The organism is Ferrimicrobium sp. (assembly GCF_027319265.1).
Lineage (GTDB): Bacteria > Actinomycetota > Acidimicrobiia > Acidimicrobiales > Acidimicrobiaceae > Ferrimicrobium.
In genome coordinates this window covers 1-57,671 of record NZ_DAHVNP010000076.1, presented here as the reverse complement: position 1 = coordinate 57,671, position 57,671 = coordinate 1, and the positions used below count along the sequence as shown (strand labels likewise).

55 protein-coding genes (1 of these 55 running past the window's edge) are annotated in these 57,671 nt (G+C 57.8%); 42 read left to right on the top strand and 13 right to left on the bottom strand.

Going from position 1 to position 57,671, the window contains the following annotated elements:
* From argS to M7439_RS11880, 23 genes are all read left to right on the top strand, one after another.
* Nucleotides 1-480, top strand: partial view of an arginine--tRNA ligase gene (gene argS, locus M7439_RS11990; protein ID WP_298342372.1) — the 3' end only. It extends 1,143 nt beyond the left edge of the window; only the last 480 of its 1,623 coding nucleotides appear in the window; the start codon falls outside the window, past its left edge; it ends in the stop codon at nt 478-480.
* A 1-nt stretch (nt 481) separates the two neighbouring features.
* Entirely contained in the window at nt 482-1,762 is a 1,281-nt protein-coding gene (gene lysA, locus M7439_RS11985) for a diaminopimelate decarboxylase (protein WP_298342369.1), read from the top strand.
* Nucleotides 1,763-1,788: 26 nt separating this feature from the next.
* On the top strand, nt 1,789-3,039 hold the full coding sequence (locus tag M7439_RS11980) for a homoserine dehydrogenase (RefSeq protein ID WP_298442585.1): 1,251 nt from the start codon (nt 1,789-1,791) through the stop codon (nt 3,037-3,039).
* An 11-nt stretch (nt 3,040-3,050) separates the two neighbouring features.
* Entirely contained in the window at nt 3,051-4,097 is a 1,047-nt protein-coding gene (thrC, locus tag M7439_RS11975; protein WP_298342361.1) for a threonine synthase, read from the top strand.
* A 75-nt stretch (nt 4,098-4,172) separates the two neighbouring features.
* Complete coding sequence (rho, locus tag M7439_RS11970; protein WP_298342358.1) at nt 4,173-5,885, top strand: transcription termination factor Rho; 1,713 nt, start codon at nt 4,173-4,175, stop codon at nt 5,883-5,885.
* Nucleotides 5,886-6,261: 376 nt separating this feature from the next.
* Nucleotides 6,262-6,480: a 50S ribosomal protein L31 gene (rpmE, locus tag M7439_RS11965; RefSeq protein WP_298334737.1), complete on the top strand. Its 219-nt coding sequence runs from the start codon at nt 6,262-6,264 to the stop codon at nt 6,478-6,480.
* An 87-nt stretch (nt 6,481-6,567) separates the two neighbouring features.
* Nucleotides 6,568-7,470, top strand: coding sequence for a hypothetical protein (locus M7439_RS11960; protein WP_298342355.1), 903 nt, complete (start codon nt 6,568-6,570; stop codon nt 7,468-7,470).
* A complete protein-coding gene (gene prfA, locus M7439_RS11955) occupies nt 7,463-8,539 on the top strand; it encodes a peptide chain release factor 1 (protein ID WP_298342352.1) in 1,077 nt (358 codons plus the stop codon). The genes M7439_RS11960 and prfA overlap by 8 nt, the downstream gene beginning before the upstream one ends.
* Complete coding sequence (gene prmC / locus M7439_RS11950; protein ID WP_298342349.1) at nt 8,526-9,344, top strand: peptide chain release factor N(5)-glutamine methyltransferase; 819 nt, start codon at nt 8,526-8,528, stop codon at nt 9,342-9,344. Before prfA ends, prmC begins: the two co-directional genes overlap by 14 nt.
* Nucleotides 9,341-10,033, top strand: coding sequence for an L-threonylcarbamoyladenylate synthase (locus M7439_RS11945; RefSeq protein WP_298342344.1), 693 nt, complete (start codon nt 9,341-9,343; stop codon nt 10,031-10,033). Before prmC ends, M7439_RS11945 begins: the two co-directional genes overlap by 4 nt.
* A gap of 76 nt (nt 10,034-10,109) precedes the next feature.
* A complete protein-coding gene (glyA, locus tag M7439_RS11940) occupies nt 10,110-11,429 on the top strand; it encodes a serine hydroxymethyltransferase (RefSeq protein WP_308464508.1) in 1,320 nt (439 codons plus the stop codon).
* Between the two features lies 1 nt (nt 11,430).
* The gene (locus M7439_RS11935) at nt 11,431-12,573 is read left to right on the top strand and encodes a glycosyltransferase family 4 protein (protein ID WP_298342337.1); all 1,143 of its coding nucleotides are present in this window, start codon (nt 11,431-11,433) and stop codon (nt 12,571-12,573) included.
* A gap of 85 nt (nt 12,574-12,658) precedes the next feature.
* Nucleotides 12,659-13,000, top strand: a complete 342-nt coding sequence (locus tag M7439_RS11930) for a hypothetical protein (protein ID WP_298342335.1) — start codon at nt 12,659-12,661, stop codon at nt 12,998-13,000.
* Nucleotide 13,001: 1 nt separating this feature from the next.
* Entirely contained in the window at nt 13,002-13,424 is a 423-nt protein-coding gene (locus M7439_RS11925; RefSeq protein ID WP_298342332.1) for a hypothetical protein, read from the top strand.
* Nucleotides 13,421-14,191, top strand: a complete 771-nt coding sequence (atpB, locus tag M7439_RS11920) for a F0F1 ATP synthase subunit A (RefSeq protein ID WP_298342329.1) — start codon at nt 13,421-13,423, stop codon at nt 14,189-14,191. The genes M7439_RS11925 and atpB overlap by 4 nt, the downstream gene beginning before the upstream one ends.
* Nucleotides 14,192-14,276: 85 nt before the next feature.
* Nucleotides 14,277-14,552 carry an ATP synthase F0 subunit C gene (atpE, locus tag M7439_RS11915; protein ID WP_211250013.1) on the top strand — a complete coding sequence of 92 codons (276 nt, stop codon included), beginning with the start codon at nt 14,277-14,279 and terminating at the stop codon, nt 14,550-14,552.
* Between the two features lie 11 nt (nt 14,553-14,563).
* Complete coding sequence (atpF, locus tag M7439_RS11910; protein WP_298342326.1) at nt 14,564-15,082, top strand: F0F1 ATP synthase subunit B; 519 nt, start codon at nt 14,564-14,566, stop codon at nt 15,080-15,082.
* A gap of 2 nt (nt 15,083-15,084) precedes the next feature.
* Nucleotides 15,085-15,951: a FoF1 ATP synthase subunit delta gene (locus M7439_RS11905; protein WP_298342320.1), complete on the top strand. Its 867-nt coding sequence runs from the start codon at nt 15,085-15,087 to the stop codon at nt 15,949-15,951.
* Between the two features lie 12 nt (nt 15,952-15,963).
* Nucleotides 15,964-17,490, top strand: a complete 1,527-nt coding sequence (gene atpA / locus M7439_RS11900; protein WP_298342317.1) for a F0F1 ATP synthase subunit alpha — start codon at nt 15,964-15,966, stop codon at nt 17,488-17,490.
* Between the two features lie 6 nt (nt 17,491-17,496).
* A complete protein-coding gene (gene atpG, locus M7439_RS11895; protein WP_298342315.1) occupies nt 17,497-18,405 on the top strand; it encodes an ATP synthase F1 subunit gamma in 909 nt (302 codons plus the stop codon).
* A gap of 2 nt (nt 18,406-18,407) precedes the next feature.
* Nucleotides 18,408-19,889, top strand: coding sequence for a F0F1 ATP synthase subunit beta (atpD, locus tag M7439_RS11890; RefSeq protein ID WP_298342312.1), 1,482 nt, complete (start codon nt 18,408-18,410; stop codon nt 19,887-19,889).
* Nucleotides 19,889-20,281, top strand: coding sequence for a F0F1 ATP synthase subunit epsilon (locus M7439_RS11885; RefSeq protein ID WP_298342309.1), 393 nt, complete (start codon nt 19,889-19,891; stop codon nt 20,279-20,281). The genes atpD and M7439_RS11885 overlap by 1 nt, the downstream gene beginning before the upstream one ends.
* Nucleotides 20,282-20,305: 24 nt before the next feature.
* The gene (locus tag M7439_RS11880) at nt 20,306-21,250 is read left to right on the top strand and encodes a 2'-5' RNA ligase family protein (RefSeq protein WP_298342306.1); all 945 of its coding nucleotides are present in this window, start codon (nt 20,306-20,308) and stop codon (nt 21,248-21,250) included.
* Here M7439_RS11880 and glpX read toward each other — a convergent pair.
* Complete coding sequence (gene glpX, locus M7439_RS11875) at nt 21,208-22,194, bottom strand: class II fructose-bisphosphatase (RefSeq protein ID WP_298342303.1); 987 nt, start codon at nt 22,192-22,194, stop codon at nt 21,208-21,210. The genes M7439_RS11880 and glpX overlap by 43 nt on opposite strands.
* 140 nt (nt 22,195-22,334) lie before the next feature.
* Between glpX and M7439_RS11870 the strand changes: the two genes are divergently transcribed.
* Nucleotides 22,335-24,014, top strand: a complete 1,680-nt coding sequence (locus tag M7439_RS11870; RefSeq protein WP_298342299.1) for a methylmalonyl-CoA mutase — start codon at nt 22,335-22,337, stop codon at nt 24,012-24,014.
* A gap of 348 nt (nt 24,015-24,362) precedes the next feature.
* Here the strand turns inward: M7439_RS11870 and M7439_RS11865 are convergent, their stop codons facing one another.
* Nucleotides 24,363-24,929: a TetR/AcrR family transcriptional regulator gene (locus M7439_RS11865; RefSeq protein WP_298349559.1), complete on the bottom strand. Its 567-nt coding sequence runs from the start codon at nt 24,927-24,929 to the stop codon at nt 24,363-24,365.
* Between the two features lie 102 nt (nt 24,930-25,031).
* On the opposite strand from M7439_RS11865, the gene M7439_RS11860 reads away from it, so the two are divergent.
* Entirely contained in the window at nt 25,032-25,352 is a 321-nt protein-coding gene (locus tag M7439_RS11860; protein ID WP_298342295.1) for a hypothetical protein, read from the top strand.
* A gap of 111 nt (nt 25,353-25,463) precedes the next feature.
* Here the strand turns inward: M7439_RS11860 and M7439_RS11855 are convergent, their stop codons facing one another.
* Nucleotides 25,464-26,408, bottom strand: coding sequence for an alcohol dehydrogenase catalytic domain-containing protein (locus M7439_RS11855; protein WP_298342292.1), 945 nt, complete (start codon nt 26,406-26,408; stop codon nt 25,464-25,466).
* A gap of 164 nt (nt 26,409-26,572) precedes the next feature.
* Between M7439_RS11855 and M7439_RS11850 the strand changes: the two genes are divergently transcribed.
* Nucleotides 26,573-27,961, top strand: a complete 1,389-nt coding sequence (locus tag M7439_RS11850) for a class II fumarate hydratase (RefSeq protein ID WP_308464506.1) — start codon at nt 26,573-26,575, stop codon at nt 27,959-27,961.
* Nucleotides 27,962-28,068: 107 nt separating this feature from the next.
* Here M7439_RS11850 and M7439_RS11845 read toward each other — a convergent pair whose 3' ends face one another.
* Nucleotides 28,069-28,404, bottom strand: coding sequence for a hypothetical protein (locus M7439_RS11845; RefSeq protein ID WP_298342287.1), 336 nt, complete (start codon nt 28,402-28,404; stop codon nt 28,069-28,071).
* Between the two features lie 390 nt (nt 28,405-28,794).
* Here M7439_RS11845 and M7439_RS11840 point away from each other — a divergent pair, with 390 nt between their 5' ends.
* The 10 genes from M7439_RS11840 to M7439_RS11795 all read left to right on the top strand — a co-directional run bounded on the left by M7439_RS11840 (nt 28,795) and on the right by M7439_RS11795 (nt 39,635).
* Nucleotides 28,795-29,304 (top strand): hypothetical protein, encoded by a 510-nt coding sequence (locus M7439_RS11840; protein ID WP_298342284.1) that lies wholly within the window; start codon nt 28,795-28,797, stop codon nt 29,302-29,304.
* Between the two features lie 435 nt (nt 29,305-29,739).
* On the top strand, nt 29,740-31,317 hold the full coding sequence (locus M7439_RS11835) for an APC family permease (RefSeq protein WP_298342281.1): 1,578 nt from the start codon (nt 29,740-29,742) through the stop codon (nt 31,315-31,317).
* A gap of 280 nt (nt 31,318-31,597) precedes the next feature.
* Nucleotides 31,598-32,059, top strand: a complete 462-nt coding sequence (locus M7439_RS11830) for a pyridoxamine 5'-phosphate oxidase family protein (protein WP_298342279.1) — start codon at nt 31,598-31,600, stop codon at nt 32,057-32,059.
* Nucleotides 32,060-32,134: 75 nt separating this feature from the next.
* Entirely contained in the window at nt 32,135-32,818 is a 684-nt protein-coding gene (locus M7439_RS11825) for a dienelactone hydrolase family protein (RefSeq protein WP_298342274.1), read from the top strand.
* 92 nt (nt 32,819-32,910) lie between these two features.
* Nucleotides 32,911-33,423 (top strand): NUDIX domain-containing protein, encoded by a 513-nt coding sequence (locus M7439_RS11820; RefSeq protein WP_298342269.1) that lies wholly within the window; start codon nt 32,911-32,913, stop codon nt 33,421-33,423.
* A gap of 426 nt (nt 33,424-33,849) precedes the next feature.
* The gene (gene murA, locus M7439_RS11815) at nt 33,850-35,112 is read left to right on the top strand and encodes a UDP-N-acetylglucosamine 1-carboxyvinyltransferase (RefSeq protein ID WP_298342266.1); all 1,263 of its coding nucleotides are present in this window, start codon (nt 33,850-33,852) and stop codon (nt 35,110-35,112) included.
* Nucleotides 35,113-36,078 carry a methylmalonyl Co-A mutase-associated GTPase MeaB gene (gene meaB, locus M7439_RS11810; protein ID WP_298342263.1) on the top strand — a complete coding sequence of 322 codons (966 nt, stop codon included), beginning with the start codon at nt 35,113-35,115 and terminating at the stop codon, nt 36,076-36,078. It abuts the gene before it with no gap.
* Nucleotides 36,078-36,851, top strand: a complete 774-nt coding sequence (locus M7439_RS11805; RefSeq protein WP_298342260.1) for an enoyl-CoA hydratase/isomerase family protein — start codon at nt 36,078-36,080, stop codon at nt 36,849-36,851. Before meaB ends, M7439_RS11805 begins: the two co-directional genes overlap by 1 nt.
* Nucleotides 36,852-38,525 carry a maltose alpha-D-glucosyltransferase gene (treS, locus tag M7439_RS11800; protein WP_298342257.1) on the top strand — a complete coding sequence of 558 codons (1,674 nt, stop codon included), beginning with the start codon at nt 36,852-36,854 and terminating at the stop codon, nt 38,523-38,525. It abuts the gene before it with no gap.
* A 156-nt stretch (nt 38,526-38,681) separates the two neighbouring features.
* Nucleotides 38,682-39,635, top strand: a complete 954-nt coding sequence (locus tag M7439_RS11795) for a CoA ester lyase (protein WP_298342254.1) — start codon at nt 38,682-38,684, stop codon at nt 39,633-39,635.
* On the opposite strand, the gene M7439_RS11790 is transcribed toward M7439_RS11795, so the two are convergent.
* From M7439_RS11790 to M7439_RS11750, 9 genes are all read right to left on the bottom strand, one after another.
* Entirely contained in the window at nt 39,632-40,438 is an 807-nt protein-coding gene (locus tag M7439_RS11790; protein ID WP_298342251.1) for a hypothetical protein, read from the bottom strand. The two genes, M7439_RS11795 and M7439_RS11790, sit on opposite strands and share 4 nt — an antisense overlap.
* 128 nt (nt 40,439-40,566) lie before the next feature.
* Nucleotides 40,567-42,126, bottom strand: coding sequence for an acyl-CoA dehydrogenase family protein (locus M7439_RS11785; RefSeq protein ID WP_298342249.1), 1,560 nt, complete (start codon nt 42,124-42,126; stop codon nt 40,567-40,569).
* 44 nt (nt 42,127-42,170) lie between these two features.
* Nucleotides 42,171-42,929, bottom strand: a complete 759-nt coding sequence (locus tag M7439_RS11780) for an anti-sigma factor (RefSeq protein WP_298342247.1) — start codon at nt 42,927-42,929, stop codon at nt 42,171-42,173.
* A complete protein-coding gene (locus M7439_RS11775; protein WP_298342244.1) occupies nt 42,926-43,546 on the bottom strand; it encodes a sigma-70 family RNA polymerase sigma factor in 621 nt (206 codons plus the stop codon). The genes M7439_RS11780 and M7439_RS11775 overlap by 4 nt, the downstream gene beginning before the upstream one ends.
* Nucleotides 43,547-43,552: 6 nt before the next feature.
* On the bottom strand, nt 43,553-44,092 hold the full coding sequence (locus tag M7439_RS11770; RefSeq protein WP_298342241.1) for a hypothetical protein: 540 nt from the start codon (nt 44,090-44,092) through the stop codon (nt 43,553-43,555).
* A 2-nt stretch (nt 44,093-44,094) separates the two neighbouring features.
* Nucleotides 44,095-47,169, bottom strand: coding sequence for an exodeoxyribonuclease V subunit beta (locus M7439_RS11765; RefSeq protein ID WP_298342238.1), 3,075 nt, complete (start codon nt 47,167-47,169; stop codon nt 44,095-44,097).
* A gap of 84 nt (nt 47,170-47,253) precedes the next feature.
* Complete coding sequence (locus M7439_RS11760; protein WP_298342235.1) at nt 47,254-49,578, bottom strand: PD-(D/E)XK nuclease family protein; 2,325 nt, start codon at nt 49,576-49,578, stop codon at nt 47,254-47,256.
* Between the two features lie 220 nt (nt 49,579-49,798).
* Nucleotides 49,799-50,797, bottom strand: a complete 999-nt coding sequence (locus M7439_RS11755; RefSeq protein ID WP_298342229.1) for an SPFH domain-containing protein — start codon at nt 50,795-50,797, stop codon at nt 49,799-49,801.
* Entirely contained in the window at nt 50,794-51,279 is a 486-nt protein-coding gene (locus M7439_RS11750) for an NfeD family protein (protein ID WP_298342226.1), read from the bottom strand. Before M7439_RS11750 ends, M7439_RS11755 begins: the two co-directional genes overlap by 4 nt.
* Nucleotides 51,280-51,622: 343 nt before the next feature.
* Here M7439_RS11750 and M7439_RS11745 point away from each other — a divergent pair, with 343 nt between their 5' ends.
* The 6 genes from M7439_RS11745 to M7439_RS11720 form a co-directional block, all read left to right on the top strand.
* Nucleotides 51,623-52,096: a (2Fe-2S)-binding protein gene (locus tag M7439_RS11745; RefSeq protein WP_298342223.1), complete on the top strand. Its 474-nt coding sequence runs from the start codon at nt 51,623-51,625 to the stop codon at nt 52,094-52,096.
* Nucleotides 52,097-52,098: 2 nt separating this feature from the next.
* Entirely contained in the window at nt 52,099-54,471 is a 2,373-nt protein-coding gene (locus M7439_RS11740; RefSeq protein ID WP_298342220.1) for a xanthine dehydrogenase family protein molybdopterin-binding subunit, read from the top strand.
* Nucleotides 54,472-54,498: 27 nt separating this feature from the next.
* Nucleotides 54,499-55,311: a xanthine dehydrogenase family protein subunit M gene (locus tag M7439_RS11735; protein WP_298342218.1), complete on the top strand. Its 813-nt coding sequence runs from the start codon at nt 54,499-54,501 to the stop codon at nt 55,309-55,311.
* A gap of 22 nt (nt 55,312-55,333) precedes the next feature.
* Entirely contained in the window at nt 55,334-56,236 is a 903-nt protein-coding gene (locus M7439_RS11730; protein ID WP_298342215.1) for a MoxR family ATPase, read from the top strand.
* Entirely contained in the window at nt 56,233-57,357 is a 1,125-nt protein-coding gene (locus M7439_RS11725) for a VWA domain-containing protein (RefSeq protein WP_298342212.1), read from the top strand. The genes M7439_RS11730 and M7439_RS11725 overlap by 4 nt, the downstream gene beginning before the upstream one ends.
* A 2-nt stretch (nt 57,358-57,359) precedes the next feature.
* The coding region (locus M7439_RS11720; protein ID WP_308464505.1) for a recombinase family protein at nt 57,360-57,671 on the top strand (312 nt) is incomplete at its 3' end.

The following is a 57,671-nucleotide window of genomic DNA, read 5'->3' as shown; positions in this document are numbered from 1 at the left end:
GAGTTGGGCCGTGATGCAACGCGGCTGCTGATCCTCTCTAGCTCCATCGATCGCGCCTCGCAGATCGACCTGGCGCAGGCGAAGGCGCAGTCGATGGAGAACCCGGTCTACTACATTCAGTACGCTTATGCTCGGATCTCGGCGTTGCTGCGCAATGTGGTGAGTCGTGGTGTCAGCAGTGAGCCGAGTTCGTCTGAAGCACTGGCCGGTCTAAGCCATCCTCGCGAAGTAGCCCTGATGAAGGATCTCTTGCGGTTGGAATCGGTGATCACACGTGCTGCGCACGAGCGGGCTCCTCATAAGATTGTCGGCTGGTTGATGCAGGCGGCCGCTGATTTTCATGGTTTCTATCATGACTGTCCGGTACTCACGGCTGAGCCTGCCGTGCGTGATGCCCGACTGACGTTGGCCACAGCCACACAACTCGCATTGGGCGTCGCGCTTGAACTGCTCGGGGTGACGCCCCTCGAGGAGATGTGAGTTGGCCGACCTAGGGGTACTCCCTGAACATCTCGCCCCACAGGGTGCCACGGTCGATGGCCTTGGTGAGCTCTTGGTGGGTGGCCTCGCAGTGAGCGAGCTCGCAGGCCGTTTTGGAACCCCGCTGTTCATCTATGATGAGGGACATCTCCGGAGCCGGATGCGCGAGGCAGCCAACGGGTTTGGTCGAGGACAAGTCATCTACGCCTCCAAGGCATTCCCGACGATTGCCATGGCAAGGATCGTCGATGAAGAACGGTTGTGGTGGGACGCCGCATCGCTTGGGGAGATGAAGGCGGGTCTACTTGGTGGAGTCAAGCCAGCGCGTATGGTGCTCCATGGGAACAACAAGTCGATGGAGGAGTTACGGTTGGCGGTCGAGGTGGGGATCGGCAGAGTGGTGGTCGATTCATTCGATGAAATCGACCGGCTTGAAGGTCTGGCGGGAGATGCGATCCATGTGTGGCTTCGGGTGACCCCTGGCATTGAGGCACACACGCATGCCTATGTACGCACGGGGCAACAGGACTCCAAGTTTGGCTTCAATCTTGCCAATGGGGACGCTCAGCGCGCGATTACGCGGATGAAGACAAGTTCACGTTTCGTGCTGTCCGGCCTCCACTGTCACATCGGTTCTCAGGTTTTTGCGCTGGACTCCTTCCGCGAAGCGGTGGCGATCATGGTCGAGCTCGTGCAGGAGAACGATGTTGAAGAGTTATGCATCGGTGGTGGGTTTGGAGTCGGGTACTTGCGGGACGAGCTGGTCCCCTCGCTTGGCGATTGGACGCATTGGCTCCGCGAAACGTTGGATGCACATGGCATTGACCCAGAGCGAACCTTTGTTGAACCAGGTCGCGCAATCGCTGCTGCAGCTGCAGTCACTATCTACACCGTTGGAGTCATCAAAGCGATACCTGGAGTGCGTACCTATGTGGCTGTCGACGGAGGTATGAGCGATAATCCGCGTCCCGTCCTCTACGGGAGTGGTTACGAAGCCTACGCCCCGTCCCGCTTATTTGCTGCGCACGACACGACGGTAGCCCTTGTCGGCAAACACTGCGAGTCAGGCGACGTGCTCGTACGGGAAGCTCGTCTCCCGTCGGATCTGCGCGTTGGCGAACTCGTCATGACGCCGGTCACTGGCGCCTATGGTTGGGCGATGGGATCGAACTATAACAAGCTGCCACGACCGGCCGTTGTTGGGGTTCACCAAGGACAGGCGCGATTGATGGTCCGGAGGGAGACGGTTGACGATCTCTTTCGTTTGGAGTTGGGTCTATGAAAGTCGGTCTTTTGGGGTGCGGAACGGTGGGCAGCGCGCTCGTTTCACTGCTCGCAGAGGAGGGAGATCGGCTCGCTTACCTACTAGGTGAACCTCTCGAAGTCGGACGCATCTTGGTTCGTACTCTGGACAAGGAACGGAGTGGGCCAATACCAGCTGGTTTGCTGACAACCCAGTTGGCCGAGGTGATCGACGATGACGAGATCGAGGTGGTGGTCGAGCTCATAGGACCTGGTGAGTTTGCCCTCTCCGCGATTCGGGCTGCGCTTGGGGCAAAAAAGTCGGTGGTGACGGCCAATAAGGAGATCCTGAGTACGCACTTTCCTGAACTTGAACTTGCTGCTCAGGCGGTGCATCGAGATATCTTTTTTGAGGCGGCGGTGGCGGGAGGTATTCCGCTCATCCGTGCATTGCGGGTCTCGCTTTTTGGTGAGCGACTTTCACGGATTGTGGGTATCGTAAACGGAACGACCAACTACATTCTGACCCGGATGCAGGAGGAGCATCTCAGCCTCGAGGCGGCGCTGCTGGAAGCTCAGCAACTCGGTTATGCTGAGGCGGATCCTTCGGGAGATCTGTCCGGCAGGGATGCAGCCTCCAAACTTGCGATCATTGCCAGTATCGCCTTTGGAGGCCATGTTGACGTAGGAGACGTAACAGTGGATGGAATCTGGGGAGTAACCCCAGCGGATTTTGACTTCGCAGAGCGGAGCGGAGGAGTCATCAAACTCCTTGCGCAGGCTGAGCGAGACATCACCACCTCGGATGCCCCCGTTCGTGTCGAAGTATTTCCAGCTATCGTGATGTCGACGCACCCTTTGGCTAGTGTTCGCGGTTCATTCAACGCGATCTTTGTGGAAGGGTCGGCGGTTGGTCAGCTGATGTTCTCTGGTCCTGGAGCAGGTGGTCTGCCGACGGCATCGGCCGTCTTGGCCGACATCATCGACGCAGTGAGGAACCTGCGAAGTGCCACTCGAGCACCGATGCGCATCGCTGAGGGTACCCGCTTTGTCGAGGATTCAGCCATTGAGGCAGTCTTTGCACTCTCCATGGAGGTGGTCGATGCTCCTGGGGTCCTCGCGCAGGTGAGCGAGGTGTTTGGTCAGCATGGTGTCTCGATCGCTCGTATGGAGCAGGACGAACTCGGTGGCGAGCTTGCGCATCTGGTCTTCCTTACACACCGTACCCGTCTTTCTGCCATCAAGGCAACGATGGCGGGACTGGCAGGACTCGATGTGATCGAGCGGTTACACCAAATTTTGCGCGTCTTGGAATGAGGAGTGAAGGCATGAAAAAGGAGACCTGGCCAGGGGTGATCGAGCGATATCGCGCATTTTTACCCGTTGATGCGACGACGCCAGTCGTGAGCCTTGGTGAGGGAGGAACACCTCTACGGTACGCCCCACGACTGTCAGGTCGGGTGGGAGCAGATGTCTATCTCAAGCTGGAAGGATTCAACCCCACTGGCTCCTTCAAGGATCGTGGCATGACCATGGCGGTTTCGCAGGCGCTCGCAGAGGGGAGCCGTACTATTATCTGCGCCTCTACTGGCAACACCTCAGCGAGCGCGGCGGCCTATGCGGCTGCTGCGGGGATTGATGCAGTAGTGTTGATACCCTCGGGTCATATCGCTCTTGGCAAGCTGGCACAGGCGCTTGTCTATGGAGCACAGGTGATTCAGATCGATGGTAATTTCGATGAAGGTCTCCGCCTCGTTCGTGCTCTTGGAGAGTCCCATCCGTTGACGATCGTCAATTCCATCAACCCCTATCGCCTCCAGGGACAAAAGACGGGAGCCTTTGAGGTGATTGACGAACTCGGGTTTGCCCCCGATGCTCAGTTCATTCCTGTTGGCAATGCTGGTAATATCAGCGCGTATTGGCTTGGCTATCGGGAGTATTACGAAGCTGGCTACGCGCAGCAGCTCCCGAAGATGTTTGGTGTGCAAGCAGCTGGTGCTGCACCCATCGTCAACGGTGCAGTCGTGCCACAGCCCGAGACGGTCGCGACCGCCATCCGCATCGGCAATCCTGCCAGTTGGTCACTTGCGTTAGCAGCGCGTGATGAATCCGGTGGGGCAATTACGGCGGTGACCGACGAAGAGATCCTTCAGGCATATATACTCTTAGCGAGAGATGAGGCAGTATTCTGTGAACCAGCCTCAGCAGCGTCAGTAGCTGGACTTCTCAAAACCCCGGTTGTTCCTGGTTCGTCAATTGTTTGTGTGCTGACCGGAAATGGGTTAAAGGATCCAGACACTGCGGTATCCCAAGTGCAAGTACCAAAGGTAGTGGGTACGTCAATGAAAGAAGTGGCAGAGGCGATTGGTCTGTGATTTTTGAGATCAGGATTTGATGGATACCTCGTCACTCAATTCGCCAAGTTCCTTGGCAAAGAAGGGAAAGAACTGATGGACGTATCGTCTGGTACGCTTGAATCGCTTGATAAAGAGACACTGATGGGGCTTGCTCGCCAGCTCGATCTCAAGGTCTCTGCTCGGCTGAGAAAGGCAGAGCTGATCTCGATGATCGAAGGTCGCGGATCCGCTGGTGGGGAGCACGATACGCCGGCAGGGCAACAAAGCGTTGTCTCGTCTGCTCAGACCCACCAACGTGATAGCACGAATGGATCCAGCACGAATGGATCCAGCACGAACGGGTCTAGCACGAACGGATCGGCTCCCGATGGGGAATCCCGCCAGGAGGCCTCGCAAGCGAGGACCAGCGGTCATAATCGGCCTACCAATGGGACGAGCGAGTCGAAGCGTGCCGAGAGTACCCGCGGGGGCCTTGCGACACTGATCCCACCCATCACGGTGAATCCTACCGAGCGCACAAATGCGCCACAAGTCGATGAATCACCGAGTCCCTCCCAGCAGCCCCGAGGGGAAGACGGGGCTTCGCGTCGCTCTCGACGCAATAGGCGAGGCAAGGATCGAACGGATCGCCCAGAGGGTTCGGAGAGATCAGAGAGTCAGCAACCGGTAGAGCTGGTGACCGTCTCTGGTGTGTTGGATCTGCGTGATGATGGCTATGGTTTTCTTCGCACAAAGGGCTACCTCTCTTCAAAAGATGATGTTTACGTACCTGCATCATTGGCGCGGAGGATGAGTCTGCGACGTGGTGATATCGTCGTTGGTGGAGCCCGGCCCGCGGGATCGACGGAGAAGTATCCTGCACTATCGAGGGTGGATACCGTTACGGGTCTCGATCCAGAAACTGCGAAGGCACGTCGTCGGTTCGAGGATCTCACTCCGCTTTTTCCGAATGAGCGACTCACGCTCGAGACCAGTGCCGACCCAACCAACATTACACCACGGATCATTGATCTCATCGCGCCGATAGGGAAGGGACAGCGTGGGTTGATCGTCTCACCCCCGAAAGCCGGCAAGACGACCATCATGAAGGAGATCGCGAATGCGATCGAACGGAACAATCCAGATGTTGCACTCATTGTGCTTCTCGTGGATGAGCGACCTGAAGAGGTTACTGACTTCCGCCGTTCGGTCAAAGGTGAGGTGATTGCCTCGACCTTTGATCGCCCCGCAGAGGAGCACACCCAGGTGGCCGAGCTCACGATCGAGCGCGCGAAACGTATGGTTGAGATGGGGAGAGATGTGGTGGTCATTCTCGATGGCATCACTCGTTTGGCTCGCGCCTATAACCTTGCCCAGCCCGCCAGTGGAAGAATTATGTCGGGTGGTATTGACTCAGGGGCACTCTATCCACCAAAGAAGTTTTTCGGCGCGGCGCGCAACATCGAGGAGGGGGGATCGCTCACCATCCTCGCGACCGCTTTGGTTGAGAACGGATCGAAAATGGATGAGGTGATCTTTGAGGAGGTCAAGGGAACCGGCAACATGGAGTTGAAGCTTGACCGCCGACTTTCAGAGCGTCGGCTCTATCCCGCTGTTGACGTCAACGGCTCCTCTACCCGCCACGAAGAGTTACTCTTCTCACGTGATCACCTGAACCAGATCTGGAAGCTCCGGAGGGTCCTAAATGCGATCACCCAAGATGGGACGGCCGCAGCAGGACTCGAGTTGTTGCTCGACAAGGTTCGCAGTACGCGATCGAATAGCGAATTCCTCGCCGAGATCGCCCGCAGCTCGGGAATGCAATAGGAGGATCAGGCGTTAACGGGCTTGGGGGATGGGGCGCTATGCTGATGGGCGGAGTTGGCGGTAGTAGTCTGGTTGCCATGGTGTGAACTCGGAGTTCATGGCGCGTTGTTGTCAATGGTTGGCAAGCGAGTCTGAGACTCCGAAGACCGAATCGATGTTTTGATGCTTCCGTTACCGTGCGAGAGTGGGCGTTCAGCCCGGATCAATCGGCGATAACGGTTGTCCTGGCGGCATGGATGATGTCAGCGGCGGCAATGTTGGCGGTGATAACTAGCTGGCCAGCGAGACGGCTCGTGGGCGCACGTGTTGTTGCGGTCCCGGATGAGAGGGTGCGCCCGTTTTGGGCCGCCATGGGAAGAATAGGACAGAGGACATTATGAAGAGCGATATTCATCCAGAGTACGTGGTGGCCACCGTGCATTGTTCGTGCGGAAACACCTTTGTGACTCGTTCGACCAAGGCTGACCTGCACATAGAGTTGTGCAACGAGTGCCATCCGTTCTACACGGGCCGACAGAAGTTGGTGGATACCGGAGGCCGTGTCGAGCGCTTCCAACGCCGTTATGGTGATCGTTCCAAGAATCGAGCACAATAGCTCGAGGCTCGCGCCTTGGATGTAACTGGGTTACCACCTGCGTCAGTTATCGCTCGGGCGTATGGCCCGTTTGCGACGGTGTGTGAGATGGGAGAATCCTGGCGGATTGGTCTCACCTCCGATGCCGTCATCGTTTGGCCAGTCCCAGGTTTCTCAGTGCCTTCGATGGAGGCGGTACTTGGTCAGGTGATCAAAGCTCGTCGGCGCTATCCGGAGTATCCGTGTAAGGTTATCCTCCCGACTCACGTTGGCAATCGCGATGATCACCTTTTGGTGGCGGTTGAGGACTTTAACTCGGTGTTCGCTAGGGCCACCCCCGGCGTTGAGGTGTTGACGCTGCATCGGGATGTGTTCTCTCGGCTTTGTCCGCCGTCTCCCCTGGTGGCAGTCACACCTGGCATACTCCCGGTTCGGTTCCAAGCGTTGGCCCAGCAGGTCTTTGGGCGAGCGGCGCAACCCGAATATGCGTGGTATCAAGGTTCTGTCTTTGCGGAGTATCTTGGGGTCCCAGTACTCGGATTGGTGGAAGAGTCTCTCGTTGTGGGTATTGATCCACGCGACCAGGCGATGGCCAAGGAGGCGCTGATGACACCAGAGTCACTGGAGGCATTCGCCCGAGAGGTTCTCGTGACGTTGCTGGGGTCACGCGAGCGCCGCCAAGGCCGATTCGATTTTTCCCGGGTCGCATTGGGCCGTCTCCTGCGATCACGTTTCCGCCTCGAGCACCCTGAGGTCATGCCCGTCGAGTTCGGTACGGTTGGACAGGCAAGGTCGCGTGCCTACGCGAAGATGGGCCAGGAGTTCTACGGATTTGGTAGCGCGGTCGACCTGTGGCTCATCGTGGAGACGGCTGCCCTCTGGCTGCTGGCTGGTCAAGCGAGGCAGGTCACCTACGTTCTTGATGGAGAACCAATGAAGGCGTTCGTGGAGTTGGCTAGGCTAGTAGGAGTTCCCTATTCGATCGAGGTCAAGGAGCTAACCGGTGGCTGATAGGCGTCTGGAGAAGTTCGAGCTCGAGTATCAGCGCAGCATCGAGGAGATGTCTGATCCGAAGCTGTTTCAGGATCAGCATCGAGCTCGCGAGGTCGCACGACGTCACAAGGCGCTCGAGGCAATTGTCGCGACCCTGCGTGAGGTCGACAAGCTGCAGGAGGATTTGGCGGCAGCCACTGAGTTTTACCAGGCGGCTCCCCTTGACGAGCGGTCCCTTTGGGGCGATGAAATAGCGTCCCTCGAAACTGTTCTTGCCGCGAAGACAGAGGAGCTCGAGATCCTCCTTTTGCCACAGGACCCTAACGATGGCCGTAATGTGATTCTTGAGATTCGTGGGGCCGAAGGTGGGGAAGAGGCGAACCTTTTTGCTAAGGATTTGACGGAGATGTATCAGCGCTTCGGCGACAGGATGGGGTGGCGTGTCGAGATGCTGGCTGCAGATCCGTCTGAGCTTGGTGGTTATAACTTCGCTTCGCTGTTGGTCAAAGGGGATGATGCGTGGCGTCGATTGAAGCATGAAGCGGGCCCCCATCGGGTCCAACGGGTGCCAGTGACTGAGACCCAAGGAAGGGTACATACCTCTTCCGCGACGGTAACGGTATTGCCTGAGGCCGACGAGGTTGAGGTCCAGATCGATCCAAATGACCTTCGGATCGACGTCTATCGATCGACGGGACCTGGAGGACAGTCGGTCAACACGACGGACTCGGCGGTGAGAATCACCCATATCCCTACCGGGATTGTTGTGGCGATGCAGGATGAGAAGAGCCAGATACAGAACCGCGCCAAGGCGTTGCAGGTGTTGCGGGCGCGACTGCTCAAGGCCGAACAGGACCGGGTGAACGAGGAGCTTTCGCGCACGAGGAAGTCCCAGGTTGGCGGTGGTGGTCGCTCTGAGAAGATTCGTACCTACAACTTCAAGGAGAACAGGGTCACTGATCATCGGATCAAACTGACGTTGCATCGCCTTGACCAGATTTTGATGGGCGACCTTCTTGAAATCTCTGATGCGCTGATCCAGGACGAGCGCGCCGCACAGCTACTTGATCAGGATGATGGTCGCTGATTCTGCGCGCGAGGCTATCACCCCCTCCGCGCCCCCTTCCGTCTTCCCTACTCGGGTGCAACAGCGATGGTTGGAGCAAGCAGCTAGGGAGGTCGCGGCACGTACCGGGCAACCTGCGGTTGCCGTGCTCGCCCATTATCGATCGCGTTTAGATGATGGCGAGCCACTCCAATACGTGCTGGGGAGCTGGCAATTCCGATGGCTGAACTTGGGGGTGGACCGTCGGGCACTTATCCCTCGTCCAGAGACGGAGCTGCTAGTTGACCTTGTCGTCGCAGAAGTAGACAGTGGGAGATCGGGAAGAGTCTTAGAGCTAGGGACTGGTACGGGTGCTATTGCGGCATCCCTCGCACACGAGTTTCCGACGCTCCAAGTCGTGGCGACCGACTTCTCTAGGGATGCCTTAGCGCTGGCCGCTGAAAATCTTCGCCAGCTAGAGCTTGACCAAAGGGTGGAGCTCCGTTTCGGTCGTTGGTGGGAGGCGGTGGAACCCCAAGAGCGTTTCGACGTCATCTGTTCGAACCCACCGTATGTGACCGATGATGAATGGATCGGATTGGACTCGACCGTCCGTGACTGGGAGCCAAGAGAGGCACTGGTAGCTGGCACTTCTGGTGTCGAGTGTTACGAAGTCATCTTCGCGCATGCAGGTTGTCATCTTGACCGAGGACACGGCACTGTTGTCGTTGAGATCGGTGCCGATCAGGGCGCTGAGGTTGTTGCCATTGCTCGTAATGCCTCCTTTGGCGCCGTTATCAAACAGGATTTGGTTGGTAGAGATCGTTTTGTGGTGGCTCGGCTATGATGCACCAGCCATCATCGATGCTGGTCTATAACCTGCGAACGGGACGTATCGTTGAACGCGACGATTCCGCTGCTATCGAGTGGGCACGGTCGGAGCTCCGCGATGGACAATGTGTCATCGCTCCAACCGATACCGTCATCGGTCTCCTCGCCGACGCTCGCAACCCCCTGGCAGTCGCGAATATCGCACGCATCAAAGGACGTACGAGTGCGACTCCCGCACCGGTATTGATCGATAGCGTTGCGATGGCCGTGCGATTGGCTGCACCGTCGATGATGGGGCTATTGTCGCGCGTCAGCGATCTGTGGCCAGGGCCGCTTTCGGTGATTGTCGATATCGATGATCCACTCGGTGAGGCTGTAAATCCGACAGCTGGGACGGCAGCGCTTCGGGTGCCAGCGGTACCATGGCTCCGTGCACTCTGTCGGGACATGCCGCTCGCTGCTTCTTCAGCCAACCGACATGGCGTGGCTACCGAAACCAGCGTTGAGGGGGCCATCGCTGCATTGACGGCTGGATCCTACGATGCCCCCCTTACCCTAGCGATCGATCGATCAGGGGATGGTGCGGCCGGGACCATTGCATCGACCGTCGTTGACCTCACCTGCCAGCCGCCAACGATCGTGCGACAGGGGGCATTAGCCTATGAGATCGTCGCAGAGCGGCTTCCCGGGCTACAACCTCGCTGAGCTAGTCCCGATTGTCATGGGCGCATCCCGTAGGCTTTCAAGGCGGGCTTCCCCTACACTCAGTGGTATCGATTCCATGCAGTCGTGGGTCGACGATTCGAAAGGGGGTGCCCTGTTGCGTTCTACCGAGTTGCTCTGGAGCCAAGATCCTGAAGTAGCGCGACTTCTGAGTGAGGAAGAGGAACGACAGCGAACGACGCTGCAGTTGATTGCCTCTGAAAACTTCACCTCTCGAGCGGTGATGGAGGCGACGGGAAGCGTGTTGACCAACAAATACGCTGAGGGTTATCCAGGTCGTCGGTATTACGGGGGTAATCAGGTCGTCGATCAGGTTGAGGACCTCGCTCGTGAGCGGTGCAAACAGCTCTTTGGGGCTCCCTATGCTAACGTCCAACCACACGCTGGTGCAAACGCGAACGCGGCAGCCTATTTGGCACTGCTGGCACCCAGAGATCGGGTACTTGCCATGAGGCTCGACCAAGGCGGACACCTTACCCACGGTTCTCCGGTGAATTTCTCCGGGCAGATCTATGATTTCATCGCCTATGGGGTGCGCGAATCGGACCCGAATCGGGAGTGGCTGGATCTCGACCAGATGCGTCAACTCGCCCTCGAGCAACGACCGAAGTTGATTGTGGTAGGGGCTACCGCCTACTCGAGAATCATTGAGGTCGATCCAATCCGCGAAATTGCTGACGAGATTGGGGCACTGGTCCTCTTTGATGCTGCTCACGTGGCAGGGCTGATCGCCGGAGGGGTCTATCCCAATCCGCTCTTCACTCGCTCGGGGGAGCGGGGTGCCGATGTCGTGACTTTTACGACCCACAAAACATTGCGCGGTCCTCGAGGAGCCGCTATCGTTGCCCACGAGGATCTTGGCAAAGCGCTTGACAAAGCGGTCTTTCCTGGACTGCAGGGAGGTCCCCTTGAGCATGCGATAGCCGCAAAAGCCGTCGCTTTTGCAGAGGCGCTCGATCCTTCCTTTCGGGAGTATGCCGAGCGCGTTGTGGAGAACGCTCGCGTGCTCGCCGATGCACTGAGTTCTGAGGGATTTCGCATCGTTTCGGGAGGCACGGATGTCCACCTTGCTTTAGTAGATCTGCGAGACTTCGATGCAGAACTCGATGGACGCACCGCGCAAGATCGGCTGGATCGGGCGGGGATCACCTGCAATAGAAACCAGATCCCCTTTGATCCTCGCTCACCCTTTGTCACCAGCGGACTGCGCCTTGGTACCGCTGCGATGACTACGACGGGCATGCGCACCGATCAGATGAAGACGGTGGCCGCGCTGATCTCGCGGGTACTGCGCACTGATGATGAGCAGACCCCTCTGGAGGTGCGGCACGAGATAGCTGAACTCTGTCGAGCCTTCCCTCCGCCGCTCGAGAGGTAATGTGCAATACGTCCTGGTAGCGTTCGTCGCAGCTATCGTTACGTTTCTGGTGGTGCCGATCGTTCGACGTATCGCGTTCCGGACCGGTCAGGTCGTGCAGCCTGGTGGCCGTATGGCTCACCTTAAGCCGACACCGACCCTTGGGGGGGTCGGTATGTTGGTGGGATTTGGAGCGGCGATGGGGGTCGGCAGTCTGCTGCATGCCTTTCGCCCCGTCTTTACTGACTCCTCCGAACCGATGGGAGTGCTCCTCGCGGCGATCGCCATTACGGGTATCGGTGTGGTCGACGATGTGTGGAATCTGTCTGCTCCCGCCAAGGTGGCGGGACAGGTGTTGTCGGCATCATTGCTTTGGGTCTTCGGCGTGACGATGTTCTGGTTCAAGGTCCCCTTCGCTGGCATCGTTGTCCTTTCGAACTCATTAACGCCGCTGTTGACGGCGATTTGGGTGATTGCCATGGAGAACGCCATCAACCTTATCGATGGCCTTGATGGGCTCGCCTCTGGTATCGTCGCGATCGCATCGCTCGCCTTTGGTCTCTACTCATTGAGGCTTGAGGCGTTGGGGCAGCTGCCGAGCTCCTCCATCGGGCCACTGATCGCGTTCGCGATCCTTGGAGTCTGCGTCGGGTTTTTGCCCCACAACTGGAATCCAGCCAAGATATTCATGGGTGACACTGGTGCCATGTTGCTCGGACTCCTCTTGGCTGCCAGTACCTCGGTCGTAGGGGGCCGGACCGCCAACGTCTCCGACCAGACGTTCTTTTTCTTTGCGCCATTGGTGATTCCGTTTGTCATACTAGGAGTCCCAATGGCGGACTTAGTGTTTTCTGTGCTTCGTCGTACGGCCCATCATGTGAGCTTTGCCACGCCCGACAAAAAGCACCTTCACCACCGCCTCATGGAGATGGGGCATGGGCCGCGCCGCTCCGTGGCTATCCTCTGGGCATGGACCGCCATTTTGTCAGCCTTTGCGCTGCTCCCTACCTATGTTGGAGGCCTCGGATTTGAACTCCCCATTGCTGTGGCGGCGGTTGGAGTGCTACTGTATACGTTGTTCCATCCTGATTTGAAGGGAACGCATTCGCGGAGCGGGAGGGCTCTGGCGGTGATGCGTCGAAGGGATAGCGGGATCAGACGGTGAGTTATTCTGGTTTGCGTCCAGGATGGCAGTTGGTTGGCCCGTAGCTGGTAGAGTAACTAAGGTTTGGTTCGGAAGAGGTTCGATCGTGGACAGCCCGTCAGTGGCCCGAGGTATGGTAGCGAGTTTTAGCGAGGCAATTGCCAAAATGATTGAGTCCTTCGGGACCATGGTGCTTTCGCTCGTTGTCGCCGTCGTGGTCGGTCAGTGGACGCACTCCTGGGCATGGGGTGTAGGTATAGCCGTTTTCGGAGTCGTGGGTTCGATCCTGTCGATGTACTACCGCTCGAAGGCGGAGATCGACAGCACTCCTGTGCCAGTCAAGACGCGGCGGCCCGAGAGAGGTGGTGTTTCGCGTCTGCTTGAGTCAGATCTCGAACTCTCTGACGACGTTCGTCAGGCTGATGCGTGGCTGAGGAGGAACGAGTAGCGTGTCTAGCACACCTATTCAGCCTGAGGTGAGTATCGCCAAAGGCTTTCTCATTCGGCTGCTCATTGTCGCCCCAGTGGCGGTCGCCATCTCGTGGGCTCTTGCCGGTGATCGAGGTTTGTGGTCCTCGTTGTATGGTCTCGCGTTGGTCGCCGTCAACTTCGCCATTATGATCGTGTTCTTCCGTGAGGGTGCCAAATTTGGTATGACGGGTCTGATGGCCGCTGCTTTCCTGGCACTGCTCATCGGGCTCGGAGTGTTGACGGCGGCGATCATTCCGGTTGCGCATGCGCACTGGATGGATCTCATCGTCTTCGGCCTTGTGGTGATTCTTGGCCACCTCGCTGCGGTGATCATTGAGGCGCGCCGTGTCTCTGGACGTTTGGGTGATGATGGTCTTGCTCCCTGGAGATTGGTCAGATGATTTTTGCTGGCATTAACTTTCCGCCCATAGCGGAGCTGTTGAACTGGAAGCCGATCGCCTTTGGCGGCACGGCGCTTATGTTCAACAAGATCGCTGTCCTTACCCTGCTCTCAGCCGCGATTACCCTCGCGCTGTTCTTCGTCGCTGGACGGCGCCAAAATCTCGTTCCCCGTGGCATCCAGAACATCATGGAGTCGTCGATCGACTTTATCACCAACTCGGTCGTGATCGACGTGATGGGTCAAGAGGGCCTCGCGTGGGTGCCGTGGCTCACCGGTCTGTTCTTCTTCATCCTGTTCAACAACCTCTTTGAAGTCATTCCCTTTATACAGATGCCGGCGACCGCACGAACGAGCGTCACGATCCCTCTAGCGCTCATCGTCTATGTCACCTTTATTGTGGTAGGCATCAAGAAGCAAGGCTTTGGTCGCTATTTCAAATCAGCGCTTGTCCCGAGTGGAGTGCCGGTAGCACTGCTGATACTCCTTGTCCCCATCGAGTTACTCTCTACCTTCATCGTCCGCCCCTTTGCTCTCGCCGTCCGATTGTTTGGCAATATGCTCGCCGGCCACCTCCTCTTAGTGACGTTTGCAGTGATCTCGGAGGCGCTGTTCGTCCGCAGCATTGGCCTGATCGTGTTGCCGTTGCCAGCGGCTACCCTGGTGGTGTTGACGGGCTACGAGATCTTTGTAGGTTTTCTGCAGGCCTTTATCTTCACCATCTTGACCGCCGTCTACTTAGGCGAATCTTTGGGAGGTGGGCACTAAGGAGTTGGTCTGAAGTTCGCCGTGAGCGCTGAGGCTCATCAAGGAGTTGGTATCGAATGTTGAAATGGAGAGGAAAGCAAGTTATATGCATAGCATGATGGCGACAATTATCGCGGTTGCGGCAAATGTCAACTTACGGAAAGGTCTCGCAGAGCTTGGGTCTGGCTTGGCCTATGGTCTCGCTGCGTTAGGGCCTGGAATCGGTATTGGAATTATCTTTGGTCAGGCAATCTCGGCGATTGCTCGGCAACCGGAGACCGCTGGGCCGGTTCGGTCGTTGGCCTTCCTGGGTTTCGCGCTCGCTGAAGCACTCGCTCTGATCGGGTTCGTTGTCTTCGTCCTCTTGAAGTACACCGGTTAAGGAATCGTTTCGTGCTTTTCGGAGTAGTTACGCAGTCGCCGAACCCAATTCTGCCCTCGACAGGGGAGATTATCTGGTCGGTCATCTCCTTTGCCCTCCTGTTGGTCATATTGGTGAAGTATGCCTTCCCCCCAGTGGCCTCCATGATGGCCAAACGCAGTGACAAGATCCGAGATGATCTTGAGGCCGCTGAGTCGGCGCGTCGAGACGCCGAACGTCTCGCAGAGGAGCGTCGCGCTGAGCTTGGGCGTGCACGTGAAGAGGGCCAGCGTATCATTGAGGACGCGCGAGCTACCGGTGAGGCGCTGCGCCAAGAGGCGGCGGCTGAAGCACAACGTGAGGCCCAGATGGTACGTGAGCAGGCTCAGCTGCAGGTAGCGGCGGAGCGATCCCGGCTGATCCTTGAGCTTCGGGGTGAATTGGCTGGCATGGCTATCGAACTGTCCACTCGGATACTCGCGCATGAACTCGCCTCGAGTGAGGTAGATCCCCTAGTGGAGTCCTTCCTCGCGGAGGCGGATTCGGAGTAGACATGAGAGAGCGGACCCGTGGATTCGCCATCGCCACTCGTGATCTTGGGATCAGGAGTGATGAGTTGGCACGCATAACACAAGAGATGGCGGCGGTGGCGGTGCTCGTGACCGACTCCGTCGAATTGACCGATGTACTGATCGACCGTGGTCTCCGTTCTGATGTTCGACGATCAGTGTTGGTCGAGCTCTTGAGCGACCGTGTGGACCCGCGGATCACTGCGCTCGCTGGCTATGTGGTGGAGACCGAGTTGGCGGGGGATATTCCCGAGGTTCTGGCGGGTCTTGAAGCCGTGCTGCAAAGCACCTACGTCCTCGGTGACGGAATCGAGACGGTGACTGGTGCGCGTGCGCGAGGATATGCACACGCGATTATGGGCGATCTCGATCGAGATGCTCTGCTGCTCATGTTGGATGAACTCATCAGCGTGACGCAGTTGTTGGCCGGAGACGTCGCGTTACGAAGGGTGCTATCAGGTCTTGGTGGCGATCCAGAGCAACGGATTCACATTGTTGAGGATCTCTTTGGAGGACGAGTCTCGTCGGCGGCGTTGTCGGTTCTTCGCGCAGTCGTTGCTGTGAGCAACCCGCGCTCCCTAGCGGAGTCGCTCGAGAGGATCATTGGTGACTGCTCCAGGCTGATCGAGAGCCAGATTGCCCGAGTGACACTCGCTCGTCAAGCCAACGATATCTACCGTTCGCGGATCGCGTCAACGCTCGAGCATCGTATTGGGCGCGAGCTGATCGTCGAGTGGAGAGTCGATGAAACACTCATCGGTGGAATGGTCGCTGTTATTGGCGATCGGGTCTACGACGTGAGTGTTGCCAGAGAACTACAGAGGGCCCAGCAGTTGCTTGCCGGGCGATAACAAGGAGAGACGATGGCGGTAGAGTTGAAAATTGATAAGTCGGAGATCGCTGATGTCATCCGGCGGCGGCTACAGGAGTACACGACGACGACCGCAGGCGAAGAGGTCGGCCGAGTGCTGGAGTTCGGTGACGGGATCGCCTCGGTCTCGGGACTCCCCTCGGTGGCGGTGAATGAAGTTTTGCGCTTTGCCAACGGTACGGTTGGTCTCGCGCTCAACCTCGAAGAGGATACGATCGGCGTGGTTGTCCTCGGCGAGGAATCCGGTATCTCCGAAGGCCAGTTAGTGAAGTCGACCGGCGAGATCCTGTCAGTTCCGGTGGGCGATGCACTGCTCGGTAGGGTTGTCGATCCGCTCGGTCGACCGATCGACGGGCTTGGTCCTATCGATTCCACAATACAGCGTCGCCTTGAGGTGCAGGCGCCAGGTATTGTCCAGCGCAAGCCGGTTGGAGAACCGCTACAGACTGGAATCAAGGCTATCGACGCCATGACTCCGATTGGACGTGGTCAGCGCGAATTGATTATCGGTGACCGCAAAACCGGCAAGACGACGGTGGCGCTTGACACGATTATCAACCAGCGTGGCCAGGGTGTGAAGTGTATCTATGTGGCTATTGGGCAGAAAGGCACCTCCATCGCGGCAGTGGTCGACACGTTGCGTGATCATGGAGCGCTTGAGTATACGGTGATCGTGGCAGCGGCAGCATCTGAGGCTGCGCCGTTCAAGTACCTTGCACCGTATGCAGGCTGTGCGATGGGCCAGCATTGGATGGAAAATGGGGAGCACGCCCTGATCGTCTATGACGATCTTTCGAAGCAGGCTGACGCCTATCGGCAGCTCTCGTTGTTGCTTCGTCGTCCACCAGGACGTGAAGCCTATCCTGGTGACATTTTTTACCTCCATTCCCGGCTTCTTGAGCGCGCGGCGAAGCTCAGCGATGCGCTTGGTGGAGGTTCGTTGACGGCGCTGCCGATCATTGAGACCAAGGCAGGAGATATCTCCGCCTATATCCCTACCAATGTGATCTCGATCACGGATGGTCAAGTGTTTCTCGACTCTGACCTCTTTAACTCTGGTCTTCGTCCCGCGATTAACGTCGGGACGTCAGTGTCACGAGTTGGCGGTGCCGCCCAAACCAAGGCGATGAAAGAGGTGTCTGGAAGCCTACGACTGGACCTTGCTCAGTTCCGTGAACTCGAGGCCTTTGCCACTTTTGGCTCCGAACTGGATAAGTATGCACAGGCACAGCTCGATCGTGGTTATCGACTGACTGAGCTGTTGAAGCAAAATCAAGGAGCTCCTCTCTCCGTCGCTGAGCAGGTGGTGAGCATCTTTGCGGGCACCAACGGTCTTCTTGACGCACTGCCGGTAAGTGATGTGTCGAAGTTCTTGGCCGAGATGATTGGCTTCTTGAAGGCTCGACACCCTGATTTCATTGACGGAATTAACACCAATGGTAAGATGCCGGATAAGCAGGCGTTGACGGATGCAATCACCACCTTTGCGGGTGGGTTTGCCACCTCAGTAAAGGTTTAGAGTCTCGTGCCAGGTGGGAAGGAACGGGCTCTTCGGGGTCGCATTCGGAGTGTGAACTCGACGAAGAAGATTACGAAGGCCATGGAACTCATTGCGGCCTCGCGTATTGTCAAGGCCGTTGGGCGTATCGGTGGGGCTCGGACCTATTTCCGGGAGATCTCAGAGCTGACGCGGGAGTTGCTGGTGACGCTCCCAAGTTATCGTCCACCGTTGACGCGTACGGGTCTGTCGGGCACCACAACGGTCTTGATCCTGGTCACCTCGGACAGAGGACTCTGTGGAGGTTACAACAGCGCGGTCATCAGAGCCTATGAGGAACAGGTGCGCCAGATCGAGGGACCTATCGAATTGATCGGTATTGGGCGAAGGATTGAGAACTATCTCCAATTCCGGGGGATCGCGAGCGCCGTGCAGATCAATGGGGTCACCCACTTGCCCACCCTCGATCAGGCGTACTCGATCATTGCACCGATCATGAAGCGAGTCGACGCTGGCGAGGTAGGACGCGTGGTTGTCGTATCGAACCGGTTCTATTCACTTGGGGTGCAGCGGTTGGAGGAGACCACGTTGGTCCCCATTGACCCAGCCACGTTCAGCGCGGGTTCGACGGGGGAGGTTGACCACTTCGATTTCGAGGCCGAGCCGACCTTGGAGAATGTGATCGATACGACGCTACACCAGCTGGTGGTGGCTGAATTCTTTGGACTCCTGCTTGAGGCCTCTGCTGCGGAGCATGCAGCCCGGCAGCGAGCGATGAAGAACGCGACAGACAACGCGACGGAGCTGGTTCGTAACTTGACTCGGGCCATGAACCGAGTCCGGCAAGACGCGATCACGACGGAGATTACCGAGATAGTAGGTGGCGCTGAGGCACTCGCACAGGGTGACCGAGCCATGAGTGGAGATGAGAGGTAACAATGGAGACAGATGCTAAGCCCACAGAGGCGGGATCAACGGAGGTGGCGGGGTCCACAGATACTCCCTCTTCCGAGGGAAAGGCGCTGGGTCGTGTCGTGTCGATTGCGGGACCAGTAGTAGATGTTGAGTTTCCTCCCGAATCTATCCCTGAGGTGAATATGGCGGTCTCGATGGAGGCCGAGATCGATGGCCAAACTGTCGTCATCATGGCTGAGGTGGCGAGTCAGCTCGGCGATGGTCGAGTTCGCTGCATCTGTCTAAAGCCGACGGATGGTCTACGCCGTGGAGCTGGGGTCACTGATTTGGGCCATGGGATCAAGGTCCCGGTTGGTTCCGGTGTCTTGGGGCATGTGTTCAACGTCATCGGTGAGTCATTGAACGCGACGGAGCTGGTCGACATCGAAGACGTGTGGGAGATTCACCGCGATCCACCGCCTTTTGATGACCTTGAGCCAAAGGCGCAGATGTTCGAGACCGGCATCAAGGTGATCGATCTGTTGGAACCCTATGTGCAGGGCGGTAAGGTTGGCCTCTTCGGCGGAGCCGGGGTCGGTAAGACCGTTTTGATCATGGAGATGATTAACCGGGTGGCTCAGCAGCACGGTGGAGTCTCGGTCTTTGCGGGTGTTGGTGAACGGACTCGAGAGGGTACCGACCTGCTCCTGGAGATGGAGGAGTCTGGGGTGATTGAGAAGGCGGCTCTGGTCTATGGCCAGATGGATGAGCCGCCGGGAGTTCGCCTCCGCGTCGCTCTCTCGGCCTTGACGATGGCGGAGTATTTCCGTGATGTCAAAGATCAGGATGTACTGCTCTTCATCGATAACATCTTCCGTTTTGTTCAGGCGGGTTCCGAGGTTTCGGCTTTGTTGGGTCGGCTCCCATCGGCAGTGGGCTACCAGCCCACCCTTGCCGATGAGATGGGCGCACTACAGGAGCGTATTACCTCCACGAAGCGACGCTCCATTACCTCGTTGCAGGCCGTGTACGTACCGGCTGACGACTATACCGATCCCGCGCCGTTTACGACCTTTACCTTCCTGGACGCCACGACGGAGCTCTCTCGGCAGATCGCGTCGCTGGGCATCTACCCCGCGGTGGATCCACTGGCCTCGACCTCGAATATTCTTGCTCCTCATATCGTGGGTGAGCGTCACTACCAGGTTGCCCGCAACGTTCAACAGATTCTGCAACGGTACAAGGAGCTCCAGGACATCATCGCCATCCTTGGGCTCGATGAACTCTCCGAGGAGGACAAGGTGACGGTCTCGAGGGCTCGTCGCATCCAGCGGTTCCTTTCGCAGCCCTTCTTTGTTGCCGAGATCTTTACCGGGGCAAAGGGCAAGTATGTGCCGATCAATGAGACGATCGAGTCATTTGAGGCGATCGTACGAGGGGACCTCGATGGCGTTCCTGAGCAGGCGTTCTTGAATTCCGGTGGCATCGAGGATGTTCTCGCGCGAGCCAAGGAGATGGATGCATAGTGGCGAACGAGACCTTCAATCTGGTGATCGCTAACCCGGAGTTAGTGCTCTTTGACGAGGAGGTTGAAAGCCTCACACTTCGTTCGGCACTCGGGGATGCCGCCTTCCTTGCTCATCATGCCCCCTTCGTCGGAGAGGTGGAGGTTTGTCTGGGGACGGTGGTGCGGGGGCAAGGCGATTCCTTCCAGATTGTGATCGACGGCGGACTGGTTCGAGCCGGTGGTAATCGTGTGGTGGTTTTGGCCAATGACGCACAGTTGGCTAGCGACGTTGAACAGGAGTCTCTTCGGCGCAGAAGACAGCGCTACGAGGAGCGATTAGAGGAGCTTGATGATGCGATTGCGGAGTCCGAACTGCGGTCGCTGGAGCTTCGGGGGAGTCTGATCGACTAGGTGACACCGCGAGTTCGGTGCTGTGTGGCGGTAACATTTGCTGATCCAATCGAGACGGAACTGAACGTCGTCAGAAGGCTTCTCGGATCACGATCGACTGATTGGATTCCTCCCCATATCACCCTTGTTCCACCAGTGGATTGCACTCCGATGGAGGCGTGGTTGTGGGTGGGCAGGATCGGTACCTTGAGCACGCAGGTGGCGCCCGTCGATCTCGAGTTGAGCGGCTTTGGCTTCTTCGCCAATCGCCGGATCACGGGACATCTTCCGGTCGAAGCTGGCAGGGAGGCCCTTGGGCAGTGGCATGATCGTTTGGTTGGTCAACCGGATGAGCGCCCCTACCTCCCCCATGTGACGGTTGTGGAGGACCTCGATCTTGCGACGAGCTCCGTCCTCCGGGAGCGACTGGCACAGTACACCTTGGCGGTTCAGGCGAAGGAAGTAAGCCTGCTGGTGGCCGATGCGCGAGGGAAAAGGAGAGGTTGGCGACCATTCCTCCGGGCGCTCGTAGGCTTTGGTGGTCTGCGACGTCGAGCGCATCGATCAGTTCTGGCAGTCTTATCACACTCAAGTCCATTGTCGCACCAGGGATCTGCGCCCTCGATAAGTTGTTGGTTACTGGATGAGTCGGGGGGACTGCTCGGTTGGGGCGAGGCAATAGGCGCGCCAAGTGGAGTTTGGATACTCAATGATCCGGTGCTACTCGATGGTGACCTCGTCGGGTGTGGTTTTGAGGAGTTGGTCGTCGAGGAGCTGATGGAGTACCTCCGACCCCGCACCCTCGTGGGGCAATCATCGACCAAGATCCTTGATACCTTTGGAGCCAGGTCGATGAGTGCGGAGGCAGCATGGCTGTTGGGCCTCGATCAGTTGGGCCCCGACCACTCTGGTTTGGCCATGGCCGATTCGAAGGGGTTAGGTGGTTCTTACGCCATCAGATGGAAGTTTTTGAGCTTCTCTACGCGATGAACAGCCTCGATGGTTCTCACGGTTTTGCTTCGCGAGCGCATCACGATGGAGTGCGTAATCGCCTGATCGCGATGCGTGCGAACACCCCGTAGTAGTTCGGAGTCCGTGATGCCGGTCGCGGCAAAGAAGCAGTCCTCGGAGTTGACGAGGTCTGAGGTGTGGAGAATCTTGTCGAGATCGTAGCCGGCGTCGATCGCGCGTTGCTTCTCAGTCTCGTCACGTGGCCACAGCCGTGCTTGAATGGCTCCGTCAACGCATCGGAGGCTAGCGGCGGCGATCACCGCCTCGGGACTGCCCCCAACACCCAGGAGCATATCGATATTGGACGATGGGAGGGCAGTAAGGAGGGCGGCTGCGACATCACCATCACCGATCAGAAAGATCCTGGCGCCGGCTGCACGGACCTCCTCGATGAGCCCTTCATGGCGAGGTCGATCCAGGATAGCGACGGTAATGTCCGCGGTCTGACAGTGCCGGGCTTTCGCTAGTTCTACGACGTTTTCTCTTGGGGAGAGATCGAGTGAGACGGCTCCAACTCCTTCAGGTCCGGTAGCGAGCTTGTCCATGTAGACGATCGGACCAGGAAAGAACATCGATCCTGTGCCAGCGATCGCGATCACACTCATTGCACCGCTCCGTCCCATCGCTGTTGGGGTGGTGCCTTCGATGGGATCGACGGCAATATCGACTTTGGGGCCCGTGCCGTCACCAACATGCTCACCATTAAAGAGCATCGGTGCGTTGTCCTTCTCTCCCTCGCCGATGATGACGGTTCCATCCATCGCAACCACATCGAGGACACTGCGCATGGCGTTGACAGCTGCGCCGTCGGCTGACTCCTTTTGCCCACGCCCCACCCATTGGGTCGAGGCGAGGGCCGCTGCCTCCGTGACACGGACAATTTCGAGTGCGAGGTTGCGATCTGGTGGAGTATTATCGATCATCTACAGTATGGTAGCACAAGGTGGTCTGCGTGGGCGCAATGCCAAATCCCGGAGCAAATCCGGGGGCTGAGTGTTGGGTCCGAGCGCGACTTGCATTGCTTCTATGTCCACGGTATGCAACAGGACTAGACTGAGCGTATATGACACGTTTTGATGAGTGGGTTGCGAGCTATAGCCGCGCTCCGAAGAGGCAGGATCGTTTCGAGACACTTTCAGGCATCGAACTTGCTCCGGTCTATACCAGCCAAGGCCCTCTTGACGCTACAACGATGCCTACGGGGTCACAAGCTGTACTCCCCATGGATGAGGAGCTACCCGGCAGCTACCCCTATACCAGGGGGATCTACGCCAGTGGTTACCGGACCAAGCTCTGGACCATGAGGATGTTTGCAGGGTTCTCGTCGGCCCAGGAGACCAACGAACGCTTTCGCGAGCTGCTGGCTGCTGGTGGTACCGGCTTGTCAGTGGCCTTCGATCTCCCGACCCTGATGGGACGGGACTCAGATGACCCGAAGTCGCTTGGTGAGGTTGGCAAGTGTGGTGTCGCGATCGACACCTATGATGACATGGAGACACTCTTCACTGGCATTCGACTCGGTGATATCACCACCTCGATGACGATCAACTCGCCAGCTGCCTTTATCTTGGCATCTTTTGTAGCGGTCGCTGAGGCGAGTGGCGTGTCGAGGGATAAGCTCGGTGGGACCTTGCAGAATGACATTCTCAAGGAGTATCAGGCCCAGAAAGAGTACTATTTTCCGCCACGGCCCTCGATGCGTCTCGTGCGTGACACCATGACCTTTGCCGCTGCCGAGATGCCGAAGTGGCACCCTCTCTCGGTCTCTGGTTATCATATCCGCGAGGCAGGGTCCACAGCGGCGGAGGAGTTAGCCTTCACGATCGCCAATGGCTTTGCCTATGTGGAGACGGGTTTAGCCGCAGGGCTCAAGATCGATGATTTCGCGCCACAGCTCTCGTTCTTTTTCAACGCGCACATCGATTTCTTTGAGGAGATCGCAAAGTATCGGGCAGCACGTCGCATCTGGGCGCGTTGGATGCGCGAGCATTACCATGCAGAAGATCCTCGATCTTGGCTACTTCGATTTCACACCCAAACTGCTGGCGTCTCTTTGACCGCCCAGCAACCTGAGCTCAATATCGTTCGCACGGCTATTGAGGCGTTAGCGGGAACACTTGGCGGCACGCAGAGCCTTCACACCAACTCGATGGATGAGGTACTCTCGCTGCCTACCCAAAAAGCGGCCCGGATCGCACTTCGTACCCAGCAGATCGTGGCCTATGAGACTGGCGTGACGAACGTGGTCGACCCATTGGGTGGATCCTATTTCGTCGAAGAGTTAACGCGAGAGATGGAGCGACAGGCTGAGGAGATTTTTGCCGAGATTGCTGAGTTGGGTCATGGGTCCATGCTCGAGGGCGCGTTACTCGGGATCGATTCGTTTTATCACGTGAACAGGATCGCTGACTCTGCGTACGAGCTCGAAAAAAAGATCTCTTCCGGAGATCGTATTGTGGTAGGCGTGAATAACTTCGTCCTCGACAACGAGGAGCCCATCGATACTTTGGTGATCGGTCCAGAGGTGGAGAGACTCCAGGTGCAGCGGCTCCACGATGTCCGCCAGCGGCGAGACTCTGATGAGGTTGCTCGCGCGCTCGCCGGGTTGCAGGCTGACGCACGAGACCCCGAAGTGAACCTTATGGAGCCGTTGATCCGTGCGTCACGGGCGCGGGTCTCGGTTGGAGAGATCATGGAGGCGCTTGCCGAAGTCTTTGGTTACTACGAGGAGCCTGGTATCTGAGGCATCCCTCGAGCGTTGCCATGGGTCGCTGCCGAGTGGCAGAGGCTGTGGTCGAGCGTAAGCCCGCCAGGATCAACTCTTCTTGCGTCGCCTTCTCTTCGGGCTGAAGCCAACTCCGCTAGCGATGGAATTCGGCGTGGTTACGTGATAGTCGGGACGGATTCGACAGCAATGCTGCTGGTGGTTACCACGGTGAGCGCTGCATGCATCCACATGCTGGCCGTTCACGGCCTGAGAAATGGCAGCGCCAGAGCATCATGCGGACCTGTCGTTTAGCGAGGGATGCGACTACCGAGCACGCAACCGATCGGTAGAGCGCCGATGGGTACACGAGCTGTGTGAGGGTGGTTAGCCTTTTGGAATGAAGGCATCGACAACGGCCAGTGCGCGTCGAATTGCAGCCTTGGCGTCGATCACCTTGTCGGCAATATCCTGGGTGGCGCTCAGCATGGCGAACAAGAGTACGGCTGTGTTGTCCGGGTCGGTGAGCTTGAGTAGCTTGAGCGGTTCGACCAAAGGACGCGATAACTCGAGATAGTACTCCTTGACCTTGCTGGCGATCTCAGGAGTGCGATCTCGGTTCTCAAGGTTGCGAAGCACCTCATGGGCGAGGCGCGCGTCCGACGCCGTGACGACCTTGGCAAAACCAGTGATCTGCTCACGCGGCTCACGGTGACGCTTCATCGCGGCGACGAGTTGTTCTTGGTATCCGGGCAACACATCGTCTGCGAGTTCAAGCGCCAGATGGTTTTCCGAAGGGAAGTACAGATAGACACTGTTGCGCCTCAAGCCGGCCCGAGGTCCTACGGCCTCAAAGTTTACCGACCTGATGGTTGGATTAAGCAACGACTCCTTGGCGGCATCAAGTAGCGCCTGTCGTCGTTGAGCGTGATGTTCCTTAACTGTGGGGGCCATGATCTTGGGCATTGATCAAAGTATATAGCTGTTTTGCTTCCGTCTACCCGAATATCAAATTTCTCTGTCAGAGTCTCGAACTACAGTTCGCTTATGATAGAAATGCGAACCTCTCCTATGGTGGCCGATCGATCTCGGACCCATGAACACCCACGTCAAGTCCTGTTACGGTTGTTGGCCTTGACGATCGTTGTGCTCGCGGTGTTGGTGGTCCTCACTCGGGTTTTTGGTCCACTCGTCGATGGTTCACGAGCCTCTTCCGAGGTTTTCGTCGTGCGTCGGGGAGATACGTTGGTTTCGATCGCTGAGCGAGCTGATCCGAATAGGAATCCTTATCCAATCGTGGCACAGATGGAGGTACAGACACACGGTACTTTCCTCGTGCCCGGAGAACGAATCGTCGTCCCTATAGCAGCGCCATAATGACCCCAGGCGAAGACCCTGTTGGGTCGGGAGGTATCGTTCCGTGCCATGGCCTCCAGGCTGTGACACGGTTCGAAGGTCGCTCGTGGTGTTGTTGTCGGGTTGTTCCCGTTAGTCGGTCGTTAGGATGATTTTTCCAAATTTCCCAGGTTGGCGGAAGCGTTCATAGGCAGCTTCCCCCTCGGCGAGATCAAATTGTTGCTCGACGATAATCCGATACGCGCCGGTGGCAAGGTGTCCGAGAAGGTGGTGTTCGACGTCAGCTGCAAGCAGTGACTTCTGCTCCCAGCTGCGTGCACGAAGAGTGGATGCACGTAGCGTCCCACGCTTGCTCATCAAGAGGCGGAGATCGATCTCCGGTTTGGCCGAGCTGCCGACGCCGATCACGACAATCCTGCCCCCAAGCGCAAGCGATTCGAGGTTGGTTGGAAGATTCTCGCCGGAGACGAGTTCGATGATGACGTCATAGGGGCCGAAGGCAACGATCTCGGCGGGAGTCACGCTCGTGTGACAGCCCAGTGAGAAGACCTGTGCGTCGCTCTCGTGACTGCGCACAACGGCGGTGACATGAGCGCCGAGTAATGCACCAATCTGTACCGCTGCGTTGCCGACTCCGCCGAGGGCACCATGCACCAGCAGCCGATCTCCGATGCTGAGGTGGACCTGACTCATCAACGCGTCGAAGGCGGTGAATGCTGCCTCTGGGTAGCCGCCAGCGATTGTGGGATCGATGCCGTCAGGGACCGGAATGCAAGCACTTGCTGGCGCGGTGAGAAAGTCGGCATGAGCTCCCCCTCCGGTGATCCCCATCACCAGTTGACCAGGTTGGAGTGTGGTGACCGTGGAGCCGACCTCTACGACTTCGCCGGCGAACTCCAGCCCAAGCCGCTCAGGATCAAAGCCTGTCGGAGGGGGATAGTGGCCACGGGCTTGGAGCAGATCGGCAGCATTGATACCAGCACTTCTCACCCGGACGAGGACTTCGTGAGGGTCGGGTTGTGGTGTTGGGACCTCTGCTACCCTCACGGATCCGTTCTTTGCAATGAGTGCGCGCATCGCTTCTCCCTCTATTGGTGCATCATCGTCGATCACCGTCGAAACTAGCTTAGTGTTGGTGAACGACAGGTGGGAAGCACGCTGTTCGAACGGGTGTCAAGTGGATTTTCGAGACCTACTCCGGTAGCGTGGTGGATGCAACAGCTGTTCTAACCAGGGAGGTAATGATGACTGAAGAGATGCGAATCGAGCACGACTCGATGGGTGAGGTTGAGGTCCCAGCTGCTGCGCTGTGGGGCGCGCAGACCCAACGCGCGGTCAATAATTTTCCGATCTCAGGACAGCGGCTCCCAATGTCGCTCATCAGAGGTCTTGTGTGGATCAAGTGGGCCGCTGCGAGTACCAACGTAGAGTTAGGCATCCTTGACTTCTCGATTGGCGAGGCCATCGTCAAGGCATGCCAGGAGGTGCTCGAAGGCGATCATGATGATCAGTTCCCCATCGATATTTACCAGACGGGATCTGGAACCTCGTCGAACATGAATGTGAACGAGGTGATCGCCCACCTTGCCAGTGTTCATTTGGGTGCTCCCGTGTTGCCGAACGATCACGTCAACGCCTCGCAGTCGTCCAACGATGTCTTCCCAACGGCGATGCACCTGGGAATTTTGCTTGAACTCTCGGGATCTCTCCTCCCCTCACTTCAACGACTTGCCGATGGCCTTGAGGCGAAGGCATCGGAGTTTTCCGAGGTCGTGAAGTCGGGTCGCACGCATCTCATGGATGCGACCCCGATCACACTTGGCCAGGAATTCTCTGGTTATGCAGCGGCGGTTCGCAAGGGGATCGGTCGCATCGAGATAGCGAGAGATGACGTTGGTGAGGTTCCTCTGGGAGGAACCGCTGTTGGCACCGGGCTCAATGCTCCCCCGGGATTTGCGGCGGGTGTGTTGGCGCGATTGCAGGATCGGCTTGGAGTACCCATTCGAGAGGCAAACAATCACTTCGAAGCCCATGGCGCACGAGATGCTGTCGTCTTCCTCTCTGGGGCACTCAAGACCTTGGCGATGGCCTACTATAAGCTAGCCAATGACCTCCGATGGATGTCGTCAGGACCACGCTGCGGCCTCGGTGAGATCCATCTGCCAGATCTCCAACCTGGTTCATCAATTATGCCTGGCAAGGTGAATCCGGTCGTGCCAGAGGCGATGGGTCAAGTCGTCGCCAGGGTCATCGGTAACGATGCGACGATCGCCTTTGGGGGATCGGCAGGAAACTTTGAGCTCAACGTTATGCAGCCAATCATTGGGGTAGCTGTCTTGGATTCGATCCACATCATGAGCACGATTGCGGACTCAATGGTCAGCAAATGTATTCTCGGCATTGAGGCCGATGTCGAGCGCTGTCGCATGTATGCACTTTCCTCGCCGTCAATCGGAACTTCGCTCAACCCCTATATCGGATACGAACAGGCGGCAAAGGTGATCAAGGAAGCGCTCGCGAGCGACAAGGACTTGCGCACCGTGGTGCTTGAGAAGGGTCTCCTCTCCGAAGCAGAGGTTGATGTTGCTCTCGATGTCATGGCCATGACCAAGGGAGGTATCATCCGCTAGTGCACCGAACAAGGCTGAGGCACTGCTCGTTTGTTGGTACCCCTCTTGTCCTCGCCACGGCCTTGGTCGCAGGGACCGCAGCCGTGGCAGCGAGCTTGACGTTAACCTCAGGCGACTCGTTTGAGGTCGCTTCGCTCAAGTTGGACCGCTTGATCCTCGATTTTACGGTGTAACCCAGCAAAGAAGCCGACGACTGCATCAAAGAAGAAGGCGATCCCACCAAGGGCCAGACCGGTGATGGTGACGCCCACCCAGTCGGCTCGTAGGTGACTGATGGCGAATCCGCTCCATAGATTGAGGTTGGCGATCCAAGCGAGTGCGACACCCAGAATGAGCTGTACAAGTGGTTTGAGTTCTCGGGTGTGTCCGTATGCACGCTCCCCGAGGAGACTCAAGGCGTAGATGCCAAGGCCGAACAGGATGACAAGCCCAAAGAAGTGCATTTGATCCTCCTTTCAACTTCTGTTGGTTCGCTGATGTTAACGCGCGGAACGCAACGTTGTATGCCCGCAAATTTTCAGGTATTTTTAAGTCGGTAGTGTCGGTCGTAGCACCGACAGAGTGTGCATGAAGGAGTAACACGACGTAGGTGGGGTGCGAATGCGTCCGGACGAAGTCTCGCGCCTGGGCCACTGTGCAGGCAATGCGAAAGCACACACTCCGTTCCCTGATCCTCGGTGGCGTGGGTGTGGACGACGGCTTTCGGTCGGGGGAAGGCCGTAGGTTCGTAATGTGAGCACACAAGTGTGAATAAGCACGTGAGCTGGTGCCAGAATCGCCGCTGGAGCGAGAGGTCGAGCAGGACGAACAAGCCGACTCGTAGACTCTTAGCTATGGCACTTTTGGAACACTTTCGCTACCTGGCACGCTATGCGATGTTCGATGATCCCGATATCGTGACCGAGTTTGGCTATCTTCTGGCGGAAGGGGCAGACGATCCAGTCGAGCTTAGTCCCGCATTGGTTCAGTTGTTGAAGGGAATGCCGAAAGCGGTCGAGATTTGGAGTGTCACGAATTCACTGCTCGGGGCTGTTGACCTCGCGAGTGCCGCCGCCGAGCTTGGCTGGGCACTGATAGCGCACATCAGCGGGTGCGAGCTTCATCGATCCCCGATCATGCCGCTCGCGGTGAGCGCACAGTCCGCGCTCCAGATAGGTGCCCTGCAGGAGTGTTGCACCTGTCGCTTCCGACTGCTTCCTGATGTCTTACTCCATCGCTATGCGACGCATTACGGATACCATGTGGAGGCATTGGGGTCTCGCCCAGTCTACGTCGATGGAGTGAGAGTCCTCGCGAAACAGTACGAGTGGCCGAACTTAGCTCCAATATTGGCGGATCATTAACCTGCTCACCAGGCTGAATTGGTAGGACTCTGCATCGATTGACAGAGCTCGTCTTCTCATCAGAGTCAATGTTGTGTGAGTGCTCAGACAGAGCTAGAAGGCCCTCTGCCCTCGGAGTCGCTTTCACATCTGGGATAGATCTGATCAGTGATAGCGGCGCTTTGTGTGGTGGCATGGGCACGATTAGTGTGAGTTGATCTCACTATAGCGATAAATGCCTCCGGGTAAAAGGAGTGCCAGGACTTCTTGGCACCTGAAAACGGTATGCAGCGGAACAAGCCGTAAAAATTCTTGCGTGGTGATATTTCCTTATTGAGCTGGTAGTTCTCCTGGATTTTACTGCATACTCATACAATGAATAGCACATTATACGGGAGATCTTGCTAACATCGTTACTAGGGACATAGCAAAATCTAACGTACCTAGGGGGTGCTTATGGCTCAAACGACGGATAGTTCTATCGATAATTCGGGAGAAGGTGGTGGATCTCTTCGCAAGGGAATCTCGCTTCTACCGATGATTATTCTTGGTGTTGGAGGTGCAGTCGGAACGGGTGCCCTCTTTAGTGGTATCGGAATGGCGGCAGTCGCCGGGCCAGCAATGATCGTCTCATGGGTGATCGGGTGTGTGATATATACGTTCATCGGTATCACCTATGTGGACATGAGTGTTCGTTTCCCTGAGGCAGGTGGCCCTGCACGTTACTCGCTCTATACCCATGGTTGGGTGGCAAATCTGGTGAATTCAGTCGGCAGCCTTGTGTGGTACCTCCTCATCCCGCCGATCGAGGCTATCGCTACTGTCACTGCACTCAGCTACTTCGATTCTGGGTTTTTGAATGCGAAGGGCGATCCCACGCTCTCGGGCGCGCTCGTTGCACTGGTACTCCTCGTTGTCTACATCCCAGTGAACTTCTACGGCGTGAAGATCCTCGCTCGCATCAACAATGCGCTTGGTGGTGTCAAGATCGTACTGTACTTGCTGTTGGCGATCGGATTTATTCTTGTCATGGGGCGGGCATCGAACTTCAGTGCTTTTGGCGGCTTTGCGCCGTATGGGATCGGTCCAATCTTTGCCGCTGTGCCAATAGCAATGTTTGCCTTCGGCGCGATCAGGGTGATTCCTGATTTTGCCGAAGAGGCTAAGGATGGCCGCACCCTGAAGGTAGGAATCATCTACACCCTGATCGTTCAGTTCGTCATCTACGTGCTCTTTAGTGTTGCGCTGATAGCTGGACTCAGCTGGGGCACTCTCTCCACCAAGGTCGGCGAGTGGACGGCTCTCACCAAAGTGACGACCAACCCATTTATCGCCCTCACCACCAACCGTGGTGTGGATTGGCTCCTCGTCGTTGCTGTCATCGTTGGCATCCTTGGTCCAGGGGTTGCTGGCTATGTCTACCAGGGTGCGGGATCGCGGGTGCTCTTGGCGATGGCTCGTACCGGTTATGTCCCTAAGCGTTTCAAGGAGATCCACGCACGCCACAAGACGCCAGCGCTTTCCTTGATCGTGGTCGCATTGATTGGTGCGGCATTGGCCCTGCTCGCGGCGCCAGTTCCGCGCATTATCAGTCTGATCGATGACGCCGTGGTCGGAGGCTACATATCCTTTGGTGCGGTTCCTGCAGCGATGTTGGCGGTGCGTAAGCAACGCGGTGAATCATTCAGTGTTGGTTCCACCCTTATCGCAGCGTTGGGCTTTGGTGGGGCCTCACTTGTGGTGTATTGGTCCGGTTGGCCTGCCGTTCCCTATGCGGTGATCCTCATCGCTATTGGCTCTGTACTCCTCGGATTTGCGCAGAACTTTAAGCAGCTGCTCCATTCGTTGTGGTACATCGTCTGGATTCTCTTCCTGGCGGTGATGGCTGCGATCGGAAGTGTTGGGAAGGGCAATGAGATCTCCTTCAATCTCTCTTCGGTGCTGGTCGTGGTCGTCTCGATCTTCGTGATCTTGCCATGGGCAGTCCACAGCAGGTTATCGGTTGATGAGGTCGAGCAGCTGGAGGCCTCCTAGAACGTCTAGTGGTGACCCCTCGTATTCGTACACACTTTGAGCGACCCACGGTTGGATGCTAGGCTTGGGACCGGCCCCAAGGGGCCATGGGGACTGGTCGGGCATTTGGCGAGCGCCGCGTCATTCCCTTGGCTTGGGTGACGGTATTGGGTGGTTCTCTGGTGAGCTCTTCCCAATTGAGCGCGCGGAGGCAGGCATCGGGCGTTGAGGAGTGTCCATGTCGATTGACCCAGCACACGTCGCCGGGATGTTTGGGAGACCGAACGAAAGGAGAGTAGGCATGGGAAACCGTCGCTCGTCAATCACCATGACCGATGCTGAGTGTGAAGCCTTTTTGCGAACCGGTCGGACCTTAAACTTGGCTTCCATCGGCCTCGATGGTCGTCCTCATCTTGTCGCGATGTGGTATTGCCTCATCGAGGAGACGATCTGGTGTTGGACGTATGCGAAATCTCAGAAGGCGTTCAATTTGCGGAGGGATCCTCGCGTCACAGGCTTGGTTGAAGCAGGAGAGTACTACGAGGAACTCCGAGGTGTGACGCTGTATGCACGGGCTCATATCACTGAGGATCTGGATCAGATACGACGGGTAGGCAGTCGCCTCTTCGCTCGCTACCAGTCTGGGGACTCGACGGTGACAGAGCAGACATTCTTGGGTTCCGCTCCGAAGCGTATTGCGTTTGCTTTGGTGGTCGAGGACTCCGTGAGTTGGGACCATCGCAAGCTACACGGTGGGTACTGAAGGATTGAAGCCAGCAGATTCGTGCTCTGACGTGTGGTCCGCGGCTGTCCTCTCGTGACTTGCTAGGATTTGACCATGGGCGAAATGATTACTTTTCCTAGTAATGGACATGAGGCATCCGGATATTTAGCTACGCCGGAGGCAGGTGTGGGGCCTGGCGTCATTGTTATCCAGGAGTGGTGGGGTATCAACAGTCATATCAAGGATGTCTGTGATCGCTTTGCCGCACAGGGGTTTCTCGCGCTGGCTCCAGACCTTTACAATGGGCGTGTCGTCGCCGAGCCTGATGAGGCTGCCAAGGCGATGATGGCATTACAGCTGCAGGACGCATCCAAACAAATGACGGGAGCGGTCAAGGAGCTCCTGCGGCGCTCAGGGGGCAGTGGCGTGGGCGTCGTCGGGTTTTGCATGGGTGGGGGATTGGCCTATGTGCTTGCGGCGAACCAGCCGGAACTGGTGAAGGCTCTAGTCCCCTTCTATGGCGTGATCCCTTGGCCTGACGCGGAGCCCGATTATGCCCTGATTCAGGCCCCGATCCAGGGTCACTATGCCGAACACGACGATGCGTCGTCTCCGGAGATCGTCCGCCAGCTTGAGCAACGCTTGCGATCGATGGGCAAGTCGGTAGAGTTTTTCATCTATCCAGGTACTGAGCATGCCTTCTTCAATGACGATCGACCCGAGGTCTACCATGCACAGTCCGCAATGCAGGCGTGGGACCGAACCACACAGTTTCTGAGGGATACGCTGGACGACTAACCCTGCGTCGGGAGCTATTTCGTTCGCCCGCAGCTCGCTAGCTGATGGTATGTCGCTTAGCTATCGATCACTTGCGGCTAGGCTGGTAGACCGTGGTGCCCTCTGATTACGTTCGTCGATTGCGAGCACACGTGGGACACGACTGGTTATTGTTACCGAGCGCGGTAGCGCTGGTTGAACGCCAGTCTGGTGAATTGCTCCTTGTTCGGCAGGCTGATATGGCCGATTGGTCGCTCCCGGGCGGTGCGATAGAGCTTGGTGAGACACCGACGCAGGCAGTCGTCCGTGAGGTCGCTGAGGAGACCGGTTTGGATATTGAAGAGGTCGAACTCGTGACCGTCGTTGGCGGCCCCCGTTACCAGGTGGTCTATGCCAGTGGTGATCAGGTGGAGTACACCTCGGCGATCTATCGCAGTCGATGTCGAGCTGACCAAGAACCCGTTCCCGATGGAGTTGAACTAGTCGAACTCTGCTGGTGTCCACCAGAACGGTTGGCTGAATACTCCATGATACCCTACGTACAGAACCTTCTTGCTGATCTTGGCCTGTTGGCGGATACGACAGGATGCCGTCAAGGAGCGGCAGGCAGCTGCGAGGATGCATGATCTTCGGGTCAACCTATCGGGGTATATGGTCATGTTGTGGGGCCGATGAGGGATGTGAGCCACTCGTGTCTTGGCCCAAGCGCCACGATAGGAAGGGAATCCAACGCCTCGTAAGTGGCGCGAGCACTTTGCTATTCTCCTCGTTCGACCTGATGACGGAGGTAGCTCTGCATTTACTCCTCTAGGAGCATCTCGCATCTCTCGCTGTGTTGGTCGATTCGAATCGTTGCGTTACTAGCTTGTCCGTGGTTCGCTGCGAGCGAGCACGAGCTGAGGTGCACAATAGTCCACAATTGTACACTTCACTTTCATCGTTGAACGGTGGTGTGAGCGACTGCCTCGCACTCGTAGGACGGGCAGCGACTATCTCCTGGCGAGAGGATCGCAACTAACATGGGTCGTTGGAACGGTGCAAAGGAGGACGTCATGCGGGCCTATCGTATTGAGCACTGTGTTGGCCTTGACGGAAGCCTTGCGGTGCAAGGTGCAAAGAACTCGGTGCTCAAGCTCATGGCAGCAACCATTCTGGCCTCTGGCGTGCATGTACTCGATAATGTGCCGAGGATCACCGATGTTGAAATTATGCGGCAGATTCTTGACTCGCTTGGTGTAACGAGCACTTGGCGAGGACCGCATCGACTTGAGGTCCAGGTCCCGGAGTCGCAGGATCTCTCCAGTCGGCCCGACTATGAACTCGTCAAAAGCATTCGTGCATCGGTCGTGCTCTTGGGGCCGATCCTTGCGCGAACCGGCGAGGTGGTCCTGGCAACACCCGGCGGTGATGATTTTGGCGACCGACCAGTTGATATCCATGAGCTCGCCCTCACGGCATTGGGCGCGGTGGTGGAGGCGGTTGACGGACAGTTGATCGCAAAAGCTGATCATCTGGTCGGTTGCGACCTTGTCCTTGAATTTCCTTCGCACACGGCAACGGATAACGTTTTGATGGCGGCCACCACGGCGAAGGGTGTGACGACTATCGATAATGCGGCGAGGGAGCCAGAGGTTATTGATCTGGCAAATGCCCTGATCGAGATGGGGGCTCATATTGAAGGAGTGGGCACCTCCCGCATCGTGATAGAGGGCGTCGAGCGGCTTAGCCCGATGCATCATCGTGTCATCGGCGATCGAGTGGCGGCAGCGACGTACCTCGCGGCAGTGGGAGCAGTCGGAGGCCGAGTTCGGATCGAGGGTATTGCGCCGTCCAACATGTTCATTCTCCTTCGTAAACTGGTGAGCGTCGGACTGACTATCGAGGTTGGGGATGAATGGATCGAGGTTGCCGGTGATGGGCATCTTCGGGCGGTAGATATTCAAACCCTTCCATATCCCGGGGTGGCAACGGACTACAAGCCAATGTTGGTGGCGATGCTCTCCATCGCCGATGGCGCCAGCGTAGTGAGCGAGAATCTCTTTGCTGGCAGATTTCGCTACCTGGACGAACTGCGTCGATATGGGGCGAATCTGCGCGCTGAAGGACACCATATCATCATCCGTGGCGTTCCCAGACTCCTCGGAACTGAGGTAACGGCCCACGACATCCGTGCCGGCGCAGCGTTGGTGGTCGCTTCGCTGGCAGCGTGGGGAGAGAGTCAGATCAACGCGGTAGCGCACATCGAACGGGGCTACGATGCGCTTGCTGAAACGCTGGTGACTTTGGGGGCAACGATAGAAACGATAGAGGTATAGGTGGACAATTCCAAGGAGCTCATTGCCAGGGTGCTTGACGATGACGATAAGGGTGCAATCGCGAGGTTGATCTCTATCGTCGAGCGGCCCGCGTCTAGGGAGCGTGAGGAACTTGAGTTATGGCTTGCGGCCCAGGCTGAGACAGGTTTCGTAGTCGGTATGACCGGTGCCCCTGGTAGCGGAAAATCGACACTAGTCGATCGTCTCATCAGCCAGATTCGCACGAGCGATGAACGTGTCGCCGTTCTAGCGGTCGATCCTTCATCGCCATTTAGTGGTGGCGCTATCCTCGGTGACCGGGTGCGCATGCAGAACCACACCCAAGATGCTGGGGTCTATATCCGATCGTTGGCGACTCGCGGCCACCTTGGTGGCCTCACCGTGGCGGTGCCGAGGATCGTTCGTCTCCTCGAGGCGTTGAGGTTTCCTTGGGTGGTGATTGAGACCGTCGGGGTCGGTCAGGTAGAGATCGAGATCACTGGGGAGGCCGATGCGACGGTGGTAGTCATCAACCCAGGTTGGGGCGATTCCATCCAAGCTAATAAGGCTGGGCTCATGGAGATCGCTGATATTTTTGTGATCAACAAGGCGGACCGAGCGGGTGTTCGTGACACGCGTCGTGATCTGGAGAATATGTTGGAGCTGGGTGCTCATGACCATCGTCCACCGATTGTGGAGACCGTCGCAACTGGAGGGGATGGGGTTGAAGCTCTGTTCGAAGCGCTGGTGCAATTGAAGGTAAGGCTTGAGGAGAGTGGTGAGCTCGCGAACCGTCGTGCGACACGGCGATTGGCAGAGTTTGACCGACTGGTGATGTCAACGCTTCGGAGCACCGTGGAATCCTTGGCAGAACGGACTAATCTGCGTGATCGTGTACGCGAGGGTTCCATGACCCCGGTGACGGCGGCAGCCGAGCTTATTGAGATGATCAAGATATCCTCGAATGAGGAAGAAGGAGGGCGATAGTGGAGGAGTTTCTCATTCGAGAGGAGACCGAGGACAATGTGGTCATACTGCGTCTCAACCGGCCAAAGGCGAACGCGCTCTCCAAGGGGCTCCTGGAGGAGTTGTGGACCTATGCCAATGCGATGGCTTTGGATCCGCCGGCTGCGGTGGTGATCACCGGGTCGAAGCGCATCTTCGCGGCTGGTGCCGAAATCGGTGAGTTTGGCGGCATGGCGGTCGGACGTGAGATGGGACAGTACTTTCATTGGGCGCTCAACGCGCTCAGCACGCTACCACGAGTGGTGATCGCAGCCATCGAGGGCTATGCCTTGGGTGGCGGGCTTGAGCTCGCGTTGTCTTGTGATTTTCGGGTCGCAGGCAATGGTGCGAAACTCGGACAACCCGAGATCGCTCTTGGCATCATCCCCGGCGGTGGAGGGACCCAGCGTTTGCCACGTCTCATCGGAGCATCGAGGGCCAAGGAGATGATCCTCGGTGGTCAATCGGTCGATGCGGATCGGGCGTTGGCGTGGGGTTTGGTCGACCGTGTCGTTGCCGATGGCCAAGCCGAGGCGGCAGCGGTCGCCTGGGCGACGGAGTTCGCTCGAGGCCCACTCGTGGCGCAGTCGTTTGCAAAGCGCGCCATTGACGCCGGACTCTCTGGCAGCCTCGCTGAAGGCTTAGAGCTCGAGAAGTCCTTCTTTGGCCAAGTCTTTGGGACAAGGGATGCAGAGATTGGCATTCAGTCGTTCTTCGAAAATGGGCCTGGCAAGGCCCAATTTGAGGGTCGCTAGGTGACTGATGCTTCTCGAAGGATCCTTGCTGGCGGGGATGAGCGGACTTGGTTCCAGCGAGCGGTTTTCTATGAGGTCTATATCCGTGGATTCTTTGATGCCTCCGGTGATGGTCAAGGCGACGTCCGTGGAGTAACCTCGAAGCTCGATTATCTGGAGTGGTTGGGTATTGACTGCCTTTGGTTGTTGCCCTTCTATCCCTCCCCGTGGAAGGATGGGGGTTACGACGTCTCTGACTACTTCAGCGTTCATCCCGCCTATGGCAATGTGACCGATATCGAAGAACTCTTGAACCAAGCGCATCTGCGGGGTATCAGGGTGATCGCTGATCTCGTCCTCAATCACACCAGTGACCAACATCCCTGGTTTGTGGAGTCTAAGGCGTCGCGCGATAATCAGATGGCCGACTGGTATGTCTGGGCTGACGATGATAGCGGTTATCAATCTGCACCAGTGATCTTCGTGGATTCGCAGAGTTCAAATTGGACCTACTGTCCGGAGCGTGATCAGTACTATTGGCATCGTTTCTTCGCGCATCAGCCCGATCTGAACTATGAGAACCCCCAAGTACAGGAGGCCATGCTCCAAGTCGTCCGCTACTGGTTGGGACTGGGGTTTGATGGATTCCGGCTCGATGCCGCCGCGTATCTCTTTCAGGAGGAGGGGACGCGATGTGAGAACCTGCCCGAGACACACGCCTTTCTCAAGCGGATTCGTGCCCTTGTTGACACGGAGTTTCCAGAGGCGGTGCTCCTCGCCGAGGTGAATCAGTCTCCCGCTGAGGTGGTGAGCTATTTCGGTGACGGTGATGAGTGCCATATGTGCTACGACTTCCCGTTGATGCCTCGACTGTTTTTGAGCGTGAAGACTGAGAGTGCGCTTCCCACCGCCGAGGCGTTGCGGCAGACTCCCGCGATCCCTGACGGTTGTCAATGGGGCATTTTTCTCCGTAACCATGATGAGCTAACGCTGGAGATGGTGACGGAACAGGAGCGTGAGTTCCTGTACAGCGCCTTTGCAAGCGATCCTATCTCTCGTCGGAATGTGGGGATAGGCCGTCGTCTTGCCCCACTGATCGACAATGATCGTCGGGTGGCTGAGCTGTTGCACGCACTGATTCTTGCACTCCCTGGGTCACCCATTCTTTATTATGGTGACGAGATTTTGATGGGAGATAACATCTACCTCGGTGATCGAGACTCGGTTCGTACTCCGATGCAGTGGTCGCCAGATCGCAACGGGGGTTTCTCGCGTGCCGATCCCGCGCGCCTGTACTCCGGACTTATCATCGACCCGGTCTATGGGTACCAGGTGGTCAACGTCGAATCACAGATGAATAACCCCTCGTCGTTTCTGCGATGGACACGAGAGATGTTGTCGGTTCGACATCGAGAGTCGGTCCTCGGCGACGGTGACTTTCGACTCCTGTCGGTCGACAATGATGCCATCCTGGCTTTTGCACGATTTATCGCGAGGGAGGAACGGGTGGTGCTCTGCGTCTTTAACTTCGCCTCGAAGGTCCAGCCAGTCACGGTCGATCTCCGGGACTGGGATGGCCGTGTCCCCGTTGAGTTGCTTGGCATGACGCCCTTTCCGGCTATTGACGCCAGCGGTGCGTATGGGTTGACGCTCGCCCCATATGGCTTTCTTTGGTTTGAGTTGTGTGTGGCCTAAGCCCTCTCGTAGTGCCAGTATGACGTTGAGCTAACCTCGCTCTCGATAGGTGGTTGATGGTGAGCGTCGCAGAAGCTTCTAGGGGATTGCTCCACCATTGGGCGAATGTCTGACGACGGGAACCATTGGCGCTTGTTCTTCGCGTAAGATAGAGCCATGTCACTTCGCTCTCGTTCGCTGTTACGTCGCTCATGTCTCTCTGTTCCTGGGTCGAGTGAGCGCTTTATCGCTAAAGCCCGTGATATCGAGGCTGATATGACCTTCTTGGATCTCGAGGACTCGGTAGCGCCATCGGAAAAGGTCACTGCGCGTTCCAACATTGCTCGGGCGATCGCTGCTGGAGGATGGGATGAGCGGGTGCTGTGCGTGCGTGTCAATGCGTGGGATACGGCGCTGACCTTCCGCGACATTCTGGAGGTCGTAACGGGTTCAGGAGAACGTCTTGATGAGATTATGCTTCCCAAGGTCCAAAATGCCGCGCAGGTTGTCGCGACTGACCTTCTTTTGACCCAGATCGAGGCTGAAGCTGGTTTACAGCCCGGTCATGTGGGGCTCGAAGTTCAGATCGAAACGACCACTGGACTCATCAATGTGGAGGAGATCTGTCTGGCATCGCCACGGATCGAGGCTGTTGTTTTTGGTCCAGCCGACTTCGCAGCCTCGATGGAGATGCCGGTGCTCACGGGTGGGGTCGAGGTGCCGGAGTATCCTGGCGATCACTTTCACTATGTTTTCTCCAAGATCCTGATGGCGGCCCGCGCTGCTGGCATCCAAGTGATCGATGGACCCTACCTGAAAATCGCGGATCTTGAGGGATTACGCAACTATGCGAAGCGTTCGGCGATGCTCGGTTACGATGGTAAGTGGGCCATTCACCCGACGCAAGTAGAGGTTCTCAATGATGTCTATCGTCCGACCCAGGAACTCTTTGATAAAGCCTGCGATCTACTTGACGCCTACACCGCCGCAACCAGCGACGATGGACGCGGAGCAGTGATGTTCGGTGATGAGATGATCGATGAGGCGAGTCGAAAGATGGCGATGAAGTTCCGAGCCCGGGGTGAGAAGGCACGGATGGTGCGGACCTCACAAGGCGAGGTGCACACCTAGACCAGCTTGGAGGCGACCTTTGACAACAGGTAGAGGATGACGCCAGAGATCGCGAGTTCGAGGTAGAAGACGGTAACTCCCTGTCCGGTGGCCTTGAGGACGACAGAGGCGATGAGCGCCCAACTCAGGTGGATGCGAGGCAGGAGATAGGTCGGGATCGCCCAGAAGAGTAAGACCGCAAAAATCGACATCGCGATCAGCCACTTGCCGATCCTTGCAATCACCGCTGAACGCGCCTTGTGGATGATGAGCGCGAGGAGAAAGAGGACGATCGCGATCTCGGTGGCGATCGGAACGGCCGTCGTAGCGGCGCGAGCAAGGAACCCAAGGTTGGGGAGATCGGCCCCAGGAATCGCGATTCTCAAGTTAGTCTGTTGCACGGAGTTGCCGAGGGAGCTGGAGTACTGTGAAATCCCTGCTGCGATAAACTCGGTAAGCCCCGGACCACCAATGGTAATCGGAGCGTGGTTGGTGCCGAGAAGATGGCCGTCGGCCTGGCGGATCGCATTGACGAACTCCTGCTTGACCGCAGGTTGTGCGAGCGCTGCGGCGATGATCCCTTGCAGCTCTGCGTGAGAGATGGAGATACCTGATACCCCGGTAATGGGGGCAAGCGAGTTGGTGAGGCCATCGGCCATCGCAGATTGAATGGTCTTGCTGGTGCTGAGGGTCTGCGCATCGTTGGCGAGGCGGTTGGGGTTAAAGATTGTCAACAAGGAGAGATGGGCAAGGATGGCGATGGTCCCTGCCAACAGGCCAAGGCTGAGCAAGATATTGCCGAGAAACCTACGCAGAGCAATCACCTCCTTTCTATCCTTCGATTCATCAGAGGGTCACCGCGAGAGGTTTCGGCACAACATTGCGTTCCCTTGATCGGGGAGCATTGAGGCAGTTCCACTGATGCCCTTGGCTAGTGTAGCGCGAACGAGACCTAGCGGCGCGCGAGACCTTTGGCGATGACCTTTAATGCGAGCGTCTCCTCTGCACCCTCAAAAATGGAGAGCACACGGGCGTCGACAAAATAACGACTGACTGGGTACTCCTCGGCGTAACCCATGCCACCATGTAACTGCATCGCCTCCCTTGTGACCCACTCAGCCGCCCGGCAGGTATACGCTTTGGCCATTGATGCCTCGAGCGAGCCTTGATGTTGGGCGAGCAGCCGGGCAGTGGCGTAGGTCACCTGGCGGCTGGCCTGTAGGGTCGCGGCCATACGTGCAAGTTTTGCGCGACTCAGTCGGTAATTGACGAGGGGTTGTCCAAAGACTGACCGTGACTGCGCGTACGTGCACGCTGCCCCATAGGCAGCACCCATGACGCCAACGGCGCGGGCAGCTGTCTGGATTCTTCCATTTTCGAATCCTGCCATCTGAAGATAGAATCCGCGTCCCTGACCACTCGATTCGCCGATGAGTTGGGAAGCAGGGACGAAGACGTTGGCAAAACTTACCTCAAAAGAGTGCATGCCTCGATAGCCAAGAGTGGCGATCGCCCGGCCCTCGATGACTCCACCGTTGGACTCGAAGCGAAAGCTCTCACCATCGGCGCGTGCTTTGTCGACGAGAAAGAGTGAGAGTCCTCGATGCCCGAGCCGTCGATCGGGATCGGTGCGTGCAAGTACCGCGAGGACTTCGGCGCGGCCCGCGAAGGTGCACCAGGTCTTGGTGCCGTTGATGCGCCAGCCCCCTTCGGTAGGTGTGGCCGTGGTGGTGATATTGGCGACATCAGAGCCAAAGTCTGGTTCAGTGACGGCAACGGCACCCATGAGTTCGCCGCTCGCAAGAGCGGGCAGGAAACGCTGTTTCTGTTCCTCGGTTCCGCCGGCGAGAATCGCCTTGGCGAGGATCTCGGGACGGGTGATCAATGATCCCCCAGCGCCAAGTGAGGCGCGTGAGAGCTCCTCCGTTGCGATGAGCATGGCGATCAGGTCGTCGGCGGTCTCATTCGACGAGCCACCAAACTCCTCAGGAATGGAGAGGCCAAAGGCGCCCATCTGGGCTAACTGGTCGATGATCGTGTCGGGTATATCAAGGTTGTTGCGATGGATTTCGTCGGCGAGGGGGGCAATCTTCTCATTTGCCACGCGGCGGAAGGTCTCAGCGACCAGCTCAAGATCCTCGCCCAGGTGTGCAGGTCCTGGGTCGAGGGCGATCGCGTCGATCAACGCATCAGTGACCTGGAATTCGTCGCCGAAGACAATCTGGACGGCCGCTGGATCGATGAGACCTGCGGTCAGCAGGTCTGCAGCAGTCTCGCGAAGAGTCTGCAGGCAAAAGACGGTGGCAACCGCACGCTCTTGTTGGCCACGGTTGGCATACTCGAGCATGGTGGGTATCGCCAGTAGCGCTGACGCAGCCGTGGCGAGTTGGTAGGCCTCCACCTGTGCAGACTCGAGTTGGCCCGAGTCTGCTAGTTGAGCGATGTGCTCATGAATGTGCTCGTTGAGGAGGTCAAGCACCGATCGAACATGGCGGAACAGGGTCTCGGTCATCTCATGAGCTTACCGGGCGGGCCGTTGGAACCTGGTGCCTGGGATTAGATGATGGCGGCCGTTGCCACGGGTGCTCCGGTCGGTTGAGCCACGCCACTGGCCGGCTCAACGGTGATCGCAAACTCGAAGGCGTGGTTGCCGCCTGTGTGGAAGACGGAGACGGTTGGATGACTGCCAAGGAGCCCGAGCGATATCGGTTTCTCATCGACGATCGCCCAGACTTGGTAGGTGGAGTTTGTCGCCAGTGGATGCATCAGGAATGACGTGAGGACGACCTCGCCTGAGCGAAGCGCAACCACGCTGCCCACGGTGTGACCCTGCGGGTTGTCGAGGGCAAAGCGCTTGGCACCCGGCTGCAGGAGCGCAGCGGTGGCGATGGCCCTCGTAGCGGACGTCGTGACCTGTGTACTGAGCTCCGCGACCTGGTTGTGGAGGCTATGGATCGCGATGCCGAAGATGAGCGTTAAGGCAGCAGCCACAGCGAGAGCGGTCGATGCAATGATGGTCGGGATCCGCAGCCGCGAGCGTTGGGGGGGGCGAAAGGCAACGACGTCTCCGCTTCCATTGATCTCATCCTCGATCCGATCCCAGATGCCAGCGGGTGCTGGGCCGCCCTCATTGGCAAGCATGCCGAGTGTTGATCGGAGGGCGTCTACCTCTCCTCGGCAGGTGACGCAACGGCTCAGATGTGCCTCAACAGTGGCGCGTTCCTCTGGGTCGACTGCGTCAATAATATAGGCACCGAGTAGCTCCTCAGCGTCTTGGTGTTCCGTCTGATCTGCAGGATTGGTTCGTTCCATCATGCCTCCACCGTCTTCCACTGTGCAAGTGCATCGTTCATTCGTTTGAGCCCAGATCGGATGCGCGTCTTGACGGTGCCCTCAGGCTGTTCGAGACGCTGAGCGACCTCGCGATAGGTGAGCCCATGGAAAAAGGCGAGTTCGATAGCTCTGCGTTCATCTTGGGGGAGGGTCTGGAGTGCCTCGCGCACCGCCTCGCGATCGGCAAGGTCACCGAACTCATGGTCGATATCATAAGAGGTGGCAGCGATGGTCGCGGTATCGTTCTGTTCGCGACGCTTCCGGGCCTCTTCGGATCGAATGACGTCCACTGATCGACGGTGAGTCTGCATCAATAAGAAAGTACGTAACGTGCCACGAGCGGAGTCATAGCGCTCCGGTTCGTTCCAGAGCCGTACAAACAGCTCCTGGGTGACCTCCTCGGCCAGCGCTTGATCGCGCGTGACGCGCTTGGCAAGCGCGTGCACCGCACCTCCATGCCGCCGGAAGATCTCTGCCAATGCATCTTGGTTGTAGCGCGCTACTGCGACAACAAGTGCGGCATCGCTGATTTCGTGTAGTTGTGGTTCTATGACCCTACTTCGACGCCGACGGCCAGGTTGGATGGAGGTATTGTTCATCTGGACTCACTCGATGAGCTTGAGAAGAAAAAGACTGACATCGTTGGCGCGGTCGAGCGTGTCGTCAATCGCCTCCTCACCCTCGGTGATCTTGGCGAGGGAGACGGAGCGTCTGGCAGTCACGCTGATGGCTCGCTCTGGAGTGGCTGCGGGTGATCCGTAGCTGTCGGTCGCCGCCACTTCGAGAGGGAGCGACATGCCGGTGAGACCTGCGAGGTTGAGCGCCAAATTCAGAAGGTCGATGGAACCGGCGGGGAGGGTCCAGGTGAGGGTCAACGGGAAGAAGAACTCATCCGGAACCGAGTTCGGCTCGGAGGCGGTAGCAAAGGCGTCATCGAAGGCGAGCAACACACGAGGATCAACATCCAAGGCGAGGTGGAGCTCCATCGGGGATCCGCAGCCGGATTCGGGATGGAGATCGACCTCCCACCACTGTCGGAGTGAATAGGTCTCCATGAAGTGACGTTCGTCATGGACATGGAAGCCGTGGTGGATGGCTTGCCCCTTGACTTCCGTGATGAACCCTGCGAGATCGATGGTAGACACGGTTAAAGCCTATGGTCTTCTCGTTGGATCCAATGACAGGTACGCGCTTGACGGCAATGACGACAGCTCGCGGCTCGGTCTCGTCGAGGTCCACACGGACATTCGGAGAGTTCACGAAGTAGGGATGGTAGTTCGCGCTCAATCTGGCCCAGCTCGGCGGAGGAGAGCCAGTGGATTCGTGATTGCGTGAGGTAGAGGATGCCTGCTCGTAGTCCCGGGTGTTCGGCGTGAGCAAGGCTCAAGCCGGTCAAATCTCCCTCCGATAGGGTGAGGTCGATGACCGAATCTTCGTCGGAGAGAAAGGGACCCCACTGGAGAGACCAGGAGCAGACCGTCGACGTTCCGTAGCGTAGTGCTGGAGCGGTCCGCAGATGGGAGGTGAGAAGTTCCTGGTAGTAGCCGACCTGTTGGATCAGTTCCTCAGCCCGCGAAGTCGGCAACCAGTCAAGATCGCTGCTGAGAAGGGGTAGTCCCTCGGTCGCGCGCTCGAGTAGGAGTCGCCTGAGTCGATCGCTCCTTCCCATTGGTGTCTCTGTCGTCGCCAACAGGAGCGGACAGCGACGAAAGTCTGTGAGATCCCGACTTGCCAGGGTCTGGTGTACGTGTCGTGAGGGGGCGGACAGATCGACGCTTGAGGGGCGATAGCGTGGAGCCTCGGTGCCCGCGACGACTCGAGGGACAGGGGGAGCCAGATTCGTGGGCAGTTGCGTGATCTCGGCGTATTCACCGATCTGGTCGAGGAGTGTGCTGACCCGATCTCGGGAAGCGAGGGCAAGGATCAGGTGGTCACGAGCCCGTGTAGTGGCGACGTACCAACGTCGACGTTCTTCGAGCAACTCCTCCTCGCGTTGGAGTTCGTTAATCCACGAGAGATGGCCAGAGTGTTCGTCTTGGAGCTTGAAGGCGATGCCACGATGCGGGTCGATGGCGAGCGAAGGTGCTGGGCGAGGGCTTCGATCGAGGTCGATCACGATCGTGATCGGCCATTCCAAACCCTTAGAGGCGTGTACCGTCACCAGCGAGATCGAATCCTCTGCTTCGACGGGTGGGCGGGCGATTCGCGCACCATCGCGGATGGCAAAACGCAGGTAGCGGATGATATCGTTGGTATCAAAACCCTTACTCGCACGCTCGTCGACGAGGTCAAGCAGAGCAATCCAATCGGCGCGACGTCGCTGCGGATGGTTTAAGCCGGCAAGAATCTCGGGGTAGAGAAGGATGTCGCCGACCAGCGCAAGCTGGTCGCTTGGGGACAGACTGGTGGGAGAGAAGGGAAGGCGCGCGATCGGTTCGATACGCGGGTCATCTCGGAGGTGGTCAAGGAGAAAACTGAACCACGAACTCGATCGTTCCTTTGCTCCACCTAACTCCGCAAGTTCCACGTCGCTCAACCCAACCATTGGGGAACGCATGAGTGCGAGGCAGGAGAGATTCTCATGAGGGTTCGCGCAGAACGAGAGCATCGTCACGACGTCCGCCGCCTCCTGGCTAGCGAGGAGCCGACCTCCACCGACGATATTCGCGGGCAGCTGGAGCCGCTGGAGCTCCTCGGCGACTCGGTCCAACATATCCCAACTGGCGGAGATGATGGCGATGTCTTGGGGTTTGACCTGGCGAAGGTTACCGGTGGTTGGGTCGGCGATCACAAAGGGCTCTTCGAGTAGATTGAGAATTCGATCGCCGATACGTTCGGAGAGGACTCGCCGTCGCTCGGCCATGGTGGCATCGCTCGTCTCATCAACCACCATGACTTCCACCGGGGGGCGTGCGTACTCGGTGGTGCGCATGGGGCGCAGCGCCTCATAGCCTGGAATGAGCGTCGCAAAGGTGTTGTTGACGAGCTCTACGAGCGCAGGGACGGTACGGTAGTTCTCGTCGAGCGTTACATGCTCCTGGCTCAAGGCAATCTGTTGCGCAAAGAGCTCCGGGTCCGCGCCCCGGAAACGATAGAGCGACTGTTTGGCGTCACCGACTGCGGAGAGGGTGGCATGACGGCTAAGGCGTTCGAGTAGCTGGTACTGGAGCGGACTGATATCTTGTACTTCGTCGACCAGAATAGCTCGCCACCGATCCGTGAGTTCCTCACGGACAAACTCGTTATTGAGCGCTTTGAGCGCATGCGTCTCCAGGTCAGCAAAGTCGACGATGCCCTGCGCTGCCTTGATCTCGTCGAGCTGGGTCGCCACGATCTCTACAGCTGCACGGACGGCCTCTACGATGACTTGGTTGCGGTCGTCGATCTCATTCCAACCGATACGGACGTAGTCGGGCAGTCCCTTGATCTGTTCCTGGAGGATCCTGAGATCTTCTTTGACCTGGTCGTATTCTCCTGGAAGCCAATTTTTAGCCGAGCCACCTCGGCGATTCAACGCCGAGAGTACTATCCAGCCTTCATGATCTCCTTGGCGTAACAGCTGCAACCCTCGTAGCGCTGTGCGTCTGGTCTGTTCGATGAGGTCGGTTTCGCGCAGAGCCTGGTGCTGCGCTAACGCTGCCTCAAGTTCTGCCCAGGGCCCGGTGGTGATGGCCGCTTGTTGGGCGTCGTGGATGGCCGCTTTGATCGTGGCGATGTCCATGGCGCCAGCACTCCGGAAGCGCTCAAGATCTTTGAGACAAATCGTGACGAAGGACTTTAAGGTGGAGTAGTCGATCAGTTCGTAGGTGGTTGGAGGGATCCGTTCGAGGAGGTGGGGCAGCTCAAGGGAGAGTAGCTGGCGGTAACTGGTCTCGTCAATGACCTCGAAGTCGAAGTCGAGTTCGGATTCGACCGGAAACTCGGTGCAGAGGTGTTGACAGAGGGAGTCAATGGTACCGATCGGTGCAACCTCGACCTCCAGCACCCTTGGGTCGTTGGCACGGTATCGTTCGCGCATTTGGCTCAGGATACGATGGCGAAGTTCAGCTGCAGCTCGGACAGTGAAGGTGACCGCGACGATAGAGAGAGGTCGTAACCCCGCTTCAACATGAGCGAGATAGCGGGCAGCCATCGTCTGGGTTTTTCCGGTCCCAGCTCCAGCTGAGATCGCGACGTCCCCACCGCTGGTGACCGCTTGGCGTTGACGATCGCTCAGCTGCATGGTCGCCTCGGTGGACGGCAGGAGGTGGCGACTTCGTTTTGGTCGATCCTGTGTCGCGAAGTGATACGCCAAAGAGGTTGGAGCTTAGCCAGCATTTCGGCTCGCGATGCGACAGGTCTGTGCGAAGTCGCAGTAGGTGCACGCCTTGCGATCGATGTCAGGAGCAACCGCAAAATCACCATTCTCGAGACGAGTGAGCAGGCGGGCCGCTGCCTCCTTTGCGGGTTCCTCGCCCTTGGTGATCCCTGGCGCTTTGACGAATGTGCCACGTTTCACTAGGCAGTACTTCGCACCGACGACGTGCTTGCCTTGGCCCTCCACTAGTTGGGTATAGACAGAGAGCTGTACATCGACCTTGAGACGACCCTCGGCGTCTTGGATGCCCGTTGGTACTGACTTTGAAAACTTATAATCGATGATCGCGTAGTCGTTTGGTCCGACGTGATCGAGGCGGTCGATACGGCCTTGTACCGGGATCTCATGCCAATAGCCATTGAGCGCGAGTTCGACCTGGGTCCCCAAAGCACCCAGCGAAAACTCTGGATTCGCGACCAGCGTCTCGAGTTGCTTGGCGATCTCGGCCCGAATCGGCAACCAGTTAGGTGTGTACTTCGTCAACGTTACTGGGGCGTGTTGTTCAAGCAGCTCCTCAAGGACTTGACGAGGTACTGGCTCGGGCGTCGTGACCAACGTCTCAAGGAGCGTATGCACGAGCTGCCCGAGTGTTCGAGGGTCGGGTTCATTTGTCTCATCGTCCGGCGCCCGAACACGGAGGCGGTGTTTGACAAACCAGCGGAATGGGCACTGGCCGAGATCCTCGAGCTGGGTCGCTGAGAGTTGTCCAAAGGCAAGCGGACCAACCTTGCCAGAGAAGTCTGAGGATTCGACGTTACGAATACGTGATCGCTCGATCGCTAGCGCGTGGTCGCGTCGGACTTTGATCTCCGGATGGGTGGTGTCAAACGCCACCCGTTCCATGGGGAGCACACCATAGGGGGGTGGTGCACTTGTGGGTTGCAGCCCAAGTTCTTCGAGGAGCAGACTTGCAAGGGTGCGTTCATTCTCGATCCGCTGGGGGGCGGTGATGATGAGCTCTTCGGTGGCGGCATGGAACATGCCGATCGCTTGTGCACGTTGCCACTGGACGAGTTCTGCAGTGGTGGGCAGCCCATCGACACGGTCGCGTATTGCAAGCGGGAGGAGCGGGTTGTTGGAGAGTTCAGGGGGAAGATGGCGATCGACACCACCCAGGACAAAGACGATTCGATGCTGGCCGATGGGCTGACCGGTGTTGGCCACCGTAATCCCCTCTGTTCCTGCTTTCTCCGCGAGTGTCATGGCGCCAAGACGGTCACGAACAGCGTCGAGGAACTGGGACAAGGTGTCCACCGACGCGGTAGTTGGCAGAGACGGTTGGAGTTGGGCGAAGAGCTCCGCTCGCAGCGTTTGATCCATGGAGTTGATCTGCGCACTCGCATTTGGATCAGCCATCATCTTGTCGAGCAGCTCCAGAAGCCATTCGAGCAAACGATCCCAGGTGTCGGGTGGTGCTTGGTCGGCGATGAGGTTGGCGAGTAGCCGACTTCGGTGGGCTGATCCAACCACATGACCGACCTGGAGAAGGTCCAAGAGTTCGAGGAGGTGGCGACCGAGAGTTGTTTGGGATGCCTGGCGTTGCTGGTGGAGGATGAGAGGAAGGCGATAGGCGCGGCTGTAGTGCCGAAGGGCGCGGTGGTAGTGCCGGCTGTTGGGGAGGTAGATGACAAGATCTTGCATCCGGAAGGCTCCGGTGTGGAGCCGAGCCAGAATCTCGGCGAGCGTCCACGACACCTCTTGATCGGGATCCGTGAAATGGTAGATCTGCGTGGCGCTGGTGACCTGTGGGTGGTCATCGAAGTGACCATGGAGATCAAAACCGTCTCGGGTGAGGCCTTTGATCACTCTCGCGCTTGCAGGATCAAGGTCAGGTGAGCGCCACTTGGCTATTGTGAGGAGGGCATGGTCCGCTCCAGCCGATACCAGGTCGGCGATTTCGGCCTCCGACAGGAGATCGAAACCTAGTCTTGCTCGTGTCCAGTGCGGCCCGTTGACGATCGACTCATCGCGGGTCACCGAAGGAAAGTGATTCTGAAAATCGCTGAGGAGGCTGGCCATCTTCTTGCCGTGATAACCGGCTTGGGCGAGGGTTGCAACCGTGACATTGAATCGATCGAGTTCGAGGAGCGCCGCTCTGACCCGTTCTCGATGGGTGCTGCGAACATCGGCTCGCGTGAGGAGCCATTGATCGAGTTGGTGCAGCCTCGCCTGGGTCCCAGGTAGCCGACTGATCAGCGTCTCTGTGCTTGTTCCAACGCTTGCATCTTCGTCGACGAAAGCAATGGTTCCGGGTCGCTTCGCGGTATTGGCCACCTCGTTCACCTCTGTCAGTGTAGGGTGGAGCGCTCCTTCTTGGGCGTAGACCTCTCCATCGACTACGGTATGCAGACCCGGAATCGCTGAGTCTACGCTTCTCCCACGACGCTACCCCCACCCATGGATCGGTGCTCATCAAACCTGGTTGGTTCATCAACCTAGGCGACCACCAACTGACAATTGGCCGTGAAGGATCTGGGGAGGTAAGGGCGGACAGCTAATCGACGATAGCGGCTCCGGCCGCCGGATCCATCTTGCCATTCGTTGTGCGCGCAGCAGCAACCTTGGGCACGTTCTTGTTCCCTGTAGGCGGTTGCGTGATCTCCATTGCGTTGCGAGTCGCTTGCCCCATGGTCGCGAGTAGACCCGTCAGCTCGGCGGGGATGACGAACTTGGTGGACGGCGATTGAGCGAGTTGGCGTAGCGTCTCAAGATACTGGAGCGTCAAAACGTTGGCGTCGGATCGCGAAGCATTGGTGTTGACCGCCTCCAGGGCATCAGAGAGACCCTGAGCCCGCAACTTAGCCGACTCTCGTTCAGCCTCTGCCGCTAGGATCGTTGCCTGCTTCTGCCCTTCGGCGGCGAGCACGGAGGCTTGCTTCTGCCCCTCGGCGACGGTGATGGCAGCCTGTTTTTGCCCCTCAGACTCGGTGACCACTGCTCGTCGGGTCCGTTCTGCTGACATTTGACGAGTCATCGCATCCTGCACCGCCGGAGGAGGATTGATCTCACGGACCTCGACGTTGGAGACCTTGACGCCCCATCGTTCGGTGACTTCATCGAGTCGTAGGCGCAGCAGCGAATTCATATCCTCACGGCGGGAGAGAACATCGTCGAGTGACATGTCGCCAACGACACTGCGCAGCGTCGTAGCGGCCACATTGAGAGCAGCTCCTGAGAAGTTCTGGACAGCGACGACCGATTGTACCGGATCGACCACTTGATAGAACATGATGAAGTCGATCGAGATCGGGGCGTTGTCCTTGGTGATGGCTGTCTGATGGGGGATTTCGAAGTACTGCTCACGAAGATCGACGAGATTTAAGCGATCGATAACTGGGTTGATCAGGAGCAACCCTGGACCCTTGGAACCGATCGAACGACCGAGTCGAAAGATCACCACTCGCTGATACTCCTTCAGAATCTTGATCGTCCTGGTGAGGACGAGGAGGAGAATGACCAGAACAATCAGGATGATGATGCCTGCAGTAATCATGATGTTTCCTTTCGATTTGCCCCCTGGGGGGCCTCTGGGATGACGTGCAGCTTGAGGCCGTCGATCCGGGTCACGAAGACGGTAGTTCCGATCTCGATAGGATCGTCAGAATCATTCTCAGCGGACCAACCCTTACCAGCGATTTGGATGGTTCCAATCGGGTCGAGCCGAGAGGTGGCGACTCCCGCGGAGTCAAGCAGCTTTACCAATCCTGGGACAGCCTCTTTCGAATGGTACTGCGTTGTCCGCAGGCCCCGAACCCCGGCCAACCCGACGGCGATGACGGCCACAAAGAGCAGGACCACCAAACTCCATAGGATGGCTGCCAGCGACGAGTGTGAGTGGCTCAACATGAGGGTAAGCAGCACACCGGCACCCATGCCAATGGATGCGGTGACGATCGATCCATGAGGCCCAACGTGCATGCCGACTAGGACAAGCAACCCGACGGCGATGACGACTACGATGACAGTGACAACCATAGAACCTCGATCTACTTGACTCATAGTTTACCACAGGCACAAATCTATGTTGAGTCAACGTGAGTGGGTGGAGGTTGCTTGCGCTCGCGATCCGATCGGGATCGCCAACGGGCCTGGTGACTCCTCTTCGTTTGACGGGCCGCACTCGCTCGCGGGACAGTGGTCGATGCGGATGCGAAGGGCACGCAACGGATGCGAACAAAACAGCTATTGGCGAGTCTTTTTGCCCTTCGCAAGGTACGGGCTCCGGATTCGTGCTAACTTCGATTTGGTAGGCAGAGTCTGGTCGGCACGGATGTGCCTGCTCGACTGCACGACGAAATCCCGGCGAAGGAGGAGATGAGTGCGCGTAGCAGTAACGGTAAACGAACAACAGAGGGTGGCTGACGTCGAACCCAGGACGCTTTTGGTTCACCTCCTGCGAGAGGATTTTGGATTGACGGGCACCAACGTTGGCTGTGACACCTCGTCCTGCGGAGCTTGTACGGTGCTGCTCGATGGTGAATCGGTCAAATCCTGCACGGTTTTGGCGGCCCAGGCTGATGGACGACGGGTAACGACCATTGAAGGGTTGGCCGCTGCTGATGGCACACTCCATCCACTTCAGCGGGCTTTTCAGGAAAACCATGCCCTCCAGTGTGGTTACTGCACTCCTGGAATGGTCATGGTCTCGATGTCCATCTTGGCTGAGAACGACACCCTCGATGAGGCGACGGTGCGTGAGGGGCTCGAGGGGAACCTCTGTCGTTGCACCGGCTACCACAACATTGTGAAGGCGGTACTCGCCGCTAAAGAAGAGATGGGGGCACAAGCATGACGATGACTGATCCAACCCAACAGGAGCACATCATTGGCAAGCGTCGGGTTCGTCGAGAGGATCCCGAGCTTCTCTCCGGTGAGAAGCATTTCGCTGATGATCTGGTGATTCCAGGGGCTCTCCACCTTGTCCTCGTTCGTTCGCCGCATGCGCATGCTCGTATCCGCGCGATCGATGCTAGTACCGCGCAAGCGATGCCAGGGGTTGTCGGGATCTATACTGGCGAGGATCTACAGGCGGAGTGGGCCGCTCCAATGCCGTGTGCCTGGCCCGTTACCCCAGAGATGAAGAGTCCAGCGCACTATCCACTGGCGAAGGAGTATGTGCACTACGCAGGTGAAGGTGTCGTCGCGGTGGTCGCACGTTCGCAGGTCGAAGCGGTCGATGCCGCGGGCGCCGTGATCGTGGAGTACGAGGAGTTGGTCCCGGTGCTCGATCTCGAGGACGCGGTGAAGGATGCAACGTTGGCACATGAGGAGCTTGAGAGCAACGCAAGTTTTGTGTGGGCGTTGGAACCAAATCCCGAGGCGGTTGATGCGGCCTTTCGGGAGGCCGCCGTCACCGTAAGTGAGCGCTATGTGCAACAGCGTCTCATCCCCGCTGCCATGGAGCCGAGGGCTATGGTGGTCGTCCCCTCTCCAATGGGGGGTGATTTCACGGTCTACTCATCGACACAGATCCCTCACGTTCTGCGCGTGATGTTGGCGCTCACCGCTGGGATCTCTGAGACCAAGCTTCGTGTGGTGGCTCCTGCGGTTGGAGGTGGTTTCGGGTCAAAACTGGATGTCTATGCTGAGGAGCTTTTGTGTCTGGCGCTTGCGCGTCGTCTGCGCCAGCCAGTTCGCTTCACCGAAGAGCGAGGCGAAGGCACGATGGCGACTATCCATGGTCGCGGCCAGGTCCAGTACATGGAGCTGGCCGCGGATGCCGAGGGCAAGGTGACTGCGATTCGCGTCAAGCTCCTCGCAGACATGGGTGCCTACCTGCAGCTGGTTACGCCTGGCGTTCCTCTTCTTGGTGCGTTCCTCTATCACGGCGTCTATGACGTCGGTGCCTACTCGTTCACCTGCACCGGCTTGTTTACGAACAAGACGCCGACCGATGCCTATCGTGGTGCTGGACGTCCTGAGGCCACCTACGCGATTGAGCGAGCGATGGATTCTCTGGCCCGCAAGCTCGAGATGGACCCGGCTGAACTGCGACGTCGGAACTTCATCGCTGCGGAGAAGTTCCCCTATGAGTCCGTGGCGGGACTGGTGTTCGATTCCGGATCGTACGAGGAGAATCTTGCGAAAGCACTTGACACGGCTGGGTATACGCAGCTGCGCCAGGAACAGCAACAGCGCCGCAAGGCTCACCATCCACGCCGACTCGGTATCGGTGTTTCGTGCTATGTCGAGATGTGTGGACTCGCTCCATCTCGTGTACTCGCGAGTCTCAATTACGGAGCCGGAGGCTGGGAGGCGGCGACTGTTCGCATCTTGCCGACCTCGAAGGTGCAGGTAGTCACCGGTACGGCTCCTCACGGCCAGGGGCACGAGACGAGCTGGTCGATGATCGTGGCGGACAAGCTTGGAATCTCGCCTGACGATGTGGAGGTACTGCACTCCGACACCTCGATCGCGCCCTATGGGATGGATACCTACGGCAGTCGCTCGCTCTCGGTCGGAGGGACGGCGGTGTACTTGGCGACGGAGCGAGTCATTGAGAAGGCGATGAAGATTGCGGCGCATCAGATGGAGGTTGCCGAAGAGGATCTTGAATATGTTGGGGCGACGTTCCGTGTGAAGGGATCGCCGGAGCAGCAGCTACCCCTCGCAGCGATCGCCTTCGAGGCATTCACAGCCCACAATCTGCCCGAAGGGGTTGAGCCGAACCTGGAGGCGTCCATCAGTTGGGATCCTCCGAACTTTACTTTCCCAAACGGCACCCACATCGCGGTGGTGGAGGTCGACGAGGAGACCGGTCGGGTTGAACTCATCCGCTACATTGCGGTCGACGATTGCGGAAATCAGGTTAACCCCCTGATTGTGGAGGGACAGATCCATGGCGGCATCACCCAGGGCGTCGCACAGGCGTTGTATGAGGAGGCGCTCTATGATGGATCGGGGCAGCTTCTCAACGCGTCACTCGCCGATTATCTGGTCCCGTCTGCCTGCGAGATGCCGAGCTTTGAACTCGCCTCAACGGTGACACCATCGCCGACCAACCCGCTTGGAGTCAAGGGCGTTGGGGAGGCCGGTACGATTGGTTCGGCACCAGCGGTGATCAATGCGGTGGTGGACGCCTTGTCGGACCTCGGGGTCACCGATTGTCCGATGCCGGCGACTCCAGAGCGGGTCTATCGGTTGATCCAACAGGCAATGTCTAAGTAAGAACGAACACCAACAGAAGGGATAGACATGTACCCATCAACTTTCGATTATGCGAGAGCGACAACCGTTGCAGAGGCGATCACGATGCTCGCTGATGATGAGGATGCGAAGGTGCTCGCAGGAGGTCACTCGTTGTTGCCACTCATGAAGCTAAGGTTGGCTACGCCATCGAAGCTGGTTGACATCGGACGCATCACTGAGCTCTCCTATATTCGTAAGGATGGCGGTGAGGTGGCGATCGGGTCGCTGACCCGGCATCGCGACGTGGAGACCTCGGAGCTGCTCGCACGGGAGGTTCCTGTTTTGGTCAAGGTAGCGGGCCAAATCGGTGATCCCTCGGTTCGCCATGTCGGCACGATTGGCGGTTCGACCGCGCACGGAGATGGCGCTGCTGACCTTCCCGCCGCGCTTCTTGCGCTAGGCGCAACCATGGTGGCCGAGGGCCCATCTGGACGCCGCACGATAGCGGCCGGCGACTTCTTCAAAGGTTTCTTAGAGACGGCGCTGGCGCCGGATGAGATTCTGACTGAGATTCGCGTGCCGACCGGCTTTACGAAGTTTGCCTATCAAAAGTTCAATCGGCGTGCCCAGGACTGGGCGATCGTTGGGGTTGTCGCTGTACGTAATGATCGCACCAACGTTGGCTTTGTCAACATGGGGGCGACCCCCTTGCGTGCGACGGCAGTTGAGGAGCGCCTAGCGGCAGGGGCAAGCCTTGAGGAGGCCGCTGCGGTGGCCGATGAGGGGACCTCCCCCTCGGCTGACATCAACGCGAGTGTTGAGTACCGACGCCACCTCGCACGGGTTCTGGTGCGTCGAGCTCTGGTCGAACTTGGCTGAGTCTCGGACGGATCAACTTGGCGTGGCGACGCCCGAAAAACTGGCGCAAGGGCTGTCGAGCGTCGACTATCTCGCTGATTTGAAGATCGCGACCGCGTCGTTTTTGGCGTTGGCACTCGAGAAGCCACTGCTGCTTGAGGGGGATGCGGGAGTGGGTAAAACCGAGCTCGCACTGGCCTTGTCGCGGCTTTTCGGGAGTGATCTCATCCGACTGCAGTGTTATGAGGGGATCGATGCCACCCAGGCCGTCTATGACTGGGACTATGCCAAGCAACTCCTGCATCTGCGAGCCACTGAGGCCGTGGGTGTGCAGGCGGATCGCACCTCACTGGAGGCTGAGCTCTATGAGGACCGTTACCTCATCGAGCGACCGTTGTTGCGATCCCTCGGTTATGCCGATCCAACGCGTCCACCGGTCCTGTTGATCGACGAGTTGGATCGAGCCGATGACGAGTTTGAGGCATTTCTACTGGAACTGCTCTCCACCTTTGAAATCACGATTCCAGAACTCGGCACGCGAAGAGCGCTCGTCAAGCCAGTGGTGATTTTGACCTCTAACCGGACTCGTGATCTTCACGATGCTCTCAAACGCCGGTGTCTCTACCTCTGGGTAGACCACCCGAGTTTTGAACGTGAAGTTGAGATCATCCGTCTTCGTGTCCCCGAGGCAAGTGCGTCGCTCGCTGCGCAGATCGGAGCGATCGTTCAAGAGTTCCGGCGTCAGGGACTGGTGAAGCCACCTGGCATTGCCGAGGCGATCGATTGGGCGAGCGCCTTGACCCGATTGACGGCTGTGGAGGTTACACCGGCATGGCTCGAGATGACCCTCGGCACCGTGATCAAATATCGTGAGGATGAGGAGCGAATCGATTCCGTTGGTCTGACGACGCTCATCGAGCGGGCATTTGCTCGGTTTGGTGCATGAAGCCTGAGGAGTTAGTGACAGGGTTTGTCGAGCTTCTTCGGGTGCGCGGCCTGCGAGTTCCTCTGTCGAGTGCACGAGATTTTTTCCAGGCATTGGAAGTGGTTGGCATCAGCGACCCAGCGTACGTGCGGGAGATGGCACGAGCTACGTTGGTCAAGTCGCACCAGGACGATGAACTCTTCAACCGAGTCTTTGATGAGTATTTTTTTGCTGAAGGAGTCCAAGAGGTGGTGCCGCGACAAGTCACCGTTGGCTTCGACTCCCAAGAGGCTCCCGAGGGTGAACAGGGAATCGACGATGAGGTTGAACGTGTCGTGCGCTATTCCGCTGCCGAGCGTCTCCGGAGGGTTGATCTACGGTCGCTGGAGCCTGCGCAACGTCGCGAGGCCTTCGATCTGATCGATCGGTTTCGGTTTGCACCTCCGCTACGCAGGAGCTATCGGCTCGTCAAGAGTCACAAACCCCAACGGCTTGACCTCGCGCAAACACTGCGCCTAGCCATCGGGACCGATGGCGAGCCAGTGCGTCGCCGCTTCAGAAGCAAGGGATGGCGATGTCGCCGACTGCTGTTTCTGGTTGATATCTCTGGTTCCATGCACGCCTACGCAGAGGGGCTTTTGCACTTCGCCTGGGCATCCCAACGCGCCTTGGGGGAGGTTGCTGTCTTTACCCTCGGCACGCGTCTCAACAATATCACCCGTGCCCTTGGCGCGAATGATCCTGACCGAGCGATGGCCAGGGTTTCGGCGGTGGTGGAGGATTATGCGGGAGGTACCAGACTGGGCGAGTCATTGGCGATGTTTAACACGGAGCACGGGGGAAGAGCGCTAGCACGGGGGGCGATCGTGGTGGTCTTCTCGGATGGCTGGGATCGTGGTGACCCTCAGGTCATGGAGGAGGCGATGGCACGGTTGTGTCGCCTCGCCAAGACGATTCTTTGGGTGAATCCGTTGGCGGCAGCGGCGGACTACGCCCCGTTGGCACGAGGGATGGCCACCGCATTGCCGTACATCGACGCCCTTCTCCCTGGTGAGAGCGTACGATCCTTTGAACATCTCGCGAAAGTAATCTGTAGTGAAGGGGTTCCAACAGTTGTCAGAGCGACACACCATAATGATTAATAATGAACTCGGCTGATTGGGCGCTCTCCCAAGATATACGTCCTCAGACGGCGTATAGGTGGTATCGAACAGGGAAGATGCCCGTCCAAGCACCCAAGGCTGGCCAGCTCATCCTGGTCCGAGATTTAGCATCGGAAGATCCACAACACGGATCGTCACTGGGCTATGCGCGGGTATCCTCCTCTGACCAAAAACAAGACCTAGACAGACAAGTGGCACGAGTACTAGCTTTCGCTACTGAACATGGGTATTCGGTAGATCGCGTAGTAACCGAAGTTGGCTCCGCTCTCAATGGACATAGACGCAAAGTTTTG

What these genes read in the sequence shown, in the direction of transcription:
- thrC (WP_298342361.1), top strand. Translation starts at nt 3,051, where the DNA reads ATGAAAAAGGAGACCTGGCCAGGGGTGATCGAGCGATATCGCGCATTT.
- rho (WP_298342358.1), top strand. Translation starts at nt 4,173, where the DNA reads ATGGACGTATCGTCTGGTACGCTTGAATCGCTTGATAAAGAGACACTG.
- rpmE (WP_298334737.1), top strand. Translation starts at nt 6,262, where the DNA reads ATGAAGAGCGATATTCATCCAGAGTACGTGGTGGCCACCGTGCATTGT.
- M7439_RS11960 (WP_298342355.1), top strand. Translation starts at nt 6,568, where the DNA reads ATGGGAGAATCCTGGCGGATTGGTCTCACCTCCGATGCCGTCATCGTT.
- prmC (WP_298342349.1), top strand. Translation starts at nt 8,526, where the DNA reads ATGATGGTCGCTGATTCTGCGCGCGAGGCTATCACCCCCTCCGCGCCC.
- M7439_RS11945 (WP_298342344.1), top strand. Translation starts at nt 9,341, where the DNA reads ATGATGCACCAGCCATCATCGATGCTGGTCTATAACCTGCGAACGGGA.
- glyA (WP_308464508.1), top strand. Translation starts at nt 10,110, where the DNA reads ATGCAGTCGTGGGTCGACGATTCGAAAGGGGGTGCCCTGTTGCGTTCT.
- atpB (WP_298342329.1), top strand. Translation starts at nt 13,421, where the DNA reads ATGATTTTTGCTGGCATTAACTTTCCGCCCATAGCGGAGCTGTTGAAC.
- atpE (WP_211250013.1), top strand. Translation starts at nt 14,277, where the DNA reads ATGCATAGCATGATGGCGACAATTATCGCGGTTGCGGCAAATGTCAAC.
- M7439_RS11905 (WP_298342320.1), top strand. Translation starts at nt 15,085, where the DNA reads ATGAGAGAGCGGACCCGTGGATTCGCCATCGCCACTCGTGATCTTGGG.
- atpA (WP_298342317.1), top strand. Translation starts at nt 15,964, where the DNA reads ATGGCGGTAGAGTTGAAAATTGATAAGTCGGAGATCGCTGATGTCATC.
- atpD (WP_298342312.1), top strand. Translation starts at nt 18,408, where the DNA reads ATGGAGACAGATGCTAAGCCCACAGAGGCGGGATCAACGGAGGTGGCG.
- glpX (WP_298342303.1), bottom strand. Translation starts at nt 22,194, where the DNA reads ATGATCGATAATACTCCACCAGATCGCAACCTCGCACTCGAAATTGTC.
- M7439_RS11870 (WP_298342299.1), top strand. Translation starts at nt 22,335, where the DNA reads ATGACACGTTTTGATGAGTGGGTTGCGAGCTATAGCCGCGCTCCGAAG.
- M7439_RS11865 (WP_298349559.1), bottom strand. Translation starts at nt 24,929, where the DNA reads ATGGCCCCCACAGTTAAGGAACATCACGCTCAACGACGACAGGCGCTA.
- M7439_RS11860 (WP_298342295.1), top strand. Translation starts at nt 25,032, where the DNA reads ATGCGAACCTCTCCTATGGTGGCCGATCGATCTCGGACCCATGAACAC.
- M7439_RS11855 (WP_298342292.1), bottom strand. Translation starts at nt 26,408, where the DNA reads ATGCGCGCACTCATTGCAAAGAACGGATCCGTGAGGGTAGCAGAGGTC.
- M7439_RS11850 (WP_308464506.1), top strand. Translation starts at nt 26,573, where the DNA reads ATGATGACTGAAGAGATGCGAATCGAGCACGACTCGATGGGTGAGGTT.
- M7439_RS11845 (WP_298342287.1), bottom strand. Translation starts at nt 28,404, where the DNA reads ATGCACTTCTTTGGGCTTGTCATCCTGTTCGGCCTTGGCATCTACGCC.
- M7439_RS11840 (WP_298342284.1), top strand. Translation starts at nt 28,795, where the DNA reads ATGGCACTTTTGGAACACTTTCGCTACCTGGCACGCTATGCGATGTTC.
- M7439_RS11835 (WP_298342281.1), top strand. Translation starts at nt 29,740, where the DNA reads ATGGCTCAAACGACGGATAGTTCTATCGATAATTCGGGAGAAGGTGGT.
- M7439_RS11830 (WP_298342279.1), top strand. Translation starts at nt 31,598, where the DNA reads ATGGGAAACCGTCGCTCGTCAATCACCATGACCGATGCTGAGTGTGAA.
- M7439_RS11825 (WP_298342274.1), top strand. Translation starts at nt 32,135, where the DNA reads ATGGGCGAAATGATTACTTTTCCTAGTAATGGACATGAGGCATCCGGA.
- murA (WP_298342266.1), top strand. Translation starts at nt 33,850, where the DNA reads ATGCGGGCCTATCGTATTGAGCACTGTGTTGGCCTTGACGGAAGCCTT.
- M7439_RS11795 (WP_298342254.1), top strand. Translation starts at nt 38,682, where the DNA reads ATGTCACTTCGCTCTCGTTCGCTGTTACGTCGCTCATGTCTCTCTGTT.
- M7439_RS11785 (WP_298342249.1), bottom strand. Translation starts at nt 42,126, where the DNA reads ATGACCGAGACCCTGTTCCGCCATGTTCGATCGGTGCTTGACCTCCTC.
- M7439_RS11780 (WP_298342247.1), bottom strand. Translation starts at nt 42,929, where the DNA reads ATGATGGAACGAACCAATCCTGCAGATCAGACGGAACACCAAGACGCT.
- M7439_RS11775 (WP_298342244.1), bottom strand. Translation starts at nt 43,546, where the DNA reads ATGAACAATACCTCCATCCAACCTGGCCGTCGGCGTCGAAGTAGGGTC.
- M7439_RS11765 (WP_298342238.1), bottom strand. Translation starts at nt 47,169, where the DNA reads ATGCAGCTGAGCGATCGTCAACGCCAAGCGGTCACCAGCGGTGGGGAC.
- M7439_RS11755 (WP_298342229.1), bottom strand. Translation starts at nt 50,797, where the DNA reads ATGATTACTGCAGGCATCATCATCCTGATTGTTCTGGTCATTCTCCTC.
- M7439_RS11750 (WP_298342226.1), bottom strand. Translation starts at nt 51,279, where the DNA reads ATGGTTGTCACTGTCATCGTAGTCGTCATCGCCGTCGGGTTGCTTGTC.
- M7439_RS11740 (WP_298342220.1), top strand. Translation starts at nt 52,099, where the DNA reads ATGACTGATCCAACCCAACAGGAGCACATCATTGGCAAGCGTCGGGTT.
- M7439_RS11735 (WP_298342218.1), top strand. Translation starts at nt 54,499, where the DNA reads ATGTACCCATCAACTTTCGATTATGCGAGAGCGACAACCGTTGCAGAG.
- M7439_RS11725 (WP_298342212.1), top strand. Translation starts at nt 56,233, where the DNA reads ATGAAGCCTGAGGAGTTAGTGACAGGGTTTGTCGAGCTTCTTCGGGTG.